At 60.9% G+C, this 56938-nt stretch carries 50 protein-coding genes and 2 tRNA genes; 17 read left to right on the top strand and 35 right to left on the bottom strand.

The window, feature by feature from the left end; all coding sequences use genetic code 11:
• Positions 1-7: 7 nt before the first annotated feature.
• The 6 genes from ACMX25_RS02280 to pepN all read right to left on the bottom strand — a co-directional run bounded on the left by ACMX25_RS02280 (position 8) and on the right by pepN (position 6887).
• Positions 8-1366, bottom strand: a complete 1359-nt coding sequence (locus tag ACMX25_RS02280) for an IS4 family transposase (protein ID WP_462686290.1) — start codon at positions 1364-1366, stop codon at positions 8-10.
• 481 nt (positions 1367-1847) lie between these two features.
• The gene (locus ACMX25_RS02285; protein WP_414947949.1) at positions 1848-2105 is read right to left on the bottom strand and encodes a hypothetical protein; all 258 of its coding nucleotides are present in this window, start codon (positions 2103-2105) and stop codon (positions 1848-1850) included.
• Positions 2106-2321: 216 nt separating this feature from the next.
• Positions 2322-2468, bottom strand: a complete 147-nt coding sequence (locus ACMX25_RS02290; RefSeq protein ID WP_414947950.1) for a hypothetical protein — start codon at positions 2466-2468, stop codon at positions 2322-2324.
• 345 nt (positions 2469-2813) lie between these two features.
• A tRNA-Thr gene (locus tag ACMX25_RS02295) sits at positions 2814-2889 on the bottom strand.
• A gap of 54 nt (positions 2890-2943) precedes the next feature.
• Positions 2944-3969 (bottom strand): class 1 fructose-bisphosphatase, encoded by a 1026-nt coding sequence (locus tag ACMX25_RS02300; RefSeq protein WP_414947951.1) that lies wholly within the window; start codon positions 3967-3969, stop codon positions 2944-2946.
• A gap of 209 nt (positions 3970-4178) precedes the next feature.
• On the bottom strand, positions 4179-6887 hold the full coding sequence (gene pepN, locus ACMX25_RS02305; protein ID WP_414948294.1) for an aminopeptidase N: 2709 nt from the start codon (positions 6885-6887) through the stop codon (positions 4179-4181).
• Positions 6888-7150: 263 nt separating this feature from the next.
• On the opposite strand from pepN, the gene ACMX25_RS02310 reads away from it, so the two are divergent.
• From ACMX25_RS02310 to aepY, 7 genes are all read left to right on the top strand, one after another.
• Positions 7151-7897: a DUF4136 domain-containing protein gene (locus ACMX25_RS02310; protein WP_414947952.1), complete on the top strand. Its 747-nt coding sequence runs from the start codon at positions 7151-7153 to the stop codon at positions 7895-7897.
• A 194-nt stretch (positions 7898-8091) separates the two neighbouring features.
• Positions 8092-8796 carry a CDP-alcohol phosphatidyltransferase family protein gene (locus tag ACMX25_RS02315; protein ID WP_414947953.1) on the top strand — a complete coding sequence of 235 codons (705 nt, stop codon included), beginning with the start codon at positions 8092-8094 and terminating at the stop codon, positions 8794-8796.
• Positions 8793-9611 carry a HalD/BesD family halogenase gene (locus tag ACMX25_RS02320; RefSeq protein ID WP_414947954.1) on the top strand — a complete coding sequence of 273 codons (819 nt, stop codon included), beginning with the start codon at positions 8793-8795 and terminating at the stop codon, positions 9609-9611. Before ACMX25_RS02315 ends, ACMX25_RS02320 begins: the two co-directional genes overlap by 4 nt.
• Positions 9608-10615 (top strand): flippase-like domain-containing protein, encoded by a 1008-nt coding sequence (locus ACMX25_RS02325; protein WP_414947955.1) that lies wholly within the window; start codon positions 9608-9610, stop codon positions 10613-10615. Before ACMX25_RS02320 ends, ACMX25_RS02325 begins: the two co-directional genes overlap by 4 nt.
• Positions 10616-10636: 21 nt before the next feature.
• Positions 10637-11404, top strand: a complete 768-nt coding sequence (locus ACMX25_RS02330; protein WP_414947956.1) for a phosphocholine cytidylyltransferase family protein — start codon at positions 10637-10639, stop codon at positions 11402-11404.
• Positions 11401-13101, top strand: a complete 1701-nt coding sequence (gene aepX, locus ACMX25_RS02335; RefSeq protein ID WP_414947957.1) for a phosphoenolpyruvate mutase — start codon at positions 11401-11403, stop codon at positions 13099-13101. The genes ACMX25_RS02330 and aepX overlap by 4 nt, the downstream gene beginning before the upstream one ends.
• Positions 13098-14273, top strand: a complete 1176-nt coding sequence (gene aepY, locus ACMX25_RS02340; protein WP_414947958.1) for a phosphonopyruvate decarboxylase — start codon at positions 13098-13100, stop codon at positions 14271-14273. Before aepX ends, aepY begins: the two co-directional genes overlap by 4 nt.
• Before the next feature lie 94 nt (positions 14274-14367).
• Here aepY and ACMX25_RS02345 read toward each other — a convergent pair whose 3' ends face one another.
• The 9 genes from ACMX25_RS02345 to ACMX25_RS02385 form a co-directional block, all read right to left on the bottom strand.
• A complete protein-coding gene (locus tag ACMX25_RS02345; protein WP_414947959.1) occupies positions 14368-14838 on the bottom strand; it encodes a hypothetical protein in 471 nt (156 codons plus the stop codon).
• A 300-nt stretch (positions 14839-15138) separates the two neighbouring features.
• On the bottom strand, positions 15139-16470 hold the full coding sequence (gene guaD / locus ACMX25_RS02350; RefSeq protein ID WP_414947960.1) for a guanine deaminase: 1332 nt from the start codon (positions 16468-16470) through the stop codon (positions 15139-15141).
• Between the two features lie 34 nt (positions 16471-16504).
• Positions 16505-17866 (bottom strand): NCS2 family permease, encoded by a 1362-nt coding sequence (locus ACMX25_RS02355; RefSeq protein WP_414947961.1) that lies wholly within the window; start codon positions 17864-17866, stop codon positions 16505-16507.
• Between the two features lie 11 nt (positions 17867-17877).
• On the bottom strand, positions 17878-18912 hold the full coding sequence (locus tag ACMX25_RS02360; protein WP_414947962.1) for an adenosine deaminase: 1035 nt from the start codon (positions 18910-18912) through the stop codon (positions 17878-17880).
• Between the two features lie 27 nt (positions 18913-18939).
• On the bottom strand, positions 18940-19965 hold the full coding sequence (xdhC, locus tag ACMX25_RS02365) for a xanthine dehydrogenase accessory protein XdhC (protein ID WP_414947963.1): 1026 nt from the start codon (positions 19963-19965) through the stop codon (positions 18940-18942).
• A gap of 19 nt (positions 19966-19984) precedes the next feature.
• Positions 19985-22417 carry a xanthine dehydrogenase molybdopterin binding subunit gene (xdhB, locus tag ACMX25_RS02370; protein WP_414947964.1) on the bottom strand — a complete coding sequence of 811 codons (2433 nt, stop codon included), beginning with the start codon at positions 22415-22417 and terminating at the stop codon, positions 19985-19987.
• A gap of 28 nt (positions 22418-22445) precedes the next feature.
• A complete protein-coding gene (xdhA, locus tag ACMX25_RS02375; protein WP_414947965.1) occupies positions 22446-23957 on the bottom strand; it encodes a xanthine dehydrogenase small subunit in 1512 nt (503 codons plus the stop codon).
• Between the two features lie 384 nt (positions 23958-24341).
• On the bottom strand, positions 24342-24854 hold the full coding sequence (locus tag ACMX25_RS02380; RefSeq protein WP_414948295.1) for a disulfide bond formation protein B: 513 nt from the start codon (positions 24852-24854) through the stop codon (positions 24342-24344).
• Between the two features lie 138 nt (positions 24855-24992).
• Positions 24993-26369, bottom strand: a complete 1377-nt coding sequence (locus tag ACMX25_RS02385; RefSeq protein WP_414948296.1) for an amidase — start codon at positions 26367-26369, stop codon at positions 24993-24995.
• A 386-nt stretch (positions 26370-26755) separates the two neighbouring features.
• On the opposite strand from ACMX25_RS02385, the gene ACMX25_RS02390 reads away from it, so the two are divergent.
• Complete coding sequence (locus ACMX25_RS02390; protein WP_414947966.1) at positions 26756-27007, top strand: DUF4160 domain-containing protein; 252 nt, start codon at positions 26756-26758, stop codon at positions 27005-27007.
• The gene (locus ACMX25_RS02395; RefSeq protein ID WP_414947967.1) at positions 26991-27437 is read left to right on the top strand and encodes a DUF2442 domain-containing protein; all 447 of its coding nucleotides are present in this window, start codon (positions 26991-26993) and stop codon (positions 27435-27437) included. Before ACMX25_RS02390 ends, ACMX25_RS02395 begins: the two co-directional genes overlap by 17 nt.
• Before the next feature lie 135 nt (positions 27438-27572).
• Here ACMX25_RS02395 and ACMX25_RS02400 read toward each other — a convergent pair whose 3' ends face one another.
• From ACMX25_RS02400 to hemN, 3 genes are all read right to left on the bottom strand, one after another.
• Complete coding sequence (locus ACMX25_RS02400; protein ID WP_414947968.1) at positions 27573-30791, bottom strand: efflux RND transporter permease subunit; 3219 nt, start codon at positions 30789-30791, stop codon at positions 27573-27575.
• Between the two features lie 14 nt (positions 30792-30805).
• On the bottom strand, positions 30806-32008 hold the full coding sequence (locus ACMX25_RS02405; RefSeq protein ID WP_414947969.1) for an efflux RND transporter periplasmic adaptor subunit: 1203 nt from the start codon (positions 32006-32008) through the stop codon (positions 30806-30808).
• A gap of 103 nt (positions 32009-32111) precedes the next feature.
• On the bottom strand, positions 32112-33497 hold the full coding sequence (gene hemN / locus ACMX25_RS02410; protein ID WP_414947970.1) for an oxygen-independent coproporphyrinogen III oxidase: 1386 nt from the start codon (positions 33495-33497) through the stop codon (positions 32112-32114).
• Positions 33498-33644: 147 nt separating this feature from the next.
• On the opposite strand from hemN, the gene ACMX25_RS02415 reads away from it, so the two are divergent.
• The 3 genes from ACMX25_RS02415 (at position 33645) to ACMX25_RS02425 (ending at position 35526) form a co-directional block, all read left to right on the top strand.
• Complete coding sequence (locus ACMX25_RS02415) at positions 33645-33959, top strand: YkgJ family cysteine cluster protein (RefSeq protein ID WP_414947971.1); 315 nt, start codon at positions 33645-33647, stop codon at positions 33957-33959.
• A 64-nt stretch (positions 33960-34023) separates the two neighbouring features.
• Positions 34024-34611 (top strand): DUF1439 domain-containing protein, encoded by a 588-nt coding sequence (locus ACMX25_RS02420; protein WP_414947972.1) that lies wholly within the window; start codon positions 34024-34026, stop codon positions 34609-34611.
• Positions 34612-34692: 81 nt separating this feature from the next.
• Positions 34693-35526: an undecaprenyl-diphosphate phosphatase gene (locus tag ACMX25_RS02425; RefSeq protein ID WP_414947973.1), complete on the top strand. Its 834-nt coding sequence runs from the start codon at positions 34693-34695 to the stop codon at positions 35524-35526.
• Positions 35527-35634: 108 nt separating this feature from the next.
• On the opposite strand, the gene trmB is transcribed toward ACMX25_RS02425, so the two are convergent.
• The 5 genes from trmB to ACMX25_RS02450 all read right to left on the bottom strand — a co-directional run bounded on the left by trmB (position 35635) and on the right by ACMX25_RS02450 (position 38887).
• The gene (gene trmB / locus ACMX25_RS02430; protein ID WP_414947974.1) at positions 35635-36387 is read right to left on the bottom strand and encodes a tRNA (guanosine(46)-N7)-methyltransferase TrmB; all 753 of its coding nucleotides are present in this window, start codon (positions 36385-36387) and stop codon (positions 35635-35637) included.
• Positions 36388-36507: 120 nt separating this feature from the next.
• A tRNA-Gly gene (locus ACMX25_RS02435) sits at positions 36508-36581 on the bottom strand.
• An 83-nt stretch (positions 36582-36664) separates the two neighbouring features.
• A complete protein-coding gene (locus tag ACMX25_RS02440; protein WP_414947975.1) occupies positions 36665-37237 on the bottom strand; it encodes a YggT family protein in 573 nt (190 codons plus the stop codon).
• 127 nt (positions 37238-37364) lie between these two features.
• On the bottom strand, positions 37365-37688 hold the full coding sequence (locus ACMX25_RS02445) for an EthD family reductase (protein WP_414947976.1): 324 nt from the start codon (positions 37686-37688) through the stop codon (positions 37365-37367).
• A 281-nt stretch (positions 37689-37969) separates the two neighbouring features.
• Positions 37970-38887, bottom strand: coding sequence for a Rossmann-like and DUF2520 domain-containing protein (locus ACMX25_RS02450; protein ID WP_414947977.1), 918 nt, complete (start codon positions 38885-38887; stop codon positions 37970-37972).
• Positions 38888-39677: 790 nt separating this feature from the next.
• On the opposite strand from ACMX25_RS02450, the gene ACMX25_RS02455 reads away from it, so the two are divergent.
• Positions 39678-39998: a hypothetical protein gene (locus ACMX25_RS02455; RefSeq protein WP_414947978.1), complete on the top strand. Its 321-nt coding sequence runs from the start codon at positions 39678-39680 to the stop codon at positions 39996-39998.
• 235 nt (positions 39999-40233) lie between these two features.
• The gene (locus ACMX25_RS02460) at positions 40234-41199 is read left to right on the top strand and encodes a threo-3-hydroxy-L-aspartate ammonia-lyase (RefSeq protein WP_414947979.1); all 966 of its coding nucleotides are present in this window, start codon (positions 40234-40236) and stop codon (positions 41197-41199) included.
• Positions 41200-41209: 10 nt separating this feature from the next.
• Here ACMX25_RS02460 and ACMX25_RS02465 read toward each other — a convergent pair whose 3' ends face one another.
• The 3 genes from ACMX25_RS02465 to ACMX25_RS02475 form a co-directional block, all read right to left on the bottom strand.
• Entirely contained in the window at positions 41210-41887 is a 678-nt protein-coding gene (locus tag ACMX25_RS02465; protein WP_414947980.1) for a LysE family translocator, read from the bottom strand.
• A gap of 88 nt (positions 41888-41975) precedes the next feature.
• Positions 41976-42998, bottom strand: coding sequence for an asparaginase (locus tag ACMX25_RS02470; RefSeq protein WP_414947981.1), 1023 nt, complete (start codon positions 42996-42998; stop codon positions 41976-41978).
• On the bottom strand, positions 42995-44602 hold the full coding sequence (locus ACMX25_RS02475) for a UbiD family decarboxylase (RefSeq protein ID WP_414947982.1): 1608 nt from the start codon (positions 44600-44602) through the stop codon (positions 42995-42997). The genes ACMX25_RS02470 and ACMX25_RS02475 overlap by 4 nt, the downstream gene beginning before the upstream one ends.
• Before the next feature lie 649 nt (positions 44603-45251).
• On the opposite strand from ACMX25_RS02475, the gene ACMX25_RS02480 reads away from it, so the two are divergent.
• Complete coding sequence (locus tag ACMX25_RS02480; protein ID WP_414947983.1) at positions 45252-46430, top strand: transglycosylase SLT domain-containing protein; 1179 nt, start codon at positions 45252-45254, stop codon at positions 46428-46430.
• A 103-nt stretch (positions 46431-46533) separates the two neighbouring features.
• On the opposite strand, the gene ACMX25_RS02485 is transcribed toward ACMX25_RS02480, so the two are convergent.
• The 6 genes from ACMX25_RS02485 to ACMX25_RS02510 form a co-directional block, all read right to left on the bottom strand.
• On the bottom strand, positions 46534-47736 hold the full coding sequence (locus tag ACMX25_RS02485) for a pyridoxal phosphate-dependent aminotransferase (RefSeq protein WP_414947984.1): 1203 nt from the start codon (positions 47734-47736) through the stop codon (positions 46534-46536).
• Positions 47737-47756: 20 nt separating this feature from the next.
• The gene (gene nusB, locus ACMX25_RS02490; RefSeq protein ID WP_213762568.1) at positions 47757-48194 is read right to left on the bottom strand and encodes a transcription antitermination factor NusB; all 438 of its coding nucleotides are present in this window, start codon (positions 48192-48194) and stop codon (positions 47757-47759) included.
• Positions 48191-48694 (bottom strand): 6,7-dimethyl-8-ribityllumazine synthase, encoded by a 504-nt coding sequence (gene ribH, locus ACMX25_RS02495; protein WP_047896193.1) that lies wholly within the window; start codon positions 48692-48694, stop codon positions 48191-48193. Before ribH ends, nusB begins: the two co-directional genes overlap by 4 nt.
• A 45-nt stretch (positions 48695-48739) precedes the next feature.
• Positions 48740-49912 carry a bifunctional 3,4-dihydroxy-2-butanone-4-phosphate synthase/GTP cyclohydrolase II gene (gene ribBA / locus ACMX25_RS02500; RefSeq protein WP_414947985.1) on the bottom strand — a complete coding sequence of 391 codons (1173 nt, stop codon included), beginning with the start codon at positions 49910-49912 and terminating at the stop codon, positions 48740-48742.
• 145 nt (positions 49913-50057) lie between these two features.
• Entirely contained in the window at positions 50058-50942 is an 885-nt protein-coding gene (locus ACMX25_RS02505) for a LysR family transcriptional regulator (protein WP_414947986.1), read from the bottom strand.
• Positions 50942-51208 carry a hypothetical protein gene (locus tag ACMX25_RS02510; protein WP_414947987.1) on the bottom strand — a complete coding sequence of 89 codons (267 nt, stop codon included), beginning with the start codon at positions 51206-51208 and terminating at the stop codon, positions 50942-50944. The genes ACMX25_RS02505 and ACMX25_RS02510 overlap by 1 nt, the downstream gene beginning before the upstream one ends.
• On the opposite strand from ACMX25_RS02510, the gene ACMX25_RS02515 reads away from it, so the two are divergent.
• Both ACMX25_RS02515 and ACMX25_RS02520 read left to right on the top strand, forming a co-directional pair.
• Positions 51194-52303, top strand: coding sequence for an alkene reductase (locus ACMX25_RS02515; RefSeq protein WP_414947988.1), 1110 nt, complete (start codon positions 51194-51196; stop codon positions 52301-52303). The genes ACMX25_RS02510 and ACMX25_RS02515 overlap by 15 nt on opposite strands.
• 23 nt (positions 52304-52326) lie before the next feature.
• Positions 52327-53556: an MFS transporter gene (locus tag ACMX25_RS02520; protein WP_414947989.1), complete on the top strand. Its 1230-nt coding sequence runs from the start codon at positions 52327-52329 to the stop codon at positions 53554-53556.
• 65 nt (positions 53557-53621) lie between these two features.
• On the opposite strand, the gene ACMX25_RS02525 is transcribed toward ACMX25_RS02520, so the two are convergent.
• The 3 genes from ACMX25_RS02525 to ACMX25_RS02535 form a co-directional block, all read right to left on the bottom strand.
• Entirely contained in the window at positions 53622-54383 is a 762-nt protein-coding gene (locus ACMX25_RS02525; RefSeq protein ID WP_414947990.1) for an ATP-binding cassette domain-containing protein, read from the bottom strand.
• Complete coding sequence (locus ACMX25_RS02530) at positions 54380-55354, bottom strand: ABC transporter permease subunit (protein ID WP_414947991.1); 975 nt, start codon at positions 55352-55354, stop codon at positions 54380-54382. The genes ACMX25_RS02525 and ACMX25_RS02530 overlap by 4 nt, the downstream gene beginning before the upstream one ends.
• 89 nt (positions 55355-55443) lie before the next feature.
• Complete coding sequence (locus tag ACMX25_RS02535; protein ID WP_414947992.1) at positions 55444-56424, bottom strand: ABC transporter substrate-binding protein; 981 nt, start codon at positions 56422-56424, stop codon at positions 55444-55446.
• Between the last annotated feature and the right edge of the window lie 514 nt (positions 56425-56938).

A 56938-nucleotide genomic window follows, 5' to 3' on the forward strand; every position in this document is an offset into this window, starting at 1 on the left:
CATTCCCTTATACAGAAGTGTCGTCACCATCGTCGTCGCGTAAGAGGCGCAATGTTTTTGCAGCGACATGAACTTCTCGGAGGCCGAGCCAGATGGTCTTTGCTCCGGGTTCGCCATCGCCCTTGCGGCCAAGGAAACCTCCCAGGCGCGCGATCAGTCGCAATACTTCGTTGAGCTTCGGTTGGGCCGGCGCTCGGGTTTTCGTGAGCAGGTAGGCGGAGCGAATTTCATCGGGATCGAAGAACAGGTGCGCGTCCAGATCCGGGCAGGTTCGTCCGAGCCGCATCAAATAAGCCACACGCCAAGCCACCACCAGAAACAGCGCTAACGCGCGCTCGAGCCGTTCGATCGTGCCCAACTGAAGCGCCTCGACACGGCACGCGTTCTTCAGGATGTTGAACAAGATTTCCACTTCCCAGCGCGCTCGATACCAATCGATCAGTTCGACTGCCTCCTCCACCGTGCTGGCCGTGCGATTGGTCAACAGACGCCATTCGATCGGCTTAACGCCCGCAGGAGCCTCGAACTCGCGCGCGACCAGGCACGTCGCAGCGATGCACTTGCCTTTGCCCGCGGGCAACTCCACGCGTTGCACCCACAGATGCTGGCGCACCGTGCGTGCTTTGACGCCATGGCGCGAAGCCATCGTGAAGGCGATTTGCCCGACAGCTTCCCCACGGCTCGTGCGCTCCCACAGCTTGTCTCCCTCCGGCAGGCAGCGATTATGAGCGGCTCGTACCAGCCAGTCTGCCGGCGTGCCCAGCTCCTGCGCTCGCAACATCAGCGACATCAGATCCGCTTCGCGCTCAGCCACATACACCAAACGCGTGGAGGGCAGGCTCGGCGCCATCTCAGCAATGCGCTCATAGCCCTCGATCCAGCGCAGACTTTCCTTGAGTCCGCCACGCTTGCCGGATTCGTCCTTCTTCTCCCGCGCCCACATCCACGCATCCAGAATGCCCAACGGCTCGCGCTGCGGGGTGACCGCGTAGGTCGGATGCAGATACATGCCCCGCTGGGCTTCATAGCTCAGTGGCCCGAGTCCGATCGCGCCTTGTCCGTTGAAATCCAGCTCTGATGTGTCCTGCACGCAGAGCACGACACGATGGGCCTGCATGCGCTCCTGCGTCTGCTGCCAATGTGGCTCCAAAATCGCATGCCATTCGACCTTGTCGTTGTCGAAGAAGCGGTACGCCGCCATCGTCTCGCCCCAGCCCTGGCATGCCTTGGGCACGCTGGCCATCGGGTCGGCCGCCATTCTTTCCATCAAAAGCCTCGCTCGCTTGTTCAGGCGCGCATCGCCGAGCTCGAGCTGTTTGAATTCCGTCTGGGTCCAGGGCGTCGATTCGGTGACCAATGCGTCCACTCAAAAAGCAAAAGTAAACGCGATCCGCTGAAAGTTTACAAGCGCAGCGCTACGTCATTGAAAGTAAACGCGTTCTTCCGCGCACGACGCCTTGGGCTACGAGATGTGTATAACCGGATGGGTATGGTGGGGCGAGGTCATTAAAGACCTGGTAGAAGCCGGGAAAATCACGGCAACTTTACCAGCGCAGCCCATTCATTTCGACGTTTTCCGCTGCCGGATAATTTTTATTACCCTTTACGGCGAAGTGTTCACGAATTAGAAATAGTTAATGATTGTGTTGCCAACTACGAATGTTGGCTCGCGAGATTAATGCATTGCTTAGCGCGCTGCTTTTTGCGCGCATAAATGAATATATTGAACGGGTTGACGTGACAGTTACGTCATTGGTTCAGGGTAATCCAAGAGCTCGTCGCGACTGACGGGGCCGAGCGTGAAAGTCGCTGCCGCATGACATGGGACTTTCACGCTTTCGAACGAATCAAGAACCGAAGTAAATGGGTTCCATACCGTCATTGGCATCCGGGCGAATCGAAGAGCGGATCTTGTTATCTACGCGATGCACAACCCGATCGATTGAATGAAGCGCACGATGTGAACCCGTCGCCGATGTGCCGTCCGGGGCGCCACCGTAGCTGGACGCGGCAGCGTCCTGCTGAGGCGCACTGGATTGAGCAAACGATACAGCGGGTACGGCGAGCACTGCGGCAACCACAACAGCTTGAATAAGCGATTTCATGATGAACCTCCAGTCTTGGTTTGGCGACGAACCGTTGTTCGAAGCCGGTAACCCAAGTGTAGTTAAGAGGTCTCTTAAAATTAAGGTCGGTACGCACAATTGGTTTTTGTGATTTTTAGGGGTAAACCCTTAATCGCTACTTTGCCAGATGGAGCGCGTGTTCCGTGGGAGGATGGACAGTGACCGGTTCAGTTGAGTCCGCCGGCCATCCGCGGATCACGAACCGGCAAGCCCGAGTCGAACGGCGACAAACCACAAAAACGCCGCAACGATGACTGCCGCGGCGGTCGCCAAAGCGATCTGCCGCTTGCATCGCGTCATTTGCTGCGAGGAGAGGTCGTGAGTGTCGCTCGATTTAGCCATTTTTGTGGCTCCCAGCGTGCGGTGATGTGAGGGTTTCCAGCATGACACGCTTTTGACCAGCCTGAATGCATGTGCGCCCGTGCGGCTGCGAGCGAGCAACGCTTTCTGAAATACGGTCGATTGCATTCGGAAAGCTCGGCGAATTCAGTTAATTCAACGATGTGTCGGAAAGACGAGCACTAACCCATGCTTAATTCAATCTCACCATAGCGAGTCCGATCTCGACGTGGCCAAAGCGGTAACGCGCCAATCGGTTGCATCGCGATTATTTGAGAATAGAAGATTATTTCAGAATAAAAACAAAAAGCCCAATCCGAGGATTGGGCTAATTTGCTTGATTCTGTTTGGTGCCGGAAAGAGGAATCGAACCCCCGACCTTCGCATTACGAATGCGCTGCTCTACCGTCTGAGCTATTCCGGCATCAGAGAAACGAGATTATAAGTACGTTTCCCCGAGTTTGGCAACACCCTGACCTCAATTAATTTCCGAGTGATAGCGCGTCACGCGTTCCACCTCGTTTTTCGATCCAAGGAACACCGGCACACGCTGATGCAGGTTGGTCGGAACGATGTCGAGGATGCGCTGCTCGCCATCCGTCGCGGCGCCGCCCGCCTGTTCGACGATGAACGCCATTGGGTTCGCTTCGTACAGCAGGCGCAACTTGCCCGGCCGATCGGGCGTGCGCTTGTCGGCGGGGTACATGAACACGCCGCCGCGGCTCAGGATACGGTGCACGTCTGCCACCATCGAAGCAATCCAGCGCATGTTGAAATCTTCCTTGCGCGGGCCGTCCTTGCCTTCGATCAACTCGTTCACATACTTTTGCACCGGCTCGTACCAGTGACGGCTATTCGATGCATTGATTGCGTACTCGCGCGTGTCGGCGGGAATCTGCATGTTGCTTTGCGTGAGTACCCACGATCCGAGTTCGCGGTCGAGCGTGAAGCAGTTCACGCCGTACCCGGTGGTCAGCACGAAAACCGTCTGCGGACCATAGACCGCATAGCCGGCCGCCACTTGCGCCGAACCCGGCTGCATGAATGCCTGTTCGCTCGGTTCCATGCCGTCCGGGCATCGCAGGACTGAAAAGATCGTGCCGATAGACACGTTCACGTCGATGTTCGACGAGCCGTCGAGCGGATCAAACGTGAGCAGGTAGTTGCCCTTCGGATATCGGTTCGGGATCGGGAAAATCTTTTCCATTTCCTCCGATGCCATCGCGGCCAGGTTGCCGCCCCATTCGTTGGCTTCGAGCAGGATTTCGTTCGAGAGAATATCGAGTTTCTTCTGCACTTCGCCCTGGACGTTTTCGCTGCCGGCGGTGCCCAGCGCTTCGCCCAACGCGCCCTTGCTCACTTGATAGCCGATCTGCTTGCACGCGCGCGCGATCACTTCGATCAACAATCGCAGGTCGGCGGGAAGATTTTGATGTTCGCGCTGCTGCTCGATCAGATACTTGGTGAGCGTCGTGCGGCGTGAAATAGATGATGGGGTCGACATTGCATTGGGCTCCGAGAGCGTTAGACGAATGCCTCAGATTCTACCCGCTTGGAATGTGTCTCCCGATGTCACAGCAATGTGGTGTACATTTAATGGAGTGTTGCGAGACGCCAATCCTGGTTGTCGCGCGGCGACGGCGCGTAAAAAAACCGGCGCCGTAGCGCCGGTTTTTGTGAGCCGCGGTATCGAATTAAGCCTTAATCCTCAAGTCAGCCCAGCGCTTTTTCCACAATCTCCCGTACATCGCGCGATTTCACCTTCGACGCTACCTGTTCCAGCGCCGCATGCGCCTTGTCCCGCAAGGCCGGCGAGTATCGGCGCCATTGTTCGAGCGTACGAGCCAGGCGTGCGGCCACCTGAGGATTCATCGCGTCGAGCGCCGTGACCTGTTCGGCCCAGAACGCATAACCAGAACCATCGGCGGCGTGGAATTGCGCTGGATTGGCACCGCAGAAGCTGAAAATCAGCGAGCGGGCGCGATTCGGATTTTTCAGCGTGAACGCCGGGTGTTGCATCAGCTTGCGCACGACCTCGAGCACATTGCGCTTCGGTCCACCGCGTTGCGTGGCCTGCAGCGCGAACCATTTGTCGATGACCAGCGGCTCCTTTTCGAAACGCTGGTAGAAATCGCCAAGGGCCGCATCGGCCACGGCTGTATCGACGGAACCTGACGCGCCCGCCGTCAGCAATGCCGACAACGCAGCCGACCGGTCCGTCATGTTGTTCGCGGCGTCGTACTGCGCGCTCGCCAGTTCGATTGCGCGGGTGGGATCGTCGAGTTGGCTCAGATAGACGAGCGCAAGATTCTTCAGCCCGCGCTTGCCGGCGTCGTCCGGTGTCGCGCGATATTCGCCCGGCGTGCGGTTCGCTTCGTACACGGCGAGCCAACGGTCGCACAGGCCCGTGGCGAGGCGGCGGCTTACGAACACACGAGCGGCGTGAACGGCGGCGGGATCCGACACAGCCATCTGTTCGGCCAGATATCCCTCGGACGGCAACATCAGCGCCAGTTCCTGGAATGCCGGCGTGAGCGTGCTGTCGTCGAGAACTTGGGCGAATGCGGATACCACCTGGTCGTCGAGCGTCAGTTCCTCACGTTTCGATGCCCGGTCCGCCAGCGCAAGCAATTCGCGCGTGGCGAGGCGCTGGCCCGCTTCCCACCGGTTGAACGGGTCGCTGTCATGAGCCAGCAGAAACGCGAGCTGTTCGTTGGTGTAGTCGTAATCGACCACCACCGGTGCCGAAAAATTGCGCAGCAATGAGGGCAGCGGTTCTTCGGCGACGTCGGCGAACGTGAAGGTTTGTTCTTGTTCCGTGAACTCCAGCACGCGCGTAGTGCCCTGCGGTTCCTTCTCGCCGTCAAGCGTCAACGGCAGGTCGGCGCCGTTCTTGCCAATCAGGCCGACCGAAAATGGAATCAGCAGCGGACCCTTTTGAGTTTCGCGCGCGGCCTCGGACGCCTCGCCGTAGCCTTGCGTGAGCGTCAGCGAGTAACGCTTCGCGGCTGCGTCGTAACGCGTGCGCACCGTGATCCTGGGCGTGCCCGCCTGACTGTACCAGCGCTCGAATTGCGCGAGATCGCGGCCATTTGCATCGGCCATGGCGTGACGGAAGTCGTCGCAGGTGACCGCTTGGCCATCGTGACGCTGGAAATACAGGTCCATGCCGCGCCGGAAACCGTCGCGCCCGAGCAGCGTCTGGTACATACGCACGACTTCCGAGCCTTTTTCATAGACGGTCATCGTGTAGAAGTTGTTGATCTCGACGTAGCTTTCCGGGCGTACCGGATGCGCCATTGGACCCGCGTCTTCGGCGAACTGCATCTGGCGCAGCACGCGGACGTCGTCAATCCGTTTGGTGGCGCGCGCCGCGTCGCTGGCTGCGCCCGGTTCGAGCCCGGCGGCCATGTCGGCGGAGAATTCCTGGTCGCGGAATACAGTCAGGCCTTCCTTCAGGCTCAATTGGAACCAGTCGCGGCAGGTCACGCGGTTGCCCGTCCAGTTGTGGAAATATTCATGGCCGACCACCGCTTCAATATTGCCGAAATCCACGTCTGTAGCCGTTTCGGGATTCGCGAGCACGTACTTCGTATTGAAGATGTTCAAGCCCTTGTTTTCCATCGCGCCCATATTGAAGTCGCTCACGGCAACAATCATGAAGCGGTCCAGGTCGAGCTCCAGCCCAAAGCGCCGTTCGTCCCATTCGATGGAATGAACCAGCGAATCCATGGCGTGTTGCGTCTTGTCCAGATCGTGAGGTTCGACCCACACCTGAAGCAGTTTTTCCTTGCCCGAACCGGTCTTCATGCGCTGTTCGAGCTTGACGAGCTTGCCGGCCACCAGCGCGAACAGGTAGCTTGGTTTCTTGAACGGGTCTTCCCAGCGCGCAAAGTGCCGGCCGTCTTCCAGGTCGCCTTCTTCAATCAGGTTTCCGTTGGACAGCAGCACCGGATACGCTTCTTTGTTCGCCCGCAACGTGACCGTGTACGTGGCCATGACGTCGGGCCGGTCGAGGAAGTACGTAATGCGCCGGAAGCCCTCGGCCTCACATTGCGTAAAGAAATTGCCGCCGGATACATATAGACCCGACAAGGTCGTGTTTTCGGCCGGATTGCACGCGCTTTCCAGCGTCAATTCGAACGCGTCGGGAATATTGCTCACCGACAAACCGTTCTCAGTAACGCGGACATCCGCATGCGGGCGCCCGTCGACCGTGGCGCCAATGAACTCCATCTGCTCGCCAAGCAACTCCAGCGACGCGGCAGGCGCGGCGTCCGGGTTACGGCGCAGGCGCATGGTGTTACGCACTAGCGTGCGTTCGGGGACGAGATCGAATTCGAGCGCAACGGTATCAATCAGGAAGGCGGGCGGCGTGTAGTCGGCACGGCGGATTACAGCAGGTGCGGTCGAGTTGGGCATGGTGGACATGGCGGTTCTGATTGAGTTGAGCGGGTGCCTTTGCTTTCCAGGCGGCCTTGTGTCGGACCATTGTACAAAGGCTCGCGGGATCGTGTGCTCGATTTGGGGTCGGCCGAATGGCCTGCTTCTCGAACTTCACCTGTCTGCGACGGTCTTTAAACAGATGGAGTCAGCCGTCTTTCGTACGGTGCATGCGACTCTTCAGGGTTGTTGTTTTACACATCACATCGCAATCAAGATCAACAAGACGAATGAGGTCGGCCATGACGTTGGGACGGTGGTACGGGGAGTGGAAGGGCGCGGCGCGCGTGCTGCTGGTAGCGGGTTTCGCGTTGCTCGGGGGTTGTACGACCTATGTTCAGACGCAGGTGGCGGCGTTCTCCGACTGGTCCGGGACCGACGCCACGCGGACCTACGCGTTCGTGCGCTCGGCGCCACAGCAAAACAGCATTGAACAGAAGACGTATGAAGTGCTCGCCGCAAACGAACTCGCCACGCACTCGTTCAAGCAGGTGCCCGATGCCGGCGCGCGTTATCTTGTGGAACTGTCCTACTCCATTCGCGGCGACATGGTTACCGTGCGCCAGCCTGTCTACTACGATCCGTGGCCTATGTACGGCGGCTGGTACGGCCGGCCGTACGGATGGGGTGGATACGGCGGGTGGGGAGCGTGGGGCGGTTGGGACATGGGGCCGACGGGTTATGTCGACCAAAGCTACCCAATCTTCGTGCACTCGCTGCAGATCCGCATGACCGAGCGCGAAAGCGGGCGCGAGGTGTACAAAGTGACCGCGAGCAATTCAGGCGGCGAATCGTCGCTGGTTCGCGCCATGCCGTATCTCGTCCGTAGTGCGCTCGCGAATTTTCCGCTGGGTAACGGCACCGTGCGCACGGTGAAAATCTCGCTCGATAGAACCGGCGGTGTCAGCAATGAAGCGCCGGTTTCGGTCGGGACGAACGAGAAGGCCGCCGCTCCAGCGCCAGTCGCAGCACCGGTGCCCGTGCAGTAGCCGTTAAGCCGATGCGTTTCCAGAAAATCCGGTTCAGCAAAATTTACCGTTACGATGACGGGTTGCCCGATCCGGTCACCGCCGCCATTGTGTCCGCGATACGCTCGAATTCCGGTTAAAAATCTGCCTTATTGCGGGCGTATGGCAGCGTGCCCTTGTATGCAATTAAATTCGAAACGAGATATATTTCGAGGATGAACAAACCCCGCAACGCTAAACACCATACGCTTCCTGAGCCCGCAACCTGGGATGCGCGGCTCGCCCGGCGCCTCGTTACACCGCTCGTTAGCACCCCCGTTACACCGAACCACCTAACCACTCTGCGCCTGCTGATTGGCATTGCCGGCGCGTATTACCTGTCGGTCGGCAGTTTTTGGTTATGCAGCCTGGGCGCATTGCTGATCGCGCTGTCCAATTTCGTCGACCATACGGACGGCGAACTCGCGCGAATCAGCGGGCAATCGAGCAAAATCGGTCATTTTTACGATCTCGCGTGTGATTCGGTGGTGACCGTGCTGCTGTTCGTCGGTCTCGGGTTTTATGTGAGCGGTCATCATCCGGCGATGATTGTGTCGGCCGAATGGCTTGGCGCTATTGCGGGTGTCGCTGTTGCGCTGATCTTCTTCCTGCGGATGCGGATTGAATCCATGGCGGGCAAGAGCGGCACGAAGCAGGCGTCCATGGCGGGTTTCGAGACCGAAGACGTCTTGTATCTGCTGCCGGCGGTGACGCTGCTCAACGGCATGACGCCGTTCCTCGTGGCGGCCTCCATTGGTGCACCGCTGTTTGCTGTGTGGGTCGTCGTGGATTACCAGCACGCACTGCGGCGTTTCGCCCGGGCCACGGCACTTAACAAAGATGCTGATACTCAAGATCAGGATTTGCAGGCTGTTCAATGAGTTCTTCTGTCGATTCCTTATCCCCTCGTGCGGTTGGCGGCCATTCCGCTGAGCGCAAGAGCTCTCACGCTCTCGACGAAACCCTGGCCGCGCATCTTCAGCGCGTATTGCCCGGGCGGCAGACTGCGAAGCTGCACGAAACGTTCGATAACCAGGGCGCGTTCCTGTACCTGGACGACTTTCTGCCGCGCGAGTTCACCGAGAAGCTGGTTGCCGCTGTCCAGGCCGTCACGCCCGCAATCAACCGCAATTATTTGCCGGGGCACAAGCAGGGCGGCAGCGTCAGCCGTCACGCGATCGACGAGCTCGCGCCGTTTATCGCCGACTTGTACCGGTCACCGGCACTGATTAGCTGGCTCGAAAAAATTAGCGGCGACACGCTTCAGGAGTCGCCGGCTGACGATCCGCACGCGTACGCGCTGTATTTCTATACGAAGGCGGGCGACCATATCGGCTGGCACTACGATACGTCGTACTACGAAGGCCGCCGTTATACCTTGCTGCTTGGTGTGAAGGACGATTCGTCGTGCCGTCTCGACTATGAACTGCACACGCGCACGCCTGAGATTCCCGATCAGCCGGGTTCAGTGCAAATTCCGCCGGGCGGGCTGGTTTTCTTCGATGGCGACAAACTGCGCCATCGCGTCACGCCTGCGCGCGCGAACGAATTCCGCGTGTCGCTGACCTTCGAGTACGTCACGAATCCGAACATGCGGCCGTGGCAGCGTTTCATCTCGAACATGAAAGACTCGATCGCGTACTTCGGCTTCGGGCAGGTTTTCCGCCGCAAAGGCGGGAAGAACGGCGCAGCATGAGCCGCGCCGGAACGGTCCTCCTGTCGCTCGGCGTGGTGTTGTTCATCGCGCTGCTCGGCTGGCAGGGCTTCGGTTCCGTCGCGACCGCGCTCGCGGCCGCAGGCTGGGGTCTGCTCGCGGTGGCGGTGTTTCATGTGCTGCCTGTCGTGATCGACGCGCTGGCTATCGAAACGCTCTTTCCCCGCAATGAACGCGATGTCACCTTCCGCGACGCGCTGTTCGCGCGCTGGACCGGTGAGTCGGTGAATAGCCTGATGCCGGCCGGACAGATCGGCGGCCCCATGCTGATGGTGCGTTATCTGTCGCAGCGCGGCATGCGGGCGCGCGACGCGGCGGCGGTCATCACCGTCAGCACGACCATGCAATCCGTCGGACAAATGATCTTCGCGATGATCGGACTCGCGCTGCTGAGCAGCTATGCGTCGGGCGTGGGCATGCTGCTGCCGGTGCTGATCGTGATCGTGGCGTGCTCGCTGATGGTCGTCGGGTTCTTCTTCGCACAACGCAAGGGTTTGTTCGGCCGCGCGACCCGTTTCGCTTCGCAATTCGCCGCGCGCTTTTCGAAGAAGCGCGACTGGTCGTCGCTCGTGTCGCGTGCGGAAGCGGTCGACACCGCTGTGCTCGATCTCTACAAGAAGCCCGGACCGGTCGCGGCAAGTTTTGCGCTGAGTCTTCTGGGCTGGTTCGTGGGCACGGGCGAAGTGTGGCTTGCGCTGCACTTGCTGGGCTCGCCGGTTGGCTGGGGCGAAGCGTTGATGCTGGAAAGCCTGGGCCAGGCCATTCGGGGCGCGGCGTTCTTCATTCCGGGTTCGCTGGGTGTGCAGGAGGGCGGCTACTTGCTGCTCGCGCGTCTGATTGGCTTGCCGCCGGAGGCCGCGCTCGCGCTTTCGTTGGCCAAGCGCGCACGGGAATTACTGCTCGGCTTGCCGGGTATCATTTATCTACATTTCGCTGAAAAGGGCTGGCAGCGCCGTCGTCTCGCGCGCGTGCCGGATATCGAATAAAGCATCATCCATAGGATCAACATGCGCGCAATTATTCTTGCCGCCGGGATGGGTTTGCGCCTGGTTCAGCCGGAAGGGCAGCAAAAGCCGAAGTGCCTGCTGCGTTTTGGCGAGTCGTCGCTGCTCGAACGTCATCTTCAATTGCTGAAGACGGCTGGCGTCGATGAAATCGTCTTTGTGCTCGGCTTTAAGCATGAACAGGTGGAAGCGGAACTTGCCGCGATCGACTGGAAACCGCGTACGGAAGTGGTCGTGAATCGCGAGTTTTCGCTCGGCAGCGTGCTGTCCGTGCACACGGCGGCCGAAGCGCTGACGCGTGGCGGCGACGTGTTGCTGATGGACGCCGACGTACTCTACGACGAACGTATTCTCGAGCCGCTGGTGGCGGGCGCGGGACCGGTGAACCGCTTGCTGATCGACCGTGATTTCGAAGCCGGCGATGAACCCGTGAAGCTGTGTGTGGCGAATGGCGTGCCGGTGGAATTGCGCAAGCAAGTGCTGGCTGACCTGCAATTCGACGTGATCGGCGAGTCGGTCGGATTTTTCCGCTTCGATGAAACCGCCGCACGGCGCCTGGCCGAACTCGTGGCGGGTTATGTCGAAACGGGCCGCGCGAACTTGCCGCATGAAGAAGCCGTGCGTGATTTGCTGCTGGAACGCAGCCAGGTGTTCGACGTGGCCGATGTAACCGGCGCACCATGGATTGAAATCGATTTTCAGAACGACGTTAAACGCGCGGCCGACGAAGTCTTGCCGCAACTGCGTCAGCTTGCAGGAGCTCTACGATGAACGCACCGTATCAACTACCAGCAGCCTATGCCCGCAGCCTTCGCCTGCGCGAGATGTTGCAAAGCAATCAACTCGAATTTTTGATGGAAGCGCACAACGGCTTGTCTGCACGCATTGTGAAGGAAGCCGGTTTCAAGGCAATCTGGGGATCGGGTCTCACGATCTCCGCGCAGTACGGCGTACGCGACAACAACGAAGCGAGTTGGACCCAGGTGGTCGACACGCTCGAATTCATGGCGGACGCTAGCGACCTGCCTATCCTGCTCGATGGCGACACCGGCTACGGCAACTTCAACAACGTTCGTCGGCTCGTAAAAAAGCTGGAGCAGCGCGGCATTGCCGGCGTATGTATCGAAGACAAGCAGTTTCCGAAGACCAATAGTTTTCTCAACGGCGAGCGTCAGCCGCTCGCCGAGATGGACGAGTTCTGCGGCAAGATCAAGGCCGGTAAGGACTCGCAAAGCGATCCGAATTTCTCCATCGTCGCACGCGTGGAAGCGTTGATCGCGGGCTGGGGCATGGAAGAAGCGCTGAAGCGCGCCGAGGCTTATCGCCAGGCCGGCGCGGACGCCATCCTGATTCACAGCAAGCTGTCCAAGCCGGACGAAATTCTCACGTTCGCGCGTGAATGGGCCGGCCGCGGCCCGCTCGTGATCGTGCCGACCAAGTACTACAGCACGCCGACCGACGTGTTCCGCCAAGCCGGCATCAGCACGGTGATCTGGGCGAACCATTTGCTGCGCGGCGCAGCGTCGACCATGCAGGCCATCGCTAAGGAAATTCACAGCAGCGAGACGCTCGTGAACGTGGAAGACCGCGTGGCGACGGTGAACGAAATCTTCCGTCTGCAAGACGCCGAGGAATATTCAACTGCCGAGAGCGTGTATTTGTCGTCGGCGAGTGCATCGCGCAATGCTGTCGTGCTCGCGGCAAGCCGGGGCGCGGGGCTGGAAGCCGTTACCGCCGATAAACCCAAGGTCATGCTGCCGATCGCAGGCAAGCCGCTCTTGCGCCGTCTGGTCGAGGCGTTCAAGAAAGAAGGCATCAACGACATTACGGTGGTCGGCGGTTATCGCGCCGATGCCATCGATACATCGGGCATCCGGTTGGTCGTGAACGAGAAGCACGAGAAGACGGGCGAACTGGCGTCGCTGGCATGCGCCGCGAAATCGTTCACCGCCGACACCGTGATCTCGTACGGCGACCTCTTGTTCCGCAGCTACATTCTTCGCGATCTGGTGGAAACGGAAAGCGATTTCTGCGTAGTCGTGGATTCGTCGCAGACGCCCGCTGCCGGGGTGGTATCGACGGATTTTGCTTATTGCTCGACCGCGGACGACCGGGCGTTGTTCGGTCAGAAAGTATGGCTCGAAAGCGTGACGAGTTCAGCCGGTCCCGCAAACTCGAAGACGCCGCAAGGCCGCTGGATGGGCCTGCTGAACGTACGCGGCGCGGGGCGTGAACGCCTGGTCGCCATGCTCGAAACGCTGCAGCAACGCGATGACTTCGACAAGCTCGACATGGCCGCGCTGCTCAACGCGCTGGTCGCCGCCGACGAAAAGATCGAAGTGCAGTACGTGCACGGTCACTGGCGCGGCGTGAACGACCTTGATGAGTTGCGTCAGGCCGGCGATTTCGCCCACGGACAAGCGCCGTACGGATCGAACGGCTCGGGCTCCTCGGAGGCCGGCGCGTGATCGAAGCTGCGCAATTTGTCGAAGCCGCGCGCGAGCGGGGTTTCGATTGGTACGCGGGCGTGCCGTGCTCTTATCTGACGCCGTTTATCAATTACGTGCTGCAGGACGAGTCGCTGAATTACGTGTCGGCGGCCAATGAGGGCGATGCCGTCGCGTTGATCGCGGGGGTGGCGCTGGGCGCGTCGGGCGTGCATAAAGCGCGTCGAGGCATTTCGATGATGCAGAACTCCGGGCTTGGCAACGCGGTCAGCCCGCTGACGTCGTTGACGTGGACGTTCAGGCTGCCGCAATTGCTGATCGTCACATGGCGCGGTCAGCCGGGTGTCGCCGATGAACCTCAGCACGCGTTGATGGGGCCCGTCACGCCGGCCATGCTCGACACCATGGAGATTCCGTGGGAGTTGTTCCCGACCCAAGCCGATGCAATCGGACCCGCGCTCGATCGCGCGACCGCGCATATGGACAGCACTGGGCGTCCGTACGCGCTCGTGATGCAGAAGGGCAGCGTTGCACCGTACAAGTTGAACAAGAAAGGCTTGAGCGGCGTGCGTCAGCGCGCGTTGAACGAGCGCGCCGAGGTTGAGTCGTTTGAAAGTGCAGGCGAACGTGTATCGCGTCACGACGCCTTGCAGCGCGTGATTGCGCATACGCCGAAAGAGTCGACGGTCGTGCTGGCATCGACGGGATTTTGCGGACGGGAACTCTACGCTATCGATGACCGCGAGAACCAGGTGTACCTGGTCGGATCCATGGGATGCGTCACGCCGATGGCGCTTGGCCTGGCGTTGTCGCGGCCTGACCTGAACGTGGTTGCGCTCGACGGCGACGGTGCCGCGCTGATGCGCATGGGCGTGTTCGCCACGCTCGGCGCTTACGGCCCGGCCAATCTCACGCACTTGCTGCTGGACAACGGCGCGCATGAATCGACCGGTGGTCAGGCGACGGTGTCGCAAGGCGTCGAGTTCGCGCGGATCGCTTCAGCATGCGGTTACGCGCTGGCGCTGGATGGCGACGATCCGAGCGTCATCGATCGGTTGTTCGAGGCGAAGGACGTCGATGGTGTGCGTTTTGCGAGGCTGTCGATCAGCACCGGCACGCCAGACGATCTGCCGCGCCCGAAGATCACGCCGGAAGACGTGCGTCGCCGGTTGCAAACGCACATTGGACGCTAGGCTGTCGCGCTGATCTTGCTTCGGATGTCACGTTGTTCACCCAAAGGCCGCACCAACTCGATGTTGGCGCGGCCTTTGACTTGGCGGACGCCTGTTAATCGTGACTGACCGTGGCGAATTGCGGTAAATCGGGCTTGCAGAAGATCGCGGTGATAAAAGGCGCGACGCGACGAATCACGGCGTCGCTGCCGGCCGCGCGGACCTTTTGCTTGACCGATTCTTCCCCGCCGATCACAACAGCGCCATAAGCCGAATCGGCAATGGGATCGCCGTTGCCCTGCTTGAAAATCGCGTCATTCTTCTGGAAACCGACCACCGCGAATACGCCGAAATCGAACGCGGTGAGATGGCTATCGCGGGTTGGTTTAAACGCGTTGATTGAATTGGGCTCCACGCGCATGGGAGTGATTTCTATCGCGTGGTTTTCCTGAAGCGGCGCGATGAACGCATGCGCGGTCGATTTACAGTCGAGTTGAGCATCCAGCGCGTAGGCCGAAGCGTGCGCGGACGATGCTCCAATCAGGATGAGTAAGCCGATGCGGACGGCTTGTACGAGTGGCTTCATGTTTCCAATCCGCGCGCCTGTGAAGGACGCGACGTACGCACGTGGCGTTGCGAAAAGCCTAGACTTTAGCCGGAAGCAGAAAAGTGTGCTTAACCAAGTGCTTGGAGCGCGTCCGGCGGAGCGGCGCGGGGAGCGGGTTCCGTTTGGTTTGAAGCGAATCCTGTGAGTATGTAATCCTCAGCGGATTTAAGGTGAGCTGTGCTAATGGGTTCGAAAAATTCCGCAACCCACTTCTTCGATAAAGATAGTTGCGCGAATCAAAGCGTCCGCGCCGTTGCGGGCCCGCCGCCAGAGTTCACGTCAAGCCGCTGCCAACTCCGGTACCGTCCCGCGTCGCGCGTCTCTCCGATGCACGCATTTCCCCGCCGCATACGTCTCGAACACGGCGCGGTCGTCGCCGAGCATCGCGAACGCGAACAGCAGTTCTTCCAGCGATTCCGCACGCGAAGTCCGGCGATCAAGCAGTGGCGTTCCAGCCGGATCCAGCACCACAAAATCCGCCTCGCTGCCGGGCTTGAGCGTCCCGACGCGGTCCGCCATGTCGAGCACTTCAGCCGCGCCCGTAGTCGCCAGCCAGAACATGCGCGCGGCGGTCAGGTGATGCCCGGTCAGCCGCGCGATCTTGTGGGCTTCGCCCATGGTTTGCAGCATCGAAAACGTGGTGCCGCCGCCGACGTCGGTTGCAAGCGCCACCGGCATCTTCGCCGCGCCCGCTTTTTCGATATCGAACAGCCCACTGCCGAGGAATAAATTCGATGTCGGGCAATGCGACGCCACCGCGCCGGTTTCAGCCATGCGCTGGCGGTCGGTATCGTCGAGATAGATGCAGTGACCGTACACCGCGCGCTGACGCAGTAAATCATAGTGATCGTAGATATCCAGATAGCTCCGATGTCCCGGAAACAGGCTTTCCACCCACTTGATCTCGTCGGTGTTTTCGGCAACGTGGCTCTGGATGTACACGTCCTGGTGCTTGCGCGCGAGCACCGCGCAGGCTTCAAGTTGCGCCTCCGTCGACGTCGGCGCAAAACGCGGCGTCAGCGCGTATTCCTGCCGGCCGCGGCCATGCCAGCGCGCGATGAGTTCAGCGCTGTCGTCGTAGCCCGATTGCGCGGTGTCCTGCAAATACTCCGGACAGTTGCGATCCATCAGCACCTTGCCCGCGATCATGCGCAGGTCGCGCGACTCGCTCTCGCTAAAGAATGCATCGGCGGATTGCTTGTGGACCGTGCAATACACGAGCGCCGTGGTCGTGCCGCAAGCCAGCAGTTCATCGATGAAAAACCTCGCCGTCTCGCGCGCGTACGCCGGGTCTTCGAACTTGCGCTCGGTCGGAAACGTGTACGTGTTCAACCATGGCAACAACCCCGGCGCAGGGGAGGCGATCATGTCGGTCTGCGGATAGTGAATGTGCGAGTCGATGAAACCCGGCACGATCAACTTGTCCCGCAAGTCCTGCCGGATTGCATCGGGCGCGACGGCGTCATGCAGCGCCGAATACGCGCCCGCCGCCACCACGCGGCCATCTTGCACCAGCAACAAGCCGTCCGTTTCATACACGGCGTTGTCATCGGAAAAAGCGGGATCGTCGCGGAAAGTCAGTAACTGCGCGCGGTAAGCGGTTTGAGTCATGGTGAAACGTCTCCAGTAAAGCGGGTCAGCGCCCTTATAGCTGTGTCAACAACAGCAACGACAGCGCGGCGACAATCCACATCGCCGGCTTGATTTCTTTTCTGCGGCCGGTGAACGACTTGATCACGACAAATGCAAGGAAGCCGTACGCAATGCCATCGGTGATCGAGTACGTCAGCGGGATCAGGATCATCGCGAGAAAGGCGGGAATGGCCTCGTCGAAGCGGCCCCATTCAATCTTCGTGATCGACTCCATCATGAACACACCAACCAGCACGAGCGCGGGCGCGGTTGCAATGGCGGGCACCAGCGAAAGCAGCGGCGAGAGGAACAGGAAGGGCAGGAAACACAGGCCGGCGACGACCGCGACCAGCCCCGTGCGGCCGCCCGCCGAAATGCCCGCCGCGGATTCGATGTACGCATTCGCCGGGCTCGTGCCAAGCGGCGCGGAGACCAGCGCGGCGAAGGAATCGACCATCATCGACTGGCGGATGTTGCGCGGGTTGCCGTCTTTATCGAAGAGCTTGCCGGCTTCCGAGATCGCCATGAAGGTGGAGAGCGCGTCGAAGAAGGACGTGAACAGCATCACGAAAATAAACGGCCAGTAGATCACCTTCAGCGAGCCGAGCAGGTCCAGTTGGCCGACGGCCGAGAAGTCCGGCGCGGAGAACAAACCGTTCCAGTTCACGAGCGTTTTGGTCGCAATGGCGGCTGGCCAGTAAGCGGTGCCGTCGCCCCAGAAACGGCCGATGGGAATCGCAATCACAGTCGTGAAAATGATGCCGATCATCAACGCGCCGGTTACTTTTCGTGCAACCAGAATCGTGGTCACGGCGAGGCCGATCAGGAACGTGATGACCACCGGATTCAGCGATGCCGAATGCACGATCGTCACCGGATCGCTGACAACAAACTTCGCGTTGACCAGTCCGATCAGGCTGATAAACAGTCCGATGCCGCACGACACCGCATGCCGCAGGTTCGCCGGAATTGCATCGACGACCAGCTTGCGCGCGTTGAACGCCGCGAGCACCGCGAAGATCACGCCGGCCCAGAACACGCAGCCGAGCGCGGTCTGCCACGGCATCTTGCCGCTATGAACCATCACGAACGCGAACAGCGCGTTCATGCCCATGCCGGGCGCGACGAGCACAGGGTTGCGCGCGTAGAGGCCCATCGCGCAACTGCCGAGGAAACTGACAATGACGGTGGCCGTCAGCGCTGCGGGAAATGGCACGCCTGCCTGCGACAAGATGCCGGGATTGACGACGATGATGTACATCGCCGTGAGGAAGGTCGTGATGCCCGCAACTATCTCGGTCTTCGTGCGCGAACCCGCCGCACGGATGCCGAAGAAACGCTCGAGCGTGGTGCTGTCGTTGGTAATGGTCGCCATGACGTTCTCGCTCAAGCCGCTTGCCCGTTGTACCAATAGGCATCGAGTTTCGCGACCATCGCGTTACGTTCCGCATCCGTCACGAACGACGCTTCGAGGCTGTTCTTCAGCAGCGTGTAACACTCGGCATCGTTGAGATTCAAGGCGTCGAGAATCGCGAAGTAATTAGCGTTCACGTAGCCGCCGAAATACGCGGGGTCGTCGGAGTTGATCATTACCGCCACGCCCTGATCCAGCAGCGCCTTGAGCGTGTGTTTTGCCATGTCGTCGAACACGCGCAGCTTCAGGTTCGACAGCGGGCAGACGGTCAGTGCGATGCGGGCATCGGCGAGACGGGCGACAAGCGCGGCGTCCTCCATGCTGCGCACGCCGTGATCAACACGGTCCACTTTCAGCACGTCGAGCGCTTCGTACACGTACGCAGGCGGCCCTTCCTCGCCTGCGTGCGCCACGAGCTTCAGGCCCTTCTCACGCGCTTTCGCGAACACACGCGCGAACTTCGAAGGCGGATGGCCGCGTTCAGAAGAATCCAGCCCGACACCAATCAGCCGATGCTTGTATTGATCGAACAAGGGCAACGCTTCATCGAACGTTTTAAGCGCGTCTTCTTCCGGCAGATGACGCAGGAAACACAGGATCAGCTTGCTCGTCAAACCGCGCCGCTCACCTTCAGCCAGCGCGCTTTCGATACCCGCAACCGCCGTGGCAATCGAAACACCGCGTTCCGTGTGCGTCTGCGGATCGAAGAAAATTTCGGTGTGCGTGACATGATCGGCGAGCGCACGTTCAACGTAGGCCAGGGTCATGTCGTGGAAATCGCGCTCGTGCAGCAGCACGCTTGCGCCTGCGTAGTAAATGTCGAGGAACGATTGGAGGTCGGTGAACGCGTAAGCCGCGCGCAATGCGTCGATAGAGTCGTACGCGAGCGTCACCCCATTGCGTTTTGCGAGTTCGAAGATCAACTCGGGTTCGAGCGAACCCTCAATGTGAATGTGAAGTTCGGCTTTGGGCGCGCGAGCGATTTTGTCAGCGAGAGTGGAATTCATACTTGTTTTGTGCTTTAAAAGGTCTGATCACGCGGTTTGCGGATGCTGCGCGGAATTGTAGCCGTGCGCGGCGCGTTCCTCGACCTTCTGCAGCAACTGAGCGGCGACTGATACGGCAATCATTTCAGGCGCTTTATCGACAATGCCGGGTACGCCGATGGGGCAAGTCATGCGCCCGATCAACATGGCGTCCAGCCCTCGCGATGCCAGCCGGCGCTCGAACAGCACCTTCTTCGTATGCGAGCCGATCATGCCGAAGAACGCAAAATCTCCGCGCTTGAGAATGCGCTCGGCAAGTTCGAGATCGAGCGCGTGGTTGTGCGTCATCACCAAAAAGTAACTATTGGCCGGCGCTTCATCCACGGCGGCTTCCGGGATTCCGCTGGCGTCCAGCGTGACGTTTGGGGGGATCCCGTCCATCGGCGGGAATGTTTCATCGCGTTCGTCCACCCACACCACGCGGCAAGGCAAATTCGCGAGCACCCTGACGAGCGCCGCGCCCACATGGCCAGCACCGAACAGCACCACCGGAAAGTCGCGTACCGCGATGGTTTCGGTCAGCAGCGAGCCGCTTTCGTCGAAACCTGCGCCGTCCCAGAGCAGGCAATCGGGGCCGGTTACACCGGGTTCCGGGTCGGAGATCATCACCCCGTCCGGAATCGGGCCGAAGCCGACGCTGCGCACCGTGGATAACCCCTGTGCCATGCGTTTGTTCAACGATGTGACCCAGGCGAGATCGCCGATATCCAACCGTTCAAACGCCACCACGACCGCGCCGCCACAGCATTGACCGAGGCTTGGGCCGAGCGCGAAACGCTCGAGCCGCCGCATGTGCGGACTGCGCGCGCCGTCCTTGAGCACTTGCCGCGCGGTTTCAATCGCCTTCCATTCCAGATGACCGCCGCCGATGGTATGGCGTGCATCGTCGCGTGTGACGATCATCTTCGTGCCCGCTTCGCGCGGCGCCGAGCCTTCCACGCGCGCGACCGTCACCAGCACGACGGGATCGCCGTGTGCGAGGAGGTGTTGCAGATCGTGCAGCCAGGCTTGCATTAATAGGCCTCTCTAAAGGCTAGTTGACCGGTACAGGCTGGGCGATGTCCGGCGCCGTCGCGGCTTGAGTTTTCGCGGCCTGTGCGTCCAGTGCGTTCAGGATCGATTCCGGCGTGGCCGGCGCGCGCAGTACGGGCGCGTCGGTTGAATCCGGCGCGACCGATGCCACCGCGGCGCGAATAGCCAGCAACACCGAGAAACCGAGCAGCAACGGCGGTTCGCCCACGGCTTTCGACCGGAACACGGTTGGCTCGATGTTCTGATTTTCGTAGAGCGCGACGTTCATCGCGGCGGGAATGTCGCTCACCGATGGAATCTTGTACGTCGACGGCGCGTGCGTCATCAGGCGGCCGTCACGATTCCACCAGAGTTCTTCGGTTGTCAGCCAGCCCATGCCCTGGACAAAACCGCCTTCCACCTGGCCGATATCGAGCGCCGGGTTGATCGACTGCCCCGCGTCGTGGAGAATGTCCGCGCGCAACAAACGCCACTCGCCGGTGAGCGTATCCACGACCACTTCCGAGACCGCCGCGCCATACGCGAAGTAGTAGAAGGGCTGGCCGGTCAGCGTTTTCGAATCCCAGTTGACCTTGGGCGTGGCGTAAAAACCATCCGACCACAACTGCACGCGCGACAAGTAGGCCGCGCCGACCAGTTGATCGAACGGCATCTGGCCGCCATTCGACTCGACCACGCCATCGTGAAAACGCACGTCTTCCACGCGTCCGCCGAGCTGCTTCGCGGCGAGTTCAGCGAGCCGTCCGCGAATGGTGAGCGCCGCGGCTTCGGCCGCCTTGCCGTTCAGGTCGCTGCCGGTGGACGCAGCAGTCGCCGATGTATTCGCGACCTTCGAGGTATCGGTGGCGCTGACCCGCACACGCGATAACGGCACGCCCAGCGTATTCGCCACGACCTGCGCGACCTTCGTGTTCAAGCCTTGGCCCATCTCGGTGCCGCCGTGATTGACGAGCGCGGAGCCGTCTTTATAGACGTGCACCAGCGCGCCGGCCTGGTTCAGGAACGGCACGTTGAACGAGATGCCGAACTTGACCGGCGTGAACGCGATGCCCCGCTTGAGCACCGGACTCGTTGCATTGAATGCGGCAATCGCGTTGCGTCGCGGCTCATACGCACTCGATGCCAGCAGTTCGTCCGTCAGCGGCGCGATGATGTTGTCTTCCACGGTCTGGCCGTAGGGCGTGACATTGCGCTCGGTGATGCCGTAGTAGTTCACGCGGCGGATATCGACGGGATCGCGCTTCAGCCGATGCGCGATTTCATCCATCATGATTTCCATTACCAGCGCGCCTTGCGGTCCGCCGAAACCGCGGAACGCCGTGTTCGATTGCGTGTTGGTGCGGCAGCAGAGCGCGGTGATATCGACGTCCTGCAGGTAATACGCGTTGTCGAAGTGACAGACGGCGCGCGTGGCCACCGCGCCCGACAAATCCGCCGAATAACCCGCGCGCAACGCCATTTCCACACGCGCGCCTTGCAAGCGGCCGTCGTCATCGAAACCGGCTTCGTAGGTGTAGATCGCGTCGTGGCGTTTGCCGGTGATCATGAAGTCGTCGTCACGATCCGCACGCAGTTTCACCGGCCGATGCAGCAAATGCGCAGCCAGCGAAGCGATGCACGCAAAGATGCCCGACTGCGATTCCTTGCCGCCAAATCCGCCGCCCATCCGCCGGCATTCGCAGATGACGTTGTGCGTCGGCCAGTCGAGCATATGCGCGACCAGATGCTGCATTTCGCTCGGATGCTGCGTGGAACTGTAGACGAGCATGCCGTCCAGTTCCTTTGGAATGGCATACGCGATCTGCCCTTCGAGATAGAACTGCTCCTGTCCGCCAACCTCGAATTCGCCCTGCAACCGATGCGCCGCCGACGCGATTTTTCCATCCGGATCGCCGCGCTTCAAATGCAGCGGCGGCAGCACGAACTGCTGTTTCGCTTTCGCATCGCGCGGCGTCAGGGTGGCTTCGCGCGGTTCGTATCGGATCACTTCTTCGCTCTTCGCCAGCGCTGCTGCGCGGCGCGCGAGATCGTGCGTTTCCGCGATCACGACGAACACCGGTTGGCCCAGGTACAGCACTTCGTCTTTCGCGAGGATCGGGTCGTCGTGGAGCACGGGACCGCAATTGTTCTCGCCGGGGATGTCGTCGGCGGTGAACACCGCGATCACGCCGGGCGCGGCCAGAACGAGGTCGAGATTGATCGAGACAATGCGCGCATGCGCATGCCGCGACAGACCAAGCGCCGCGTGCAGCGTGCCACGCAATTCGCCGATGTCATCAACGTACGTCGCTTCGCCGCTCACATGCAGCGTCGCCGATTCGTGCGGCAAGCCGACGCCAATGGCTGCGGGCTCCGGCTTTTTTGCGCCGGCGTGCAGCGCGAGTGCATCGGCGGCGGCACGGTCGATATGGTGTGGATCGGTACGCTTGTTCATCGCGTGGTCCTTGGGGATTGGTGTGGCGTCACGTCGCGCATTGCACGTCGAACGCGAACGCGTTGACGTCGCGCAGTGCGAGCGGCGAATCCTCACGGGTCTCGAGGAAAAAACGCCACAGCACATTGCGCGCCACCTTGCTGCGGTATTCGCTCGATGCCCGCATGTCGGTGAGCGGCTGGAAGTCGACGTCCAGCGCGCGCATGGCCGCTTTCACGTTGGCCTCGTTCCACTCCTCGTTCACTAGCACGGCTTCCGCATTCGATGCCCGTTTGGGCGTGGCGGCCATGCCGCCGAATGCGAAACGCGCGGCGCTTACCCGAGTGCCGTCGAGCGTCACGGCGAACGCCGCGCAGACCGCCGAGATGTCCTGGTCGTATCGCTTCGATACCTTGTAAGTCCGGAAGCGCAGATTCGCCGATGGCAACGGAACACGAATTCCCGCGACGAATTCGCCGTGCTCCAGCGCGGATTTTTGATAGCCGAGATAGAAGGCATCGAGTGGCATCGTGCGGACCTTGCTGGCGTTTTGCAGCACGATTTCAGCATCGAGGGCGATCAGCGCGGGCATGGAATCGCCGATGGGCGACCCGTTCGCCACGTTGCCGCCGAGCGTACCGGCGTTGCGAATGGGCCGGGACGCAAAGCGCGTCCACAATTCGGCGAGTTCCGGATAAACCGCCGAAAGCGCGGCATATGAATCTTCCAGCGAGGCTGCAGCTCCTATGGTCAGCCATTGGCCGTCGCGGGTAATGGACTTGAGTTCGGTCACATTACCGATAAACAGGATGTCGCCGAGATTGCGGAATTGCTTGGTGACCCACAGGCCGACATCGGTGCTGCCGGCCAGGATGCGCGCGTCCGGATGGGCGGCGCGCAAGCGGGCGAATTCGGCGAGGGAGACGGGTGCGAAGAATGTCGGGCGGCCGAATGCGGCGCCGCGCGCGTCGGGCGCGGCGTATTCGAGCGTCTCCTTGCGCTGGATGGATTCGAGCTGGCGTTTGAGGTGGTTGCGATCAAACGGCGTGCGAGGGTATTCGAACATTTTCTGCGACGCATCCACGATCGGCCGATATCCCGTGCACCGGCAGAGATTGCCGGAGAGGGCGGCGTTGATTTCGTCGCGGGTGGGCAGGCCGGCATCGGCGGGCTGGTTCTCGTACAGCGCCCACATCGACATCACGAAACCGGGCGTGCAGAAGCCGCACTGCGAGCCGTGGCAATCGACCATGGCTTGCTGGACCGGATGCAGCGTGCCGTCCTTGGCGCGCAGGTCTTCGACCGTGAAGAGCGCTCGACCGTCGAGCGTCGGCATGAACTGGATGCAGGCGTTGATAGCCTTGAGGACGGGTTGGCCTTCCGCATCGAGTTCACCGATTACCACCGTACAGGCGCCGCAATCGCCTTCCGCGCACCCTTCCTTGGTCCCGGTGCATTGATCGTGCTCGCGCAAGTGCTGGAGCACCGTACGGGAAGCGGGTATGTCGTGGACTTCGCGCAGTGCGTTGCGCTGGAAGAACCGGATGGTTTGCGTTGTCATAAAGAAGTCCGAGACATTGCGGATCGGGCGCGCGTTACGCGAAATCGGCGTCAGGATTCAAAGAAACCAGGCCGAAAGCGCGCACGTGGATCGCCATCCAAAGATAACGATATCACCGCAATATCTCAAAAAGATTCCGGCGAACGTATCAAGACTATGCGAATAGGCGGATGTGAGTGGGCGGAACAAGCGCCGAAACGAGCACGGAGGAGACGCGAGGGGCTTTGTATTCGCTGGCGCAGAAGTCCAGCGGATCAGACAACGGCGCTGGACGTTCATGCGCCGTGGTGCAGCAAAATATCGGACCGGCCGCAGCGGATTGCGGCTTTGGTTTTCGCGAAAAACCGGAGCAGGGCGGCAGTTCCGAACCGCCCGCCTCCAAATTCAACTAGCGCGCAACCTGCGCTTGCCCCACAAACTGCCGGCGACGAACAGGAAAATCACCGCGAACGCGATGAGACCCCATTGCGGAAGTGATAGCCCGAGAATGGGCGGGTAGGGCGTCTCGCAAAGCCCGGCGACCTTGAATACCTGAGGCAGCCACTGCGCGGGCGGAAGCGAATCCACAACGGGCTGGAGAGCATCGAACCCGCAGCTAAACCCCGGATGCGCTTGCACATAAACGTGCCGTCCGGCGGCTACCACGCCCCCGAGAGCGGAGAGTGCAACGAGCGTTTCGAGCAACGCGATCCCGCGCCATCCCCGGAACGAAGCGCCGAGCAACGCAAAGACCGCGATCAGCACGAAAAAGTAGCGTTGAATGATGCAAAGCGGACAGGGATCTTCACCTTTGACGAACTGGAGATACAGCGCTCCGCCAACGAGCCCCAGACAGATCACAGCGAGCAAGACCAGCAATCGCCGTTCGCGGCGAATCGTGCGATCGTCGTGGTGCATGGTGAAATGATTCAAGGAGTTATTCATATTTTCCGAATTGTTCGAGAAAAAAGCGTCTGAAGGGCACATCCGGCGTGGGAATTCTATCGCGATCACAGTCGCCGGGCGGTTTCAGGCGCGGTGTGCAGCGTGGACGGCTCAGCGCGTGGCTTCGAGTACGGCTTCCACTGCGCGACCGATGGAGAGCAGCGCGTCGTCGCCGAACGGCGCACCGGCCAGCATGAGGCCGACCGGCGCTTCGCCCCGCGGATGGCACGGCAGCGACAACGCGCAACTATCGAGGAAATTGAAAACGGAAGGGTTGCGCAGGATCAGCGCATTGATCCGGCCGAACGCGTCGTCGTCGTGTTCGAGGTCAGCCACGCGCGGCGGCACGATGGGCACGGTCGGACACACGATGGCGTCGAACCGTTGCCACAGCGCGCGCGCCTGCTCGATCATCGTGGCGCGCGCCTGCAACAAGTCGATGTAATCAGCCGCGCTCGCAGGCTGGCCTTTCAGGATCCGCACGCGCACGCGCGGATCGTATTGATCAGCGTGTGCCTGCAATAACGGCCGATGCCACGCATAGGCCTCGATTGACGCGAAGCTGAATCGATTGACCCCGGCGAGTCGTTCGAGCGGCGCAAAGCGCACGTCTTCCACCAGCGCACCCGCAGCCGACAGATGCCCGATTGCCGCGGAGTAGGCACTCGCAACCGTCGCGTCGACACCCTCCATGACGAAGTTCGTCAGCACGCCGAGACGTACGCCGTCCAGCGGCCGGGTCGCGGGCACGCCGGAGTCGCGGCCCGCCAGGATACGGTCGACAAGCGCGCAGCACGCCACCGACAGCCCGATCGGCCCGAACGAGTCCAGCGTGGTGGAAAGCGGCACGCCGCCTTGCGTAGGCACGCGGGCAGCGGTCGGCTTGAAGCCGGTGAGTCCGCAGAGCGCGGCCGGGATGCGGATGGAGCCGCCGGTGTCGGTGCCGAGCGCGATGGCGGCCATGCCATCGGCCACCGACGCCGCCGCGCCTGATGACGATCCTCCGGCAATCCGCTCATCGCCCGCCACATTGCTCCGATACGGCGATCGCGGCGTTCCGTAGTGCGGGTTCAGTCCGAGCCCGGAGAACGCGAACTCGCTCATGTTGGTGCGCCCGACGATCACGCCGCCCGCGCGCCGCAACCTGGCAACGGCGAGTGCGTCAGCCTTGGCCGGCAGCGCGTCGGCCAGTACCCGAGAACCGGCGCGTGTTACCTGGCCTTCGATATCGAAGAGATCCTTGATCGACACTGGAATGCCCGCCAGCGGCGAGAGGACGGTGCCCGCGCGGCGCAACGCGTCGTGGGCATCGGCGGCGGCGCGGGCGCGCTCTGCATCGACGTGCAGGAAGGAAACCGCTCCCTGCCCCGAAGGATCTGCAATGCGTTCGAGCGCCTGTTCGACCAACTCGCGGCTGGTGGTTTTACCGTCGCGAAGCGCGGCGGCGAGTTGGGCAAGAGGCACGAATTGAAGCGAAGTGATGGGCATGATGTCGAGAGAAAACGGTGGCTTGGCGGGCTGCAAAATGGGCAAGGTCGGACGTCCTGCACTAAGCGCAAATGCGGCGCGGTGAGCGATCCGTTCTCATTGTGACGTTGTGGCCTTGCCGTGCCGACTGGCGCAATGGAGCACCTGATGCAACCTGCCCAAAAGTGGCTGTCATTCTAAGCCAGCAAAGTAATAAATACTCGAAGCGACGCGCGTAGCGCTTGATAAACCGGGCTCCTCGGCCATCCGGCTGATAGCGCCGCCATTGGTTCCTCCCTAAGCTTGGCGGGTCCCTGCAGGCAGTCTTTTGCGGCGGAAAACAACAGTTGCAAGTAAACCCAAGCGTTTGGGTTTACTTGCCTGAAGCTAACCGATAGAGTGACTACATGCCAACGATTTTCCGCATCGGCGCTGCCCGCGTCGTGATTTATCTGAACGACCATCAGCCTGCTCACGTGCATGTGCTTGATGGCAAGCAGCACGCCATCTTCAACCTGCAATGTCCGGGCGGACCGCCGGCCTTGCAAAAGAATCACGGTTTCTCACGTGTCGATGCAAATACCTTCGCTCGCCGGATGCAAAACGTAGTCGGCTCGCTGTGCACTGAATGGAAAACACTTCATGACTGCTCTTGTTGATATCACCGAACACCAGATGCGCGAAGCCGAAGAGCGGATGCGCAAGCACGTCGCCGAACATCCGGTCGCCGTGTTTGTCTCGTTCAACCCGGCGGACGGCAGGGTGGCTATCGAACTGTCGAATGGCGCGTTGTTCGCAATTCCTGCGCGGATTATTCAGGGTTTGGAAAATGCTTCGGACAGCGACCTGAACGAGATCGAAATCACGGCGTCTGGCACGGGGCTGTATTTCCCTATCGTCGACGCCGACATTCTCGTGGCGCCGCTACTTGCCGGTGTGCTGGGGTCCCGCTCGTTCATGGCCAGGCGGCTGGGCAAGCAAGGAGGGGCAAGCCGAAGTGAATCCAAAGCGGCTGCGGCGCGCGCGAACGGGGCGCGTGGCGGCCGGCCCCGCAAGATCAAAGATCACGGTGGAAAGCGAGGAACGTGAAGAAGTTGCTGCGCTTGCGAAGGAATAGCTGTTGGGGTAATAGCGCAACCTGTACTCAATGCAACGCAAGCCCGGCGGCGTTCTTGCCGGCGCGACCTCGAACGTGAAGCGCGATTACGCTGCGTCGTAATCGCATCAGGGAACGCGGTCCGCCTCGGCTGCCATATCGCGAGAAGCTTCGGACGGAGGTGCGGTGAGCGCTTTTCCCTTCGCACCACGCCTCCATTTTCTCGCGACCCACGCGCCGAAATCATCGAGGACCGTATAAGCCACGGGCACGACCACCAGCGTCAACAAAGACGAGGTGATCACGCCGCCAATCACGGTCTGGCCCAGCGGCCCCCGTTGCTCGCCGCCTTCGCCCAGGCCCAGCGCGAGCGGCAGCATGCCGAAGATCATCGCGAGCGTGGTCATCAGGATTGGCCGCAACCTCACGCGTGCCGCTTCCAGCAACGCGTCGGTGCGGGTCATCGGATGGCCTGTGCCCGCTGCATCGAGCAGGGTGCCGCGCCGTGCCTGATTCGCGAAGTCGACGAGCAGGATCGCGTTCTTCGTGACAAGGCCCATGAGCATGATGAAACCGATGATCGAGAACATGTTGAGCGTGCTGCCAAACAGCAGCAACGCAAGCAGCACGCCCACCAGCGTAAGCGGCAAGGACGTCATGATCGCGAGCGGTTGCAGGAAGCTGCCGAATTGCGACGCGAGGATCATGTAGATGAAGATCACGGCGAGCATCAGCGCCTGGACCGCGTAGATGAACGACTCGTTCATGCTTTTTGTGGAGCCGCCGAAACGGTATCGGTAGCCCGCGGGAAGGTGCATCTCGTCCAGGGTTTTCTGTACGTCGGCGGCGACTTCGCCCGGTGAACGTCCCAGGACGTTTGCCGAAATCTCGACTTCCCGCGACAGATCCCGCCGGCTGATCACGTCCGGCCCGGTCGTCTCGGTGATCGCGGCGACCTGCCGCAAAGGCACGAGTAGCGGCGCGCCATTGGCGTCGGTGCGACTGGTGGCAATCATCAGCTTTGACAGGTCATCGACGTTTCGGCGTTGTGCCGAGGGCAAGCGCACGCTCACGTCGTAATCCTGATCGTCCGGCGCGCGCCATGTGCTGATGGCGTCGCCGGACAGCAGCGGGCGCAGCGCCTGACCGACTTCGGCTACGCCCACGCCAAGGTCCGAAGCGAGTTCTCGACGGATGTCGATAGCAACAATGGGTTTGTCGTCCTTCAGGCTCGCGTCCAGGTCGACGAGCCCGGGAATCTTCCGTAAGCGCTGCTGTGCGTCGTCGGACAGACGCCGGAGTTCGTCCAGATTGTCGCCTTGCAGGCTGAACTGCACAGCCTTGCTTGATCCAGCGCCGTCAGGCATGCCGATCTCGGTCACCACGATTCCGGCAATGCTCTGAAGGCGGGTGCGGAACACCTGGTTCAATTCAAGCACGCCGCGGGTACGTTCGCGCCTTTCTTTCAGACGCACGGTGATCAGCGCGTTGTTCTTGCCTTGCGCATTGCCGGAGTTGATCGTGGCGTAGCTATAACGCACCTCGGGGTATGACGCGAGTGCTGCTTCGACTTGGCGGACTTTGTCGGCGGTCGCTTCCAGCGACGTTCCCACGGGCGTGTTCAAGCCAATCTGCGTGGTGGAAAAATCGGCATTGGGTACGAACTCGGTGCCGATCAGCGGCACGAGGAACAGACTGCCAATAAAGGTGGCTGCCGCGACAGAAAGGGTCGCGACGCGATGCCTGAGCGACCAGCCGAGCAGCCGCTGATAGAACTGCGCGAGCCGTTCCACGCCGCGCTCGAAGAAGGCGAGCAAGCGCGCGAGATGGCGTGTGCCGCGCACGTGCAGTGCGGGATCGGGCCAGATCGACGAGAGCATGGGGTCGAGCGTGAACGAGACAAACATGGAGATCAGCACGGCGGCCGCGACCGTCACACCGAACTGGTGAAAGAACCGGCCGATGATGCCGCTCATGAACCCGACCGGCAGGAACACCGCGACTATCGAAAACGTTGTTGCCAGCACGGCGAGGGCGATTTCCTTCGTGCCATCGAGTGCTGCCGTGCGGTGATCCGCGCCGAGTTGAACGTGCCGGACAATGTTCTCGCGCACCACGATTGCGTCGTCGATCAGCAAGCCGACGCACAGGGACAACGCCATCAGCGTGATGACATTGATCGTGAAACCGGCGGCGAACATGAGTGCAAACGTGCCGATCAACGCGATGGGCAGCGTGAGCCCGGTGATCACGGTGCTGCGCCACGAACCCAGGAACAGGAACACGATCGCGATGGTCAGCAGCGCGCCCTCGAGCAACGTGCCTTTGACTTCGTTCACACTGTTTTCGATATCGAGCGACGAGTCGTCTGTGATATCCAGTTTGACGCCCGGCGGCAGCGCCTTTTGCAGCGCTTCGACTTCGGCCCGGATGCCGTGCGCGACGTCGACCGTGTTCTCGCCCTGCGCCTTGACCACCGATAAAAACAACGCGCGATTCCCATTCAGCAGCGCCATGCTGTCGGGCTCTTCCTGCCCGTCGACCACTTGCGCCACCTGATCCAGCGTGACGGCGTGCCCTGCATTCGACACGCCGCGACGCGCGACAATAATGCGTTTGAAGTCATCGGGCGTCTGGAAACGGCCCTTCACCTGCACGGTCTGCTCAACGCCGGCCGACGTCAGCGGCCCCGCCGGAATCTCCTGATTCTCGTTCTGCACGGCGCGAATCACCTGATCCACGCCAACGGACAGTGCTTGCAGCCGATCCGGGCTGACATCGATGCGAACCTGCCGCTTCACGCCGCCCACAATGCTCACCGAGCCCACGCCGCGCACGGTTTCCAGGCGCTTGCGCACGACCTGGTCGGCGGTAGTCGTGAGGTCGCGCGTGCTCAGCGCCGCGCCCGGCGCGTTGGAGACGGCAACCGTGACTATCGGCATGTCGGCCGGGTCATAGCGCAACACGCGCGGTTCCTTCACGCCGTCGCGCAGATCGGGCCGGATCAGCGCCACCTTGTCGCGGACATCCTGCGCGGCCTGCATGACGTTCACCGAGAGATCGAACTGGACGATCACCACCGACAACGCGTCATAGGAGTGCGATGAAATTTCGTCGATACCGCTAATCGTGTTGACGGCTTCCTCGATCTTGCGGGTCACGTCGGATTCAACCGATTCCGGCGATGCCCCCGGATACGCCGTCTGCACGACGACCACGGGAAACGTGATATCCGGAAACTGGTCGACCTTCAGGCGCTCGTACGAGAACAGTCCGATCACGAGAAACGCCGCCATCATCATGGCGGCGAACACGGGGTTGTTGATGCTGATGCGCGTGAACCACATGGCATGCGGCTCCGCTATTGAGCAGCGGGCATGGAAGCCGCTGGGTCCGGCGTTGCGGCCGTAGGTAGACCAGCGGCCAGCCCGACCATCCGCACGGTGCTGCCGATGCGCAATGCGCCGAGATTATTCTTCACGACCTGCTGGCCTTCCTTGAGCGGCGGATTGACGAGCTGAGTCCAGCTCGCGCCATCGGCGTCGCCGGTTGCCCCGGTGGCGACGGGTACTTCAACGAGTTTGCCGCCGGAGAGGGCGTAGACGCTGTGGCTCGCGCCGTCCGTGCGCACCGCCGATGCCGGCACCACCAGCGCGTTCGGGGTGCTGCCCACCGTCACGCTGCCGGTCCCAAACATGCCGACGCGCAGTGTGGCATCCGGATTGGGCACCCGGATATAGACCATGATCGAGCGCGAGCCTGGTTGCGCGGCGGGATTGATGCGCGTGACGCTGGCAACAACCGGTGCGTCGATGCCATCGAAACGAATCGACACCGGCTGGCCGATCCGGACACGGCCGATTTCCCCCACGGGCACGGGCGCTTCGAGTTCGAGTTGGGTCAGGTCGACGACATCGAACAATTTGCTGTCCACCGCTACACGTTCGCCGGGTTCAATGCTGCGCGATGCAATCTGACCGCTGAACGGCGCACGCACGATGGTGTCCGCCACCGACAAATTCGATGACGCCAGCGCCGCGCGCGCGGCCGCGAGATTGGCGGCGGCGATGGTGTACTGGCTCTGCGCGGTATCGAAAGCGTTCTTCGAGATGAAGCCTTTTTCGACCAGCACGCGATTGTTCTCGAGCGTTTGTTTCGCGATATCCAGCTGGCCGGCCATGGCGGCCATTTGCCCACGAGACTGCTCGGCCCGCGCGGTGTAGTCGCGGGCGTCGATGGAGGCGAGGATTTGTCCAGCCTTGACGGTGTCCCCCTCGCGCGCACGGACATCGAGCGCCGAGCCTGCCACTTTCGCCTTGACGGCAGCTTGCGTGACGGCCCGAAGTGAACCGGTGAGCGGCAGCGTTTCAGCGAGGGTGTGGCGCGTGAGCGCGGCAAGGTCGCCAGGCGTGAATTCGATGACGGACTCGTTCGCGGAAGCCGGTGATGCTGCTGAAGCACTGACTTTTGCGCGTTTTCTGAGCGTGTGCGTGACGCCGAGCGCCAGCACGATGACTACCACGATTGCCGCGAGGAAGAGGTTCCGTTTTTTCGATGAATGCATTGCGTTTAAGTGGAGCGTGAAGCACGCCGCACGATAGCGCATTTACGGCTGGCCGGCGTCAAAGTTGCTGAAGCAAGCGCGGGCGGCCGACCGCAACTACGGATCAAATCGTCCGTGAAAATCGCCGTGTAGTATTCCCAACGACGTTCCTGGCAAGATATCGATCGAAGATCATGGCCACGTTACGCACGAGCAGGCGGCCGGCGGGAAGCACCTCAATGCCATCGTGACTTACCTTGACGAGCCCATCGGCTTCCAGCGATTTCAAGCGCTCCAGCTCGTTTGCAAAGGCAACTTCGAATTGAATCCCGTAAGCCGCTTCCATTGCATCGAAGCGCAGTAAAAACTGACACATGATTTCAGTGATGATGTCACGCCGCAGACGGTCGTCGGCGCTTAGCTGGACGCCTCGCGCAATAGCAAGCTCACCGCGATCGATCGCTGCGGCGTAACCGGCCATGTCCTTGGCGTTCTGCGCGTAGACATCGCCTACTTTGCCGATCGAAGAAACCCCGAAACCAATCAAATCGCAATCCGCCTGCGTGCTGTACCCCTGAAAATTTCGATGCAGCGTGCCCGCTCGCTGCGCAATGGCGAGCTCATCGTGTGGCAATGCGAAATGATCCATCCCGATGTACACATAACCCGCTTCGGTCAGTTTCTCGATAACCCGTTCGAGAATCGCGAGACGCATAGCCGGCGAGGGTAACGTAGCTTCGTCCATCTGCTGCTGCATCTTGAAAAGAGTTGGCATATGCGCATAGCCGAACACGGAAAGCCGGTCGGGTGCGAGCGTGATAATGGTGTCGAGCGTGCGGCTAAAACTCTCCACGTTCTGATGCGGCAAGCCATAGATCAGATCGACGCTCACCGACTTGTACCCTTCGGCCCGCGCCGCCGACATGACCGTCTTCGTGATTTCGAGCGGCTGAACGCGATTGATCGCTTGCTGCACGCGCAGATCAAAATCCTGCACGCCGAAGCTCAGCCGGTTGAAACCCAGGTCGCGCAATACGCCGATGGTTTCCGCCGATGCCTCGCGCGGATCGACTTCGATCGAATACTCGGCCTTTGCGTCGGGCAGCAGGTGAAACGACTCGGCGGTCGCGGCCATAAGCTCGCCCATTTCGTCGTGCGATAGAAACGTCGGTGTGCCGCCGCCCCAATGCAATTGCGACACCGGGCGGTTGGTATCGAAACATTTCGCCTGCAACACAAGTTCCCGTTTCAGCCGATCAAGATAGGGACGCGCGTGCGCACGATTTTTTGTAGCGATCTTGTTGCAGCCGCAGTAGAAGCAGACGGTGTCGCAAAACGGAATATGGAAGTAGAGCGAAAGATCCGACGATGCCGCGCCCGAGTCCGCCGCCGCTCGGTGGTAATGGGCGGGATCGAAGGTATCGGTGAATTGAACGGCAGTGGGATACGACGTATAACGCGGACCGGCCGTGTCGTATTTAGAGAGCAGATCGGGACGGAAGAGGGACATTGCGGACAGACTCGGACAGGGTGCTTCGAGTCTAGCGGACCCATACCCCTGTTTCTTGCGTGATAACGCCGCAGTCCCGCGGTGGCACAATGCCGGGTTGCGTAATGTATTGCATGCGGCGTCGCATGTGCCCGAACTGCCGAACCAATGCTCATCCAGGATCTGAACCCGGCCCACGCGTGCCGCGAAAACTGCGGCGCTTGCTGCATTGCGCCGTCCATCTCGAGCGCGATTCCCGGCATGCCCGACGGCAAGCCGGCCGGCGTGCGCTGCGTCCAGCTTGGGGAGGATCTGCGCTGTGCGATTTTCGGCGATCCGCGCAGGCCGGCGTGCTGCTCGGGCCTGCAGCCATCGGAGTCCATGTGCGGCGACACGCGTGCTTACGCGCTGGCCTGGCTCACGCAACTCGAAGCAGATACACAACCTGATAAGCGACCCGATAAGCAACCTGAGCGCGCTTAGCCGGTCGAACGCTCAGTTTCAAATCCAAATCCAAGTTCAGATTCAAGTCACCGGAGAATTTCGCATGAATCAAGCCGTTGCGCCGAAGCGGCGCCGGTTCCTGCTCGTTGCCCTTGGCGGCGCGAGTGCGGTGGCGCTAGGAACCCAGGGATGCGCCGCCGCGATATTTCCGTTCATCCCCGATCACTACACGTTCAGCCAGGCGCAAGTCCAGGACGCGGTGCAGCGCAAGTTTCCGCTGCAGCGCACGGCCTCGCAGATCTTCGATGTCATGCTGAGCAATCCGCTAGTGGGTCTCTCGCCCGATCGCAACCGGGTGACCATTCGGCTGGACGCACGGCTTGCCACGCCGTTCATGCCGAATCCGGTGACCGGCGTGTTTACTCTTTCCAGTCAGCTTGCTTACGATGCCCCGAGTCATTCGGTCGTCCTGATGTCGCCGAATGTCGACGATGTCCAGGTTTCCGGCGATGCTGCGCAATATACCCAGCAGATCAACGCGGTCGGCGCGGTCATGGCGACGCAGTTCCTGGACCGTTACCCAATCTACACATTCAAGCCAGAACAATTACAGTTTGCCGGTGTTACCTACGAACCCGGTACAATCACCGTCCTTACAAACGGCATACGTGTGCAGATCGTCGAGAAGTAGTATTTTCCCGACGCAATCCCAGGACGCGCGTGCCCGAACGATTGGCTGGCGACGGCCAGACTATGCCAAAAGGGCGGAGCGATGGACTGGATTCTGTTTTGCAAAGCGCTGATTCTGGGTGTGGTGGAGGGTTTGACTGAGTTTTTGCCGGTATCGAGTACGGGACACCTGATTGTTGCGGGCAGTCTGCTGAATTTCACGAACGCTCAGGCGAAAACCTTCGACGTCGTGATCCAGTTCGGCGCGATTCTCGCGATCGTCTGGGAATACCGGCGCAAGATCGGCTCGATCGTCGCCGGCTTGCCCACGCAGCCCAAGGCGCGCCGGTTCACGCTGAACGTGATCATCGCGACCATTCCGGCAGTTGTGCTCGGCCTGCTGTTCGAAAAGCACATCAAAGCCGTGTTGTTTGCGCCTGTGCCGGTGTCCGTGGCGCTGATCGTGGGCGGTGTCGTGATCCTGTGGGCGGAAGCGCGGCATCGCGAGCGCAATGTCGCGGCGCGGGTGACGTCGGTGGACGATCTCTCTTACGCCGATGCCTTCAAGGTCGGTCTCGCCCAATGCTTCGCGCTGATTCCCGGCACGTCGCGTTCGGGGTCAACGATTATCGGCGGGATGTTATTCGGGCTGGAACGTAAAGTTGCTACCGAGTTTTCCTTCTTCCTCGCCATTCCGATTATCTTCGGCGCCACGCTTTACGAGCTTGCGAAGGATTGGCGTACGCTGTCCGTCGATTCGGTGGGCTTGTTTATCGTCGGGCTGCTGGCTGCTTTTGTCAGCGCATTTATATGTATTCGATGGTTGCTGCGCTACGTCGCCACGCACGATTTCACGGCTTTCGCGTGGTACCGGATCGGCTTTGGGCTGCTGATCCTGATCGTGGGATATAGCGGCGGGTTGAGTTGGGCGGATTGATTTCGATGTTGTCTTGCCCTTGGGGCAAGGTCTAAAAGTCCGCAAGCGCATACCAAAACAGGCCGTTTCAACGTGAGTTGGAACGGCCTGTTTTTTCGTTGGTGTCGTTCAGCGGCGCTTGAACACGAGATCCCAAACGCCGTGCCCCAGCTTTAAGCCGCGCCGCTCGAACTTGGTCACAGGCCGATAGTTGGGACGTGGCGCGTAATCCGAGCCGGCTGTATTTTCCAGCGCCGGCTCCGCCGACAATACCTCGAGCATCTGTTCGGCATAGTTCTGCCAGTCAGTGGCTAGATGGATATACCCGCCCGGCTTCAGCCGCGACACCAACTGCGCCACGAACTTCGGCTGGATCAGCCGGCGTTTATGGTGACGTGCCTTGTGCCATGGATCGGGGAAATAGATGTGGACGCCATCGAGGCTGTCTGCCGCGATCATATGTTCGAGCACTTCCACGGCGTCGTGCTGGACAACGCGAATGTTGGTCAGCGCTTGTTCACCGATCAGTTTCAGCAACGCGCCCACGCCCGGTTCATGCACCTCGATGCCGAGGAAGTCGTCGCCGGGACGTGCCGACGCGATTTCCGCCGTCGTCCCGCCCATACCGAAGCCAATCTCCAGCACCCGCGGCGCATGGCGCCCAAACGCGGCGTCCCAGTCGAGCGGCTGCGGCGCGTAGGGCACGACAAAACGCGGACCGAATTCATCGAGTGCGCGACGCTGTCCCGTGGATACCCGCCCCGCACGCGTGACGAAGCTCCGAATCCGCCGATGACGAAGCGTGCTGGTCGCGTCCGCGCTGTCGGCGGCTTCGTCGCTTTCGTTGGTCTCGTCTGGGTTGGGAGTGGGATCGTGGATCATCGGAAAGGACGCGGGTTTTGAGGTTGAGCGGAGTTTGCGGCAAACCAACGCGAGGCAAACCTGGTGCTGCTGTAAATCAAAAAGCCGCCTTTTGGAAGGCGGCTTTTTGTGAACGAAAACTGGAGCGGGCGATGGGAATCGAACCCACGGCTCTAGCTTGGGAAGCTAGGGTATTACCATTATACGACGCCCGCAGAGACCGCGATTTTACGCGGAATACCGCGTCTACCGCAACTTAACCCGGATCGACAGCTGCTTAAGGCCGCCACCACCGATATCACACCCCGAACATGGTCATGGTCACGGCCAGCCGCGTCACGACCATCAGCAGTACCTGAACGATCACGAACAGCAGGATAGGCGACAAGTCGATACCCCCCATGCGCGGCAACACGCGCCGCAGCGGCTCGAGAAACGGCGCCGTGAGTTGGTACAGCAGCGGCATGGCCGGGGATTGCGGATTGAGCCATGACAGCAACGCCATCAGGATCGTCATCCAGATGATGAGGTTCAGCGCCCATTTGATGACGGTGATTACCGCGACCAGCAACAGCGTGGGCAGCATGGGCACGAGTCCGGCGGGATCGACGCCCGCGAGCAGGACCAGCAGGATCACGAATACCACCGCCGCAAGGACCGCCGCGACAATACTCGCCCAGTCGATGGTCTTTGACGCCGGCAGGATCTTGCGCAACGGCAGGACGAGCCAGTTCGTGGCTTGCATCACGGCGTTGGACACCGGGTTGTACGGCGGCATGCGGACGACCTGCATCCAGGCGCGCAGCAACAGCGCAGCGCCGAACAACGTGAAGATTGTGTTGAGTAGAAAACGGGCGATCTCGCCGAACATCTCAAATCCTTTTCAAGGCAAAAGCGCGGCGTTCATGGCCGCGCGAGGTGATACGAGGGCCTGGCAAAGCCGCGACGGAAACCGCCCGGCCTTATCAATAAATTAGCAATAAATCAGCAACGGCCGGTCAGCTGGCGGCGCGCACGTCGCTGACCTGCACGACCGGCGCAACGCCGTCCGGGTAATAGTTCTCGATGTCCGCGGAGAAGGCTTTCGCATGTGGCGAGACCGCGGTGGTAAAGGCATCGACGGAATCAAACAGCAGGTGGCCCGCCGCAATATATGTGGGCGTTGAACCCGGCGCGCCGCCCGCGAGGCCTGCATCGACCGACCAGCCTTTCAACGCGCTGCCCAGCAAACCGGCCACCCACGGCATGTGGCTCGTGCAGTAGTAGTCGATGTCGAAGGGCGCATTCTCGCCATACGGATAAAAAAAGCTCACCTTGATCATTGTTCGTTCTCGTAGCTGGAATGGGTTGGCGTCGAGGGCGGCGGCCGAAGCCGGAGCTTCGCCTGGATCAACGTACGGTCCACGTTCTGAACCCGGCTCCAAAAACGCGGGTTGGAGCTCATGTTGCTCGCTTCCTGCCCGTGCCCGAACCCTCGGCGGCTTTGCCACACTGGCGCGCCGGGCATCACGATAGCATGGCTTGGTGACGCCTTGTGCCGCTTGGCGTACACCGGCGTACGGGTGCCCCCAAACGGCCTGTCATGCGGCCCTGATCAGGGCAATCAAACGGCGCTCGGTCCGATCGCGTTCAACACGACTTCGATGGCGTGTGACATCGCGTCCAGTGCTTCCGCAGGCGGTGGCGACGTCCGCCGTTTGGCCAGCGCGACCGCGCGCCGCGTGAGCAGAGCGTAGAGGGCGGCGTGATCGCCGCCGAGGTCTTGCAGCAGCGCCAGTTGCCTGACAACAATGCTCGCGTCGCCGCGCGACACCGGGCCGGCAAGCGCACCCGGCAAACCCTTTTCACGCGCGGTTTCGATAGTGCCGGCGAGCATCGGCAGGATTGCGCGCAACGCGTCGTCCTCGTCGAACCCCAATTCTTTCCAGAGCGTGACCGTCTCCGACAGCGAGCACAGCGCAAAGCTCGCCGCGTAGTGCGCGGCGGCGTGATAGAGCAGGCGGCCGCCCGGCGGGATCGACAACGGATGACAGCCGAGCGCCTCGACCAACGCGGTCAGCGTGTCACGCAAGGGCCCGCTCGCTTCGATCGTGACAGAACAGCCCACAATGCGCGTCTGGTCGCTCGGCAGGCCGCCAAACAGGAACAACGGATGAAATCCGCCGATATCCGCGCCCTGCGCCCGGGCTGCGGCGAGGACATCGACGGGCGTGGCGCCGCTGCAATGCACGACCGCTTTTGCACCGCCATGGGCATGATCCAGTCGCAAAGCGTTCGCCGTCGCACCGATGGCGTCGTCGGGAACGGTTAAAAATAGGATATCGGCGTGTTGTGCAACGGCGCTGGCGTCATCGGCGACCAGGCATTCGGGCAATTCGCCGGCGAATTCACGTGCCGATGCCGCCGATCGGCTCGCTACTGCGGTGACTGGATAACCCGCGCGGGACCAGACGGCCGCCAGGCAGCGCGCGAGGCGGCCGGCGCCGACGAAGCCCAGACGGGGTGTCGTTGAAAAAGGCACGGTTGTTGCTCCATAACATTCGTTGCGATGCGCGGTTCGCGCTCGCGGCGCAAGATGAAGTATCGCGCAACGGCGTTGGTGCCATAAAAGATGGCACAGGGCGCCGCCGCCAACGGTTTTGCGAGGCTCGAGCAAGCTGCTATATCGGGCCTGAATAGTCAGGGTTGGTCATTTGGCCGATGTGCGCCACTGCTTGTTTTGCAACGTTTGGGGGTCGCCATGAGTATTTTTGCGTATCGGAAACATCTGCGTTTTCTCAGCCAGACACATCGCCGGCAGTGGTGGGATCAGCGCAAGCGTCTTACGCCACGGGTGAAGATAAGTGGCGCGTACGTGCCGCCCAGCGTTACTCGCGAATTCGCCTACGTAAAGGTGGGTTGAGCGGAGGTTTGCGACCGCGCTCCAAGAGATAGAACCGTCTGAGTTTGAAAACAGTTCAAACATGCCCCGCTCGACGCTTTCAGGTCGGCGGGGCTTTCATTTTTTCAGGCGCTAAAAGCAAAGTGTAATGAATCATTACTTTGGTGACAGGCGGAAAGGGCGCAGGACTCCGGCAATCTGACAGCCGCTTTCTCAGCAAACCCTTAATCCGTCTCGTTAAGCCTGTGCGCCAAGGCTGGCGCGGTTATCCGCCCGCTTGAAATTCGGCAGACAAAACCCATTCCTAGGACTGTAGATATTGCAATTTGCAACAAATGCTTAAGGTGGGATTCAGGGTTTTTAGCTACATTGAAGGCATGTCGCTGCGGTAGCCGGTCGTGCGTACCGGACTGCGGTACGGAGAATAAAAGTGAAAAAGATCGTCCAGATTCTAACTGCCGCCGCGCTTGGTGTTGGCGTTGTCAGCGCCGCGCAGGCGCACGTTTCGGTGGGTATCGGCATCGGGGTGCCGGCTTATCCGGTTTATGCCGCTCCGCCGCCGCCCGTGTATTACGCACCAGGCCCGGTGTACGCCGCGCCGCCCGTGGTTTATGCGCCACCGCCCGTTGTGGTGGGCGGGTATTACGGCGGTGGTCCGTATTATCGCGGTCATTATCGCGGCGGTTATGGGTACGGATACCATGGCGGATATCGCGGTTATCACGGCGGTTATGGCGGCTGGCGCCATTAAGATTCGCGGCATGACCGGATCGGCTTGCTGATTATTGGATTGGCTGGAAAACAGCGCAACGCCGGCATGGAACCGGGTTGCGCTGTTTCTTTTTGCGTGGGTTTGTTCAATCACGCCGACCGCGCTCACCGCGCGGCACGCATGAAGCCGGCAGCGTCGGCCATTTGGCCAGCTTTCCAAAGACTCCACGATGCTGGGACAATAGGCATTCCTCAACCGCCGCCCTTGAGTCTCGATGTCAATCCTTCCCGCTCCCACCTACGCCGACGTCGCCGACGCCGCAGAACGAATTGCTGGCGCTGCGCATCGTACGCCCGTGATGACTTCCCGCACTGCAGACGCGCTCACTGGCGCGAACCTGTTCTTCAAATGCGAGAACTTCCAGCGCATGGGCGCTTTCAAATTTCGGGGCGCGTTCAACGCGATTTCGCATTTCTCCGAGTCTCAGCGCCAGGCCGGCGTCCTGACCTATTCATCAGGAAATCACGCGCAGGCAATTGCGTTGTCGGCGCGTATCGCTGGCATCAAGGCGACCATCATCATGCCGGAGGACGCGCCGGCCGCGAAGATGGAGGCAACGCGCGGTTACGGCGGCGAAGTGATTACGTACGACCGGTACGCCGAGAATCGTGAGGAAATTGGCGCGAGGCTTGCGCAAGAGCGCGGCATGACGCTGATTCCACCCTACGACCATCCGCATGTGATTGCGGGGCAGGGGACGTCGGCGAAAGAACTCATCGAAGAAACCGGGCCGCTGGATTATCTGTTCGTGTGCCTGGGTGGCGGAGGTTTGCTCGCCGGCTGCGCGCTGGCGGCGGCGGAGTTGAGTCCGTCATGCACGGTGATTGGCGTGGAGCCGGAGGCCGGTAACGACGCACAACAATCGCTCGAACGCGGCGAGATTGTCCATATAGAAGTGCCACGCACGATTGCCGACGGCGCCGCATCCACCCACGTGGGTGAATACAACTTTCCCATTCTGAAGCGCTACGTGGACAGGGTCGTCACCGTCAGCGACGACCAGCTCGTGCAGACCATGAAGTTCTTCGCGCAGCGCATGAAGATGGTCGTTGAGCCAACGGGTTGTCTGGCTGCGGCCGCCGTGTTGCAGAACATCGTGCCGGTGAAGGGCAAGCGCGTGGGCGTGATCATCAGCGGCGGCAACGTCGATCTGGCGCGACTCGCTCAGTTCCTGGCTTGATGTCCTGACGTCATAACGTCTGTGCGCCCTTGAGGATCAGGTCGTGATAACCGTTCACGATCACGCTGTACGCAAAGTACGCGAACAGCACCGCAGATAACACATGGCAAGCGCGCAGCAGCGCCGTTCCTGCGCGTTTGCGACCGTGGCTGGCGAGCGTGCAGATGAAAAGCGTCCAGGCAAGGCCGCCGCAAAAGAAGCCAATGAGGAACACCGACGCGCTCGCCGGGCCGGTTGCGCCGGCTTTCGCGATCAGTGCGCCACCCACGGCGGCGAACCAGAGGATGGCGCTGGGTGACGAAACCGCGAGCAGCATGCCACGCGTGAAGCTGCGCAGATGAGAGGGCCGCGCTGTAGGGACAAGATCCGGTTCCCCCGCGACTGGCGGCGCCGATGCCGGAAAGAGCGCTTCGCGTGCCATTTTGAAGGTCAGGAAGAGCAGTACGATTGCGCCGCCTATCCATACGACCCAGCGCACGGTATCGAACTGGAGTAATGCAGCCATGCCCGCGAGTGCGAGCGCTGCGTAGACGAGATCGCCGAAACAGGTGCCGAGGCCGATCATCATGCCCGGCTTGAAGCCGTGGGAAAGCGTTAGCGAAATAACCGCGACGTTTGCAATACCAATATCCAGACACAGCGACAACGACAGAAAAAATCCATCAGACAGCAATGACAACACGTGCATCCCGGCTTTCCTTCTTGATCTTTTTATATTGAGCGAAGCCGGTTGTCCGGCTTCACGTTTTCATCTTGCTGTTGCGTGTGGGGTAGCACTAGACGCGTTCAAGCGGCACAGATACGACCAGCCGTCCGGTCTCAATACCCATCGTGTTGCGCATCGGCGGATTGCTGTAGGCGGCGAGTTGCGCGCGCTGCGTTTCGTGGCCGATGTCGAGTTGCGCCAGCACATGCGTGACGATTGCGTAAAGCACGGCGGTGTTCCCATCTTCGACCTTGACCGCGATGCCCAGCGATCCGCGCGTAGCGGTGCCACGCACACCGATTGCATAACTTGCATCGGCGCCTACTTTGCCCACCAGATCGCCGCCGAATGCTTGCATCAACGTGGTACAGAAACGGCCGTCGCCCGCGACGAGTTCCGGGTAGGTCGTCATCGCGCGGTAGATTCGGGCCAGGGCTTTCGAGCGCGGCGTGTCTTCAACCTCAGCATTCGCGTGCGCCATCTTCATGAAAAGCCGGGCGAGCCGATCCAGCGGAAAGGCGGGCGTCGGCAGATTACAGCCATCAATGGCCCAATGCACGCCATCGTCCGGCAGGTCGCAGAGCTCGGCAACGGTGCGTTTCACCCGAACCTGCAGCGGATGCTCAGGCAAGTGGTAGTCGCGAACGGCGGCGCCCAACACCTGCGCGCCCGCCAGCATGCCGGCATGTTTGCCCGAGCAATTGCTGCAGACGCCGGTTGGCGTGAAGTCACGCTTGATCCACTCTTTCCAGACCGCGTCCGACAGAGGCGCGTGGCCGCCGCATCGAAGATCGGCTTCGGTGACCTGCGCCTTTGCCAGCATGGCGCGCGTGCGCTCGATGTGGCGCGGCTCGCTGTTATGCGATGCGCACATCAGAGCGAGATCGGCGTCGTCGAAACCGAAGCGGTCCAGCGCGCCCGTTTCCAGCACCGCGAGCGCTTGCGCCGGCTTCGCCGCCGAGCGCGCAAGCGTCATGCGTGACGGATCACCGAACGCGTAGATCAACCGGCCTTCGGCATCGACGACCGCCACATGCGCGGCGTGCGTGTTTTCAACCAGATCCCCACGATAAACCGTCGCAGCAACGTTCATGAGCGCTTCCCTCCGGAAAAGCCGATTTCATCCCATAGCGCATCGACGCGCCGTTTCACCGCATCGTCCATCGTGATCGGCCGGCCCCACTCGCGGTCCGTCTCACCGGGCCATTTGTTGGTGGCGTCGAGCCCCATCTTCGATCCCAGCCCTGCCTTCGGCGACGCGAAATCGAGATAGTCGATCGGGGTGTTATCGACCAGAACCGTATCGCGCGACGGATCGATGCGCGTGGTGATGGCCCAGATCACTTCCTTCCAATCGCGGATATTGACATCGTCGTCCACCACCACGATGAACTTCGTATACATGAACTGCCGCAGGAAGCTCCAGACGCCGAACATCACGCGCTTCGCGTGGCCGGGGTAACTTTTCTTGATCTGTACGATCGCCATCCGATAACTGCAACCTTCGGGCGGCAGGTAAAAGTCGGTGATCTCGGTGAACTGCTTTTGCAGCAACGGCACGAACACTTCGTTGAGCGCGACGCCGAGTACGGCCGGCTCGTCGGGCGGTTTGCCTGTATACGTAGAGTGATAGAGCGCGTCGCGACGCATGGTGATCTTCTCGACTGTGAAGACCGGGAACCACTCTTGTTCGTTGTAATAGCCAGTATGGTCGCCGTACGGACCTTCGAGCGCGTGTTCGTACTTCGAAGACGCGCTATTGGTGGGTCGCGGCGGCGCGCCGGCGGGCAGCGGCGGAACAGGACCATCCTGCGGATAGATGAAGCCTTCGAGCACGATCTCCGCGCGCGCGGGCACCTGCAACGTATCCACCCCCGGCGTGAGACATTTCGCCAGCTCGGTTTTTGCGCCGCGCAACAACCCGGCAAATTGATACTCGGAGAGCGAGTCCGGCACCGGCGTCACGGCGCCGAGAATAGTGGCGGGATCGGCGCCGAGCACCACCGCCACCGGATACGGTTTGCCAGGATTGGCGAGCGCGAACTCGCGAAAATCCAGCGCGCCGCCCCGATGCGCGAGCCAGCGCATGATCAATTTGTTGCGCCCGATCAGCTGCTGCCGATAGATGCCAAGGTTCTGACGCGTCTTGTTCGGGCCGCGCGTGACCGTCAGTCCCCACGTGATGAGTGGACCGGCGTCGCCCGGCCAGCACGTCTGAATGGGCAGGCGCGCCAGATCAACGTCTTGTCCTTCCCACACGATCTCCTGGCAGGGTGGCGAGCTGACCGTTTTCGGCGCCATGTCCCAGACGGCTTTCGCCAGCGACAGCAACTTGCCCGCGTCCTTCAGGCCCTTCGGCGGCTCGGGTTCCTTTAGCGCCGACAACAACCGGCCCACGTCGCGCAACGACTCGAGCGCGGCTTTATCGCTGAGAAGACTGGGATCGGCTGTCTCCTGCGCTTCCGTCTCGATACCCATGCCAAGCGCCACGCGCCGCGGCGTGCCAAACAGATTGGCCAGCACGGGCATGGTGTGGCCTGTCGGTGCCTGGAACAGCAAAGCCGGACCGCCCGAACGCAGCACGCGATCGGAGAGTTCGGTCATTTCAAGGACGGGCGAGACCGGTTGGCTGATGCGGCGCAATTCGCCGAGCGTTTCGAGGCGGGCAGTGAAGTCGCGCAGATCTTTGTATTTCATCGGCTAGTGGGAAGGTGCCTAAGAGAGGGGCAGCGGGAAGCGCGGTCTGCGCTCGGGGCGGCAGAGCGCTGATGGCGCGGTCCAAAATTCATATGAGGAACTTTCGCGCGCGGGCGATTGTCGATTTTACCTGTGTTGATGTCGGTACGTCATAGCACACAACGGCACAATTCCCGCGTTTCCGCCGGAAAGTGGCTTCGCAGGCCGCTCTAGCCATCCTGAACACTGTTCATAATTACTGGAAGTAATAGCTTTTACATTTACCAGCATTGACGGATCATTTGAGCCTGCTAAAATCCTTTGGCATTGACAACACCAATTGAAACTTTTTACCACTGCCTCAGGTCTTTTGATATGACGCGACGCGTCGCCTGCACCGATTAGTTCGGTGAATCAAGGCTTTGGTTTTCTTGCCGGCGCTCTTCTTCGCCGGTTTTTCGCGTGGTGACCTGTGTGCGCGCCCCAGCATGTCCTTCGTGCTGCGCGTACCCGGAAACGTAATGTTCCGGTCAGGTTTCCCCAACGGTCTGTGCCGTTTTCCCGATACCGCTCGTGGCTAACCCAGGGCTGGCGGTGTCGATTTCTGCGTGGTGGCCCAGTTTTTCGGGTTTTCATCTGCGGAAATCATGCAATTTGGGAGATCCATCCAATGAATGCTTGGTTGTCGTGGCGTCCCGACGCTCGCCTGGCGCTTCATCTACGCGCTATGCTGCGTCGCGCCAAACACATGAGTCTTACCGTTTTTAGCTTGGTCGGTTGTGCTGCTGTCGTGACCGCGCTCGCACTTTGGCTGCTGCCAGCCTGGCGCGGGTCCTTCGCCGCCAAACTCATGCCCCTCGTCTCGGCCGCGGTACAAGCGGGGCCGGCCCGGTTGCTCTCCGGACAACCTTTTCCCCCGTTTGCGCTCGGTCATCAGCGCGAAGAGGAACTGCGTAATGGCACTAACGGCACCGCCGAGACCACCTCGCTGGGCGCCGCAGCCACCGACGACGACAGCACTCGTAAGCTCACCGGCGGCCTGAGTCTTGCCGTATCGCCAAATGGGCTCGATCCCCGCACGTTGCCAAGCGTTTCGACGCTGGCCAGCGCGATTTCATCGCAGAAGGTAGTTGCCGATGCCCGCGACGATCGCGTGCTCGTGTCGGATCGTGAGCAGAACCTGGTGGCGAATTTCATTGCGCGGCGTTACCACGTGGCGCAAGAGCCGGTCAGCGAGCTCGTAAAAGCGGCCTTCGATACCGGCCGTGAGGTCGGCCTCGATCCTCTGCTCCTGCTGTCCGTCATGGCAATCGAATCGGGTTTTAATCCGTATGCTGAAAGCGGTGTGGGTGCGCAAGGGTTGATGCAGGTGATGTCGAAGGTTCATTCCGACAAATTCGAGTACTTCGGTGGTTCGCATGCCGCGCTTGAGCCGCTCGCGAATATCAAGGTTGGCGCGCTGGTGCTGAAGGATTGCATCGCGCGTGGCGGTTCGGTGGCGGGTGGCTTGCGTTTCTACGTGGGTTCGACAGCACAGGACGACGGCGGATACGGCGCGAAGGTGTTGGCAGAACGTTCACGTCTGCGCGATGTAGCGCGCGGCCGCAATGTGCCGATCATCACGCCGCCGGCGCCAGTGCCAGTGCCGTCTGCGCCGAAGCAAGTGGTGGCGTCGGCTTCGTCGTCAGCTTCTGGAACAACCGAAAAACGCGTGCACGTGACGCTTGCCGGTGCTCCGGCGATTACGGCGCCGGCCAAATCGTCTACGCCGCAAGCCAGCGACCACAACGAGACCGACGACGCAGACGCGCAAGCGAAGCATGTAGCATCGACGGAATTCGGCGCTTAAAAGTCAGGTTGTCAGCAGAAGCAGGACACTCAAGCTGCAGAGGAAACACAAAAAAGCCGTTCCAACTCGCGTTGGAACGGCTTTTCGATTTTCTTCCCTCTGATCAAACCCGAAACAGCGTTCCCAGCCGTTGCACCGCCTCTTCAAGCTGCGAGTACGCCGTCGCATAAGACAGCCGAATATAATCCTGCGGTGCATGAAAGCCGAAATCGGTACCGGGTACGAGCACCACGCCGGCGTCATGCAGCATGGAACGCGTCAACGCGTTACTGTCGCCGGCTGCGGGATGCGCGACGTGGCGCGTATCGGCATAAACGTAGAACGCGCCATCCGGCACAACGGGCACTTCGAAACCAAGCGAACGCAGCGCCGGCACGATGAAATCCCGCCTGCGTCCGAATTCCAAGCGCCGGGATTCATAAATGGCGAGCGTCGCCGGTTCAAAACATGCCAGCGCCGCGTGCTGCGCCAGCGCCGACGCGCAAATAAACAAGTTCTGAGAGAGCTTCTCCATGGGGGCGACCATCGCTGGCGGCACTACAAGCCAGCCGAGCCGCCAGCCAGTCATGTTGAAGTACTTCGAAAAGCTGTTCACCGTGACCACGTCATCGCCTAACGAAAGCGCTGATATGGGCTTCGCGTCGTAGCTCAAGCCCTGATAAATCTCATCGACGATCGTAAAACCGCCGTGCGCACGCACGACGTCGACAATTTTCGCCAGTTCGGCGGGTTCAATGGACGTGCCGGTCGGATTGGACGGCGACGCGAGCAGCACGCCGCGCGTGGCGGATGTCCAATGCGCTTCGACCTGAGCGGCCGTCAACTGGAACCGCTCGGCCGGACCGCTTGGGATCAGGACCGGACGGCCTTCGGTGGCCGCCACGAAATGGCGATTGCACGGGTAGCACGGATCGGGCATCAGCACTTCGTCGTCGCGATCGACCAGCGCGGTGCACGCCAGCAGCAATGCCGCCGATGCACCCGCTGTCACCACGATGCGCGCCGGATCGACACTGAGCCCGAACGTGTCGCGATAGTGAGCTGAAATAGCCTCGCGCAACGAAGCCAGGCCGAGCGCATTCGTGTATTGCGTGACGCCGCGGCGCAAGGCGTCGGTGGCGGCCGCGATCACCGGCTCTGGCGCCGTGAAATCCGGTTCGCCGATACCCATATGAATGATGCTGCGGCCCGCGCGTTCGAGCGCCTGCGCTTCTTTTGCCAGTTCCATGACATAGAACGGCTCGATGGCGTCTACGCGGGCGGCGTATCGGATGGCTGCGTTCAACGGTTCTTTTGCAAAGTTCATGAATAGGAGAAACCGTCTGCTTAGCTGCGTTGCCCGCGGCCTTGCGCTTCCGTTGGCCGCAACTGGACGGCGAGTTTATCGAGCACGCCGTTCACGTATTTGTGGCCGTCGGAGCCGCCGAACGTCTTCGTCAGTTCGATTGCCTCATTGATCACCACGCGATAAGGAATATCCAGGTGATGCTTGAACTCGAACGCAGCGACCATCAGCACCGCGCGTTCGACTGGTGAAAGCTGTTCGAGCGGACGGTCGAGGCACGGCTGGAGTTCGGCGGAAATGATGTCCGCTTCCTTGATCACGCCGTGCAGGATGGCGTCCAGATGTTCCTGGTCGGCTTTGTCGAAGCCTTGCGCGCCGCGCAACTGCGCGTCGATCTCGCCGCCGGGCGCGCCCGACAGCAACCATTGGTAAAGCCCTTGTGTCGCGAGTTCGCGCGAGCGTCGTCGAGCGCTTTTCATGCACGGTCCTCGTCGTCTTCGTCTTCATCGTCACCGCCGAGCTGTTCCAGCGCGACCGACAAGTTCGCCATTTCCACCGCCACGCGTGCAGCGTCGCGGCCTTTTTCCGTCATGCGGGCAACAGCTTGCTCGTCGTTTTCGGTCGTCAGGACTGCATTCGCGACCGGCGTGCCGAAGTCCAGTGCGATACGGGAAATGCCCGCGCCGCTTTCATTCGATACCAGCTCGAAGTGGTACGTTTCGCCACGAATCACGGCGCCAAGCGCGATCAACGCATCGAACTGACCCGATTCAGCCAGCTTTTGAAGTGCCAGCGGAATTTCGAGTGCGCCCGGCACGGTGACGAGCAACACGTCTTCACCAATCACGCCGAGCCGTTCAAGTTCTTCCGTGCAAGCATCCACGAGGCCATTGCAGACCGGTTCGTTGAAACGCGATTGCACGATCCCGATGCGCAATCCGTCGCCGTCGAGGTTCGGTTGGTATTGTCCGATTTCCATTATTTATCCGTTTTCAGTGTGATGCAGTGTGGTGGTTGGCGCGGGTCAGACCGAGCGTAAATGGGCGATGGAAGCGGGATCTGCCGATTCCGTGGAACTCGTGGCGGGACAACCCGGCATGGGGATGAACCCGGTCACTTCGAGACCGTAACCCGACATGCTGCCGAGCTTGCGAGGATTCGACAGCACCTGCATCTTGCCCACGCCCAGTTCGCGCAAGATCTGCGCACCGATGCCGTAGGTCTTGAAATCGATTGGGCGGCGTTTAAGTTCGGCCGCTTTGTCCTCGCGCTCGAACGCCTGGAAGACATCGACGAGATGCTCTTTCGTGTCGCCGCAATTGAGCAGCACGATGGCGCCCAGGTCGCGGGCCGCAATTTCCTTCATTGCTGCGTCCAGCGTCCAGGAGTGCGTGGACGAGTCCACTTCGAGCAGATCCAGCACCGACAGCGGTTCATGCACGCGCACCGGCGTTTCCCGATCCGGTGACGGCTGCCCGCGCACCAGCGCAATATGCGGCGAGCCGCTTGGCTGATCGCGATACAGCACCGCGCGAAACGCGCCATGCGCCGTTTGCATGGTGCGTTCGGCGACGCGCTCCACAATCGATTCCGTGCGTGAGCGGTAGTGAATCAGGTCGGCGATCGTGCCAATACGAATGCCGTGCAGCTCGGCGAATTCGATCAGATCAGGCAACCGGGCCATTTCGCCGTCGTCGCGTATCACTTCGCAGATCACCGACGCTGGCGTCAGGCCGGCCATTGCCGTCAGGTCGCAGCCCGCTTCCGTATGCCCGGCGCGGACCAGCACGCCGCCCGGTTGCGCCATGATCGGAAATACGTGACCCGGCTGGACGATATGCTCGGCTTTTGCGTCGTGCGCGACCGCCGCCTGAATGGTGCGTGAGCGGTCTGCGGCGGAGATGCCGGTGGTCACGCCTTCGGCTGCCTCGATGCTCACCGTGAACGCCGTCCCGTACTGGGTGCCGTTTCGCTGTGTCATCAGCGGCAGGTTCAGCTGGCGGCAGCGGTCTTGCGTGAGAGTCAGGCAGATCAGTCCACGGCCGTGGCGCGCCATGAAATTGATCGCTTCCGGCGTGACGAAATCGGCGGCGATGACGAGATCACCTTCGTTTTCGCGGTCTTCTTCGTCGACGAGGATCACCATCCGGCCAGCCTTCAGCTCGGCGATGATCTCTGGAGTGGAGGCGAGCGTCATAGCGTTGGTCGTCCGGTGCGAGAAAGGGCGTATTTTACGCCACCGCCGATGTCAACGCGCTGGTTTTGCCGGTTTTGCGCTGGTGTTGGCCATCTGGCTGGTTATTGGCGGGATGCCACACACGCGGCGTCAAACCTCCCCCAACCTAAATCCGCAAATTCTCACTCACGTAATCGATAAAAACCCGCAGCTTCGGCGAGGCGTAACGGCTTGCCGGCCACAAGATCCAGAAGGTGACGGTCTGGTCGATGAAATCACCCAGCACGATCTGCAGCTCGCCGCTCGCCAGCGCATCCCGCACGAGGAAGGTTGGCAGGAGGGCCAGGCCCTTGTCCTGAAGCGCGAGAAAGCCCAGGACTTCGATGGTATTGCTGACGAAGGTTTGCGGTAACTCCGGCTCCGCTTCCGATTCAGCAAGCCGAAAGGGCCAGCGTTCCAGCTTGCCGCTGGCGGGAAATTTATGCAGCAAACAAGCGTGCTGAACGAGTTCGGAGGGATGCGCGGGAACACCATGTTGCTTGAGATATCCGGTCGAGGCGACCACTACCTGTCCGCACGAACCCAGGCGCCGCGATATCAGCCTCGAGTCAAGCTGCTCGCCCGTGCGAATGACGGCATCGAAACCTTCTTCGATGATATCCACCATGCGATCGGAGAAATCGACATCGATCTCGATGTCCGGGTATTGCTTCATGAAGCCGTCCAGCATCGGCATGAACAACCCGGACAGTTGCGGCGTGCTGATCCGCAGCCTTCCGCGAGGACTGCCCACCGCGCCGGACAGTTCGGCTTCCGCCGCTTCGACTTCGCCCAGAATGCGCCGGCACCGCTCCAGGAACAAGGCACCTTCGGCTGTGAGCGTGACGCTACGCGTGCTGCGGTGAAAGAGCCGAACGCCCAAGCGTTCCTCGGTGCGCGCAATGCTCTTGCCGACCGCCGACGACGATACGCCCAGCAATCGTCCCGCCTCGGTAAAACTGCGGGTCTCCGCGACCTGCACGAACATCGAAATGCCGCTGAGGCTATCCATCAACGCATCCCGAAAGCAATTGCAGACATATTCATCCGATATGCCCGATACCTGAGCGTGATTTTCTTGGGTCCGAAGAAGGCGGCATCGATGGGCAACGCTACGGCGACCCGCTCGATTGCGGACATTTTAGTCCAATATATTCGGAACCTTAGCCCATTTTTCTTTTCCCGGACAGTCCATACACTCTCCTCAAGGTCAAAAACCCGCTGCTGATCAACATTCAACAGCCACTGAATCTTGAGGAAATCATGTCCAAACTTCATTCCAGCATCAACGTCGGTCCTTTTGAATTTTCCCATCGCGTCGTGTTGGCGCCGCTCACCCGCATGCGTGCCGAAGACGGCGCGAAACCCGGCCCGTTGATGGCCGAGTACTACGCACAACGTACTTCACAGGGCGGCTTCCTGATTGGCGAAGCGACCATCGCTGCGGCCAACGGCAACGGTTACCTGGGCGCGCCCGGCCTGTACGACGATAGTCAGATCGCCGGCTGGAAGGTGGTGACGGACGCCGTGCACGCTAAAGGCGGCCGCATCTTCCTGCAGCTTTATCACGCTGGACGCCAGTCCAACAGCCAGTTGCAGCCGGGCGGCGCCGTGCCGGTGGCACCTTCCGCCGTGTTGCATGGCGGCGTTGCCTACACCGAAGCGGGCTGGGTCCCGAACACGCCGAGCCGCGCGCTGACCATTCCCGAGATCGCCGATCTGGTCGAGAGCTTCCGCACCGCAGCCATTCGCGGCAAGCAGGCCGGTTTCGATGGCGTTGAACTGCACGCCGCCAACGGCTACTTGTTCGACCAGTTCCTGCAGGACGGCAGCAACAAGCGCACCGATATCTACGGCGGTTCGTTCGAAAACCGTGCGCGCTTTTTGATCGAAGCGACTCAAGCCGTCATCTCGGTGTGGGGCAGCGAACGTGTGGCCGTGCGCCTTGGCCCGAGCGGCACGTGGGGCGACATGTCCGACAGCAATCCCGAAGCGCTCTTCAGCTATGTAGCGGAAGAATTGGACAAGCTGAATCTGGCGTATCTGCACCTGATCGAGCCGCGCGTACTCGGTAACGTGGATGACGAAAGCAAGGACCAGAACCCGGTTGCCGCGCAACTGATTCGCAAGCACTACAAGGGAATCATCATCGCTGCCGGCGGTTTCAAGAGCGGAACGGCCGAAGCCATCTTGCAGGCGGGCGATGCCGACCTGGTTGCATTTGGCCGCGACTTCATCGCCAATCCGGATCTGCCCGAACGCTTGCGCCGCCAGTTGCCCTTGAATCCGTATGACCGCCCCAGTTTCTTCGGCGGTACCGATGTCGGTTATACGGACTATCCGTTCTATGACAAGGACCTGGTAGCAGCTTAAGCGAAACATAAGCGGAGCATGTGATGACCTCGACTCACTCGACGGGCGCACGCATTTCGCTTGCGCCGCTTTACTGGCTGGCCCTCGGTACCTTCGCAGTCGGCACCGAGAGCTTCATGATCGCCGGCCTGCTGCCCGACATGGCGGCAGACCTGCACACCAGCATCGTTGCCACGGGTCAGCTGGTGACCGTGTTTGCTTTGGCCTACGCGTTCAGTTCGCCGGTCCTGACGGCTCTGACTGGCGGGTTTCATCGGCGAACGCTGATGATCCTGTCGCTTTCAGCCTTCACGCTGGCTAACCTGATTGCGTGGGGCGCCCAGAATTATTGGGAATTGATGGCGGCTCGCGTCTTGCTCGCCGCGGCTGCCGGTTTGTACGTTCCCGGCGCGAATGCCCTGGCGGGCGCTATCGCCGGTCCGGAACGGCGTGGTACAGCACTGGCTATCGTCAACGGCGGCATCACGATCGCGGTGGCGTTCGGCGTGCCGCTTGGCGCGCTGATCGGTGACAGGCTTGGATGGCGCATGACGTTTGCGGGCGTCGCTGCATTGTCCGCGATGGCTACGGCTGGATTGTTGTTCGGCTTGCCGCGCACGATCGGCGCAGGATTGCCGTCCGCCACGCTGCGCGAACGTATCCATGTCGCACGTCAGCCAGTCATCCTGATGACCTTGCTTGTCACCACGCTCTGGGCGATGGGCGCCTACACGATCTACACCTTCCTTGCCCTGTTCATCGCCAAGACGACGCCGTTGCATGGCGCGCAGATTGGCTATGTCCTATTCACGTGGGGCGTCGCGGCGGCGGTTGGTGTGTTCATCGGCGGCAAGGCTGTGGATCGCGTTGGCCCGCGCCGCGTGATCGTCCCGTGCCTGATTGTGTCGATCCTCGCTTTCTCGATGATGTCGGCAAGCGCGCACTGGTTGCCGGCGTCGATGGCATTGGTCCCCATCCTGCTGGGCGTGGTGGCCTGGGGCGTGGCGCACTGGTCGTTTTACCCGGCGCAGCAAGCGGGGCTGATCAGCATCGCGGGCATGCGTGGAGCGCCGATTGCCTTGTCGCTGAACGCTTCGTTCATGTATCTCGGCTTTTCGCTCGGCGCCGCGCTGGGTTCACTCACATTGAGTCTTACATCGGTCAGCGATCTTGGCTGGACCGCTGCTGCTTGTGAAATAGCAGCGTTTGTCCTGACGGTTGTCATCCGGAGGCTTGCGGTGCAGGAGCGGAAGCTGGCTTGCGCTGCTGCCTGATCGATGCATGAAGTCCTCCGGCACCATGGCGAACGGTTATAGGTTCGTTGCTTTCGATGTCCCGTCTATCCGGGGCTCACGTAGGTATCGCCGACCATCAGGTGGACGATTTCATCGCCATTGGTTTGCTGGACTGGCCGCTCCGCGGCCACTTCGCCACGCCGCAGCACGACAATGCGATCGGCGATTGCAAAGATGTCATGCAGATTGTGCGAGATCAGGAGAACGGCGACACCTTCGGCCTTCAACGTCGATATCAACTCCATGACCTTGCGCTGCTCGGGCACGCCCAGCGCGGCGGTGGGCTCGTCCATGATGAGCACGCGGGCGTTCCAATAGATGGCGCGGCCAATGGCAATGGCTTGTCGCTGTCCGCCCGATAGCATCTTCACGGGACCGCCAAGCTTGCGCTCGGGAATCACGATGTCGAGACGCTTCAGCACTTCGCGCGCGACCTGCGCCATACGCGGCCGGTCGATGACCTGAAAGCCGAGTTGCCGGCGTAGCGGTTCGCGGCCCAGGAAGATATTGCTGCCAACGTCCAGGTTGTCGGCCAGCGCCAAGTCCTGATAGATCGTCTCGATCCCGCGAGCGCGCGCATCCTGCGGATCGCGCAACTGCAACGGCGCGCCGTCGAACAGCAGTTCGCCTTGATCGGCCCGGTAGACACCGGAAATGATCTTGATCAGCGTCGACTTGCCTGCGCCGTTGTCGCCGGCGAGCGCCAGCACTTCGCCCGGCAGCAATTGCAATGAAACGTGCTTGAGCGCCTCCACGCCGCCAAAGCGGATCGAGATGTCGCGCACTTCAAGGATCGGCGTGGTCATTGAGCGCCTCCGAGGCGGTCCTTGTATTGATCGATCAGTACCGACAGGATGATCACAATACCCACCACGATGAATTGCCAGAACGCGTTGACATCGACGAACACCAGTCCGAACTGGATCACCGCGATGATCAGCGCGCCGATCAGCGTCCCGATCACATTGCCGGTGCCGCCGAACAGGCTCGCGCCGCCGATCACGACAGCGGCGATCGAATCGAGCAACATCGGCTCGCCGGCATTGGCAGCGCCTGCGGCGAAACGCGCGGTATAGATGATCCCGCCGACCGCGGCGAACGCGGCGGCGATCAGGTACACGACCAGCAAGTGACGTTTGACGTTGATGCCCGCACGCACGGCCGACTGCGGGTTGCCGCCGATTGCGTAGGTGTACTGCCCGAAGCGCGTCTTCGATAACAACAGATGCATGATCACCAGCAGCATTCCGGTCAGCACCACGGGCGTCCACCCGGCGCCGAGCCACGCAAGACCTGTGTTGTCCACCGACACGGTCATGCCGCTGCCGGCCGCGAGAAAACCTGCACCGCGCGCCACGCCATACATGCCGAGCGTGCCGATAAACGCCGGCACGCCAAGCCACGCGATCAGCACGCCGTTGACCAGCCCGGGAATCAGGCAAACCACAATCGTGAGCGGAATGGACACGAACAGGATCCATGGCGAGCCGCTGCCGAACAGCGTGAACTGCGCGACGCAGACGGCCGCGAGTCCCATCACGAAACCCGCCGACAGATCGATGCCAGCCGTGATGATCACGAAGGTCTGGCCGATGGCGAGCAACAGCGGAGCGGCGGCGGCAAGACCAATCGATTGCAGGTTGTAGGCGTTAAAAAGAAATGACCGATGAGCCGAGATCTGCGCATACACCTCGAAGAAGGCGAGCAGGGCGGCCAGGAACAGCCACGGCCATAGCTTGGTAATCAGCGCGATCTTGTCGAGACGCGAGTTATCCATGGAGTTATCCGCGTTGTTATGAGCAGAATCCGCGTGCGCGGAGGCGCACGCGGTGGAGACGATCTATCGATTAAGCCATTCTGTTGCGGCTAGTTCGAGTAGATGTATTGCTGCATGTCGGGCTTGTCGATATTGTTCTTATCGAGAACCTCGAAACCCGTGCTCTTGAGGGTGGGAATCTTCTTGCCGTGAATGACATCGGCGGCGTACTTGACGCCGTAATAACCAATTTCATCCGGACGCTGCGCAATCGCGATATCGACGAGGCCACTCTTGATTTGCTTGTCGATGCCCGGCACAGCATCGAATACGACCACCTTGACGACGCCTTGTTTGCCCGCCGCCTTTACGCCCTGAGCCGCGCCGCTGCCCGAGAATGTATTCGCGCCGAACACGCCCGCAAGGTCCGGATTGCGCGCCAACACCGCCGCTACGTGCGCAGCGGCCTGGTTGGCATCGTCCTCGTTGTACAGCGTTTGCAGCACTTTGACGTTGGGGTGCTTCTTCATCTCGTCGGCGAAACCTTCGGCACGCGCGTCGGTGCTTGATATCCCCGGCTTGTTGTTCTCGCAATAAACCGTGCCTTTGTCGCCTATCGCTTTAGCAAGCGCGCGTGCTGCGACCCGGCCGCCTTCGAGATTGTCCGAAGCAATATACGAGAGCGGGAAATCAGCGTCGCCCTTGCCCGTCTGATAGTGTCCATCGCCGATATAGGTGTCGACGGTAATGACCTTGATGCCGGCGTCCGCGGCCTCTTTCAGCGGTCCAATCAGTTGTTGTTTATCGACTGGCGAAATCAGCAGTACGTCAGGATGCTTGGCGATGAACGCCTTGAGGATAGGCACTTGCTCACTGGTGTTCCACGCTTTGGGAACCTGGAACAGCAACTCGACTTTCTCTTCCTTGGCCGCCCGTTCCGCGCCGCGATGCATTGTGAAGTAGAACGGATCAACCACGCCGGGCAGAAGAGCAATTACTGGATGCGCAGCATCTGCGTGCGCGAGTCCGGACAGCAAACAAACGATGATCGTTGAGGCCGCAACCGTACAGCGGGAAACGAAAGGCTTCATTTTGTCTTCCTCCAGTTTTTGAGTCCGACTCGCGCCGCCCGACTTGTTTTGCACGCTTCATGGCGACGGCAACCGGTTGTCCGGCAGTATAAGCGCGAGTGCTGTCAGTGACTATTGGAATGGAATGGCAACGCTGGTGACGGCGCATGTTCGGTGTCATCCGGCTGATGAAGGAGTGTTGCTCACCTCGCAGATAGCGTACGTGCAAGCCACCCCTTCGCGCGGCCTCGGCATGACCCAGATCGAAATGCGTGACGCTAGCTGGATTTCCAAAACGGGATCCGCTGATTCCGTTCCACGCGCTCAAGCAATTCGACGGGATGCGAACGCCGGCTAACCAGAGGCGACGGTCGTCGTTTTACAAGTTCGTGCGGACATCGTGAGAAGGGGCATTCGGTAACATCAATGCGGCAATCGTGAAAACCGGTCGAATTGACCTTGCTGCGGGCGCTTACCGGTCCGTATTGGCTCGAAAAGGCTGTTGATAAAATTTGATTCAAATCTGAAACATCGT

The sequence above is a fragment of the Caballeronia eucalypticola genome (assembly GCF_047608185.1).
Classification (GTDB): Bacteria; Pseudomonadota; Gammaproteobacteria; order Burkholderiales; family Burkholderiaceae; genus Caballeronia.

What these genes read in the sequence shown, in the direction of transcription:
- ACMX25_RS02285 (WP_414947949.1), bottom strand. Translation starts at nt 2,105, where the DNA reads ATGAAATCGCTTATTCAAGCTGTTGTGGTTGCCGCAGTGCTCGCCGTA.
- ACMX25_RS02290 (WP_414947950.1), bottom strand. Translation starts at nt 2,468, where the DNA reads ATGGCTAAATCGAGCGACACTCACGACCTCTCCTCGCAGCAAATGACG.
- ACMX25_RS02300 (WP_414947951.1), bottom strand. Translation starts at nt 3,969, where the DNA reads ATGTCGACCCCATCATCTATTTCACGCCGCACGACGCTCACCAAGTAT.
- pepN (WP_414948294.1), bottom strand. Translation starts at nt 6,887, where the DNA reads ATGCCCAACTCGACCGCACCTGCTGTAATCCGCCGTGCCGACTACACG.
- ACMX25_RS02310 (WP_414947952.1), top strand. Translation starts at nt 7,151, where the DNA reads ATGACGTTGGGACGGTGGTACGGGGAGTGGAAGGGCGCGGCGCGCGTG.
- ACMX25_RS02315 (WP_414947953.1), top strand. Translation starts at nt 8,092, where the DNA reads ATGAACAAACCCCGCAACGCTAAACACCATACGCTTCCTGAGCCCGCA.
- ACMX25_RS02320 (WP_414947954.1), top strand. Translation starts at nt 8,793, where the DNA reads ATGAGTTCTTCTGTCGATTCCTTATCCCCTCGTGCGGTTGGCGGCCAT.
- ACMX25_RS02325 (WP_414947955.1), top strand. Translation starts at nt 9,608, where the DNA reads ATGAGCCGCGCCGGAACGGTCCTCCTGTCGCTCGGCGTGGTGTTGTTC.
- ACMX25_RS02330 (WP_414947956.1), top strand. Translation starts at nt 10,637, where the DNA reads ATGCGCGCAATTATTCTTGCCGCCGGGATGGGTTTGCGCCTGGTTCAG.
- aepX (WP_414947957.1), top strand. Translation starts at nt 11,401, where the DNA reads ATGAACGCACCGTATCAACTACCAGCAGCCTATGCCCGCAGCCTTCGC.
- ACMX25_RS02345 (WP_414947959.1), bottom strand. Translation starts at nt 14,838, where the DNA reads ATGAAGCCACTCGTACAAGCCGTCCGCATCGGCTTACTCATCCTGATT.
- guaD (WP_414947960.1), bottom strand. Translation starts at nt 16,470, where the DNA reads ATGACTCAAACCGCTTACCGCGCGCAGTTACTGACTTTCCGCGACGAT.
- ACMX25_RS02355 (WP_414947961.1), bottom strand. Translation starts at nt 17,866, where the DNA reads ATGGCGACCATTACCAACGACAGCACCACGCTCGAGCGTTTCTTCGGC.
- ACMX25_RS02360 (WP_414947962.1), bottom strand. Translation starts at nt 18,912, where the DNA reads ATGAATTCCACTCTCGCTGACAAAATCGCTCGCGCGCCCAAAGCCGAA.
- xdhC (WP_414947963.1), bottom strand. Translation starts at nt 19,965, where the DNA reads ATGCAAGCCTGGCTGCACGATCTGCAACACCTCCTCGCACACGGCGAT.
- xdhB (WP_414947964.1), bottom strand. Translation starts at nt 22,417, where the DNA reads ATGAACAAGCGTACCGATCCACACCATATCGACCGTGCCGCCGCCGAT.
- xdhA (WP_414947965.1), bottom strand. Translation starts at nt 23,957, where the DNA reads ATGACAACGCAAACCATCCGGTTCTTCCAGCGCAACGCACTGCGCGAA.
- ACMX25_RS02380 (WP_414948295.1), bottom strand. Translation starts at nt 24,854, where the DNA reads ATGCACCACGACGATCGCACGATTCGCCGCGAACGGCGATTGCTGGTC.
- ACMX25_RS02385 (WP_414948296.1), bottom strand. Translation starts at nt 26,369, where the DNA reads ATGCCCATCACTTCGCTTCAATTCGTGCCTCTTGCCCAACTCGCCGCC.
- ACMX25_RS02390 (WP_414947966.1), top strand. Translation starts at nt 26,756, where the DNA reads ATGCCAACGATTTTCCGCATCGGCGCTGCCCGCGTCGTGATTTATCTG.
- ACMX25_RS02395 (WP_414947967.1), top strand. Translation starts at nt 26,991, where the DNA reads ATGACTGCTCTTGTTGATATCACCGAACACCAGATGCGCGAAGCCGAA.
- ACMX25_RS02400 (WP_414947968.1), bottom strand. Translation starts at nt 30,791, where the DNA reads ATGTGGTTCACGCGCATCAGCATCAACAACCCCGTGTTCGCCGCCATG.
- ACMX25_RS02405 (WP_414947969.1), bottom strand. Translation starts at nt 32,008, where the DNA reads ATGCATTCATCGAAAAAACGGAACCTCTTCCTCGCGGCAATCGTGGTA.
- hemN (WP_414947970.1), bottom strand. Translation starts at nt 33,497, where the DNA reads ATGTCCCTCTTCCGTCCCGATCTGCTCTCTAAATACGACACGGCCGGT.
- ACMX25_RS02415 (WP_414947971.1), top strand. Translation starts at nt 33,645, where the DNA reads ATGCTCATCCAGGATCTGAACCCGGCCCACGCGTGCCGCGAAAACTGC.
- ACMX25_RS02420 (WP_414947972.1), top strand. Translation starts at nt 34,024, where the DNA reads ATGAATCAAGCCGTTGCGCCGAAGCGGCGCCGGTTCCTGCTCGTTGCC.
- ACMX25_RS02425 (WP_414947973.1), top strand. Translation starts at nt 34,693, where the DNA reads ATGGACTGGATTCTGTTTTGCAAAGCGCTGATTCTGGGTGTGGTGGAG.
- trmB (WP_414947974.1), bottom strand. Translation starts at nt 36,387, where the DNA reads ATGATCCACGATCCCACTCCCAACCCAGACGAGACCAACGAAAGCGAC.
- ACMX25_RS02440 (WP_414947975.1), bottom strand. Translation starts at nt 37,237, where the DNA reads ATGTTCGGCGAGATCGCCCGTTTTCTACTCAACACAATCTTCACGTTG.
- ACMX25_RS02445 (WP_414947976.1), bottom strand. Translation starts at nt 37,688, where the DNA reads ATGATCAAGGTGAGCTTTTTTTATCCGTATGGCGAGAATGCGCCCTTC.
- ACMX25_RS02460 (WP_414947979.1), top strand. Translation starts at nt 40,234, where the DNA reads ATGTCAATCCTTCCCGCTCCCACCTACGCCGACGTCGCCGACGCCGCA.
- ACMX25_RS02465 (WP_414947980.1), bottom strand. Translation starts at nt 41,887, where the DNA reads ATGCACGTGTTGTCATTGCTGTCTGATGGATTTTTTCTGTCGTTGTCG.
- ACMX25_RS02470 (WP_414947981.1), bottom strand. Translation starts at nt 42,998, where the DNA reads ATGAACGTTGCTGCGACGGTTTATCGTGGGGATCTGGTTGAAAACACG.
- ACMX25_RS02475 (WP_414947982.1), bottom strand. Translation starts at nt 44,602, where the DNA reads ATGAAATACAAAGATCTGCGCGACTTCACTGCCCGCCTCGAAACGCTC.
- ACMX25_RS02480 (WP_414947983.1), top strand. Translation starts at nt 45,252, where the DNA reads ATGAATGCTTGGTTGTCGTGGCGTCCCGACGCTCGCCTGGCGCTTCAT.
- ACMX25_RS02485 (WP_414947984.1), bottom strand. Translation starts at nt 47,736, where the DNA reads ATGAACTTTGCAAAAGAACCGTTGAACGCAGCCATCCGATACGCCGCC.
- nusB (WP_213762568.1), bottom strand. Translation starts at nt 48,194, where the DNA reads ATGAAAAGCGCTCGACGACGCTCGCGCGAACTCGCGACACAAGGGCTT.
- ribH (WP_047896193.1), bottom strand. Translation starts at nt 48,694, where the DNA reads ATGGAAATCGGACAATACCAACCGAACCTCGACGGCGACGGATTGCGC.
- ribBA (WP_414947985.1), bottom strand. Translation starts at nt 49,912, where the DNA reads ATGACGCTCGCCTCCACTCCAGAGATCATCGCCGAGCTGAAGGCTGGC.
- ACMX25_RS02505 (WP_414947986.1), bottom strand. Translation starts at nt 50,942, where the DNA reads ATGGATAGCCTCAGCGGCATTTCGATGTTCGTGCAGGTCGCGGAGACC.
- ACMX25_RS02515 (WP_414947988.1), top strand. Translation starts at nt 51,194, where the DNA reads ATGTCCAAACTTCATTCCAGCATCAACGTCGGTCCTTTTGAATTTTCC.
- ACMX25_RS02510 (WP_414947987.1), bottom strand. Translation starts at nt 51,208, where the DNA reads ATGAAGTTTGGACATGATTTCCTCAAGATTCAGTGGCTGTTGAATGTT.
- ACMX25_RS02520 (WP_414947989.1), top strand. Translation starts at nt 52,327, where the DNA reads ATGACCTCGACTCACTCGACGGGCGCACGCATTTCGCTTGCGCCGCTT.
- ACMX25_RS02525 (WP_414947990.1), bottom strand. Translation starts at nt 54,383, where the DNA reads ATGACCACGCCGATCCTTGAAGTGCGCGACATCTCGATCCGCTTTGGC.
- ACMX25_RS02530 (WP_414947991.1), bottom strand. Translation starts at nt 55,354, where the DNA reads ATGGATAACTCGCGTCTCGACAAGATCGCGCTGATTACCAAGCTATGG.
- ACMX25_RS02535 (WP_414947992.1), bottom strand. Translation starts at nt 56,424, where the DNA reads ATGAAGCCTTTCGTTTCCCGCTGTACGGTTGCGGCCTCAACGATCATC.